The sequence below is a fragment of the Desulfovermiculus halophilus DSM 18834 genome, from assembly GCF_000620765.1.
In the GTDB taxonomy this organism is placed as follows: domain Bacteria; phylum Desulfobacterota; class Desulfovibrionia; order Desulfovibrionales; family Desulfothermaceae; genus Desulfovermiculus; species Desulfovermiculus halophilus.
Map to the genome: position 1 here is coordinate 1 of NZ_JIAK01000021.1, position 52,838 is coordinate 52,838.

Annotated in this window: 44 protein-coding genes, 1 rRNA gene, 1 pseudogene and 1 riboswitch; of the genes and pseudogenes, 22 read left to right on the top strand and 24 right to left on the bottom strand. The window is 57.4% G+C overall.

Going from position 1 to position 52,838, the window contains the following annotated elements; translation table 11 throughout:
* The 3 genes from N902_RS0110470 to N902_RS0110485 form a co-directional block, all read left to right on the top strand.
* Positions 1-444 (top strand): hypothetical protein (locus N902_RS0110470; RefSeq protein ID WP_208596309.1); only part of this gene is annotated, 444 nt, incomplete at its 5' end.
* A gap of 101 nt (positions 445-545) precedes the next feature.
* A complete protein-coding gene (locus N902_RS0110475) occupies positions 546-1,757 on the top strand; it encodes a hypothetical protein (RefSeq protein ID WP_027370898.1) in 1,212 nt (403 codons plus the stop codon).
* A 226-nt stretch (positions 1,758-1,983) separates the two neighbouring features.
* Positions 1,984-2,949: an AEC family transporter gene (locus N902_RS0110485; RefSeq protein ID WP_027370899.1), complete on the top strand. Its 966-nt coding sequence runs from the start codon at positions 1,984-1,986 to the stop codon at positions 2,947-2,949.
* A 324-nt stretch (positions 2,950-3,273) separates the two neighbouring features.
* Here the strand turns inward: N902_RS0110485 and N902_RS17430 are convergent, their stop codons facing one another.
* The 5 genes from N902_RS17430 to N902_RS17435 form a co-directional block, all read right to left on the bottom strand.
* Positions 3,274-4,602 carry a glycerate kinase type-2 family protein gene (locus N902_RS17430; RefSeq protein WP_034622529.1) on the bottom strand — a complete coding sequence of 443 codons (1,329 nt, stop codon included), beginning with the start codon at positions 4,600-4,602 and terminating at the stop codon, positions 3,274-3,276.
* A gap of 32 nt (positions 4,603-4,634) precedes the next feature.
* Positions 4,635-5,969, bottom strand: coding sequence for a protein kinase domain-containing protein (locus N902_RS0110495; RefSeq protein ID WP_027370900.1), 1,335 nt, complete (start codon positions 5,967-5,969; stop codon positions 4,635-4,637).
* Between the two features lie 3 nt (positions 5,970-5,972).
* On the bottom strand, positions 5,973-6,695 hold the full coding sequence (locus tag N902_RS0110500) for a metallophosphoesterase family protein (protein ID WP_027370901.1): 723 nt from the start codon (positions 6,693-6,695) through the stop codon (positions 5,973-5,975).
* A 464-nt stretch (positions 6,696-7,159) separates the two neighbouring features.
* The gene (locus N902_RS0110505; protein ID WP_027370902.1) at positions 7,160-8,044 is read right to left on the bottom strand and encodes a methylenetetrahydrofolate reductase; all 885 of its coding nucleotides are present in this window, start codon (positions 8,042-8,044) and stop codon (positions 7,160-7,162) included.
* 225 nt (positions 8,045-8,269) lie between these two features.
* A complete protein-coding gene (locus N902_RS17435; RefSeq protein ID WP_208596310.1) occupies positions 8,270-9,118 on the bottom strand; it encodes a 5'-nucleotidase, lipoprotein e(P4) family in 849 nt (282 codons plus the stop codon).
* A gap of 448 nt (positions 9,119-9,566) precedes the next feature.
* Between N902_RS17435 and N902_RS0110515 the strand changes: the two genes are divergently transcribed.
* Both N902_RS0110515 and N902_RS17440 read left to right on the top strand, forming a co-directional pair.
* Positions 9,567-10,352: an MBL fold metallo-hydrolase gene (locus tag N902_RS0110515; RefSeq protein WP_051564509.1), complete on the top strand. Its 786-nt coding sequence runs from the start codon at positions 9,567-9,569 to the stop codon at positions 10,350-10,352.
* Positions 10,353-10,386: 34 nt separating this feature from the next.
* Positions 10,387-11,151 carry an amidohydrolase family protein gene (locus N902_RS17440; protein ID WP_051564510.1) on the top strand — a complete coding sequence of 255 codons (765 nt, stop codon included), beginning with the start codon at positions 10,387-10,389 and terminating at the stop codon, positions 11,149-11,151.
* A 460-nt stretch (positions 11,152-11,611) separates the two neighbouring features.
* On the opposite strand, the gene N902_RS0110525 is transcribed toward N902_RS17440, so the two are convergent.
* Both N902_RS0110525 and N902_RS20010 read right to left on the bottom strand, forming a co-directional pair.
* Positions 11,612-12,550, bottom strand: coding sequence for a SphA family protein (locus tag N902_RS0110525; RefSeq protein WP_027370904.1), 939 nt, complete (start codon positions 12,548-12,550; stop codon positions 11,612-11,614).
* Positions 12,551-12,836: 286 nt separating this feature from the next.
* Positions 12,837-13,036: riboswitch (cobalamin riboswitch) on the bottom strand.
* A 110-nt stretch (positions 13,037-13,146) separates the two neighbouring features.
* Positions 13,147-13,347 (bottom strand): hypothetical protein, encoded by a 201-nt coding sequence (locus N902_RS20010; RefSeq protein WP_167330635.1) that lies wholly within the window; start codon positions 13,345-13,347, stop codon positions 13,147-13,149.
* Between N902_RS20010 and N902_RS0110535 the strand changes: the two genes are divergently transcribed.
* The 4 genes from N902_RS0110535 (at position 13,340) to N902_RS0110550 (ending at position 16,550) form a co-directional block, all read left to right on the top strand.
* Entirely contained in the window at positions 13,340-13,984 is a 645-nt protein-coding gene (locus tag N902_RS0110535; protein ID WP_208596311.1) for a nitroreductase, read from the top strand. The genes N902_RS20010 and N902_RS0110535 overlap by 8 nt on opposite strands.
* A 28-nt stretch (positions 13,985-14,012) precedes the next feature.
* Entirely contained in the window at positions 14,013-14,936 is a 924-nt protein-coding gene (locus N902_RS17445; RefSeq protein WP_051564511.1) for a glucosaminidase domain-containing protein, read from the top strand.
* Between the two features lie 113 nt (positions 14,937-15,049).
* Positions 15,050-15,910 (top strand): glycine betaine ABC transporter substrate-binding protein, encoded by an 861-nt coding sequence (locus N902_RS0110545; RefSeq protein ID WP_027370906.1) that lies wholly within the window; start codon positions 15,050-15,052, stop codon positions 15,908-15,910.
* A gap of 76 nt (positions 15,911-15,986) precedes the next feature.
* Positions 15,987-16,550: an LA_2272 family surface repeat-containing protein gene (locus tag N902_RS0110550; protein ID WP_208596312.1), complete on the top strand. Its 564-nt coding sequence runs from the start codon at positions 15,987-15,989 to the stop codon at positions 16,548-16,550.
* A gap of 391 nt (positions 16,551-16,941) precedes the next feature.
* Here the strand turns inward: N902_RS0110550 and arfB are convergent, their stop codons facing one another.
* Both arfB and N902_RS0110560 read right to left on the bottom strand, forming a co-directional pair.
* A complete protein-coding gene (gene arfB, locus N902_RS0110555; protein ID WP_027370908.1) occupies positions 16,942-17,376 on the bottom strand; it encodes an alternative ribosome rescue aminoacyl-tRNA hydrolase ArfB in 435 nt (144 codons plus the stop codon).
* Positions 17,377-17,378: 2 nt separating this feature from the next.
* Positions 17,379-18,068: a Crp/Fnr family transcriptional regulator gene (locus N902_RS0110560; protein ID WP_027370909.1), complete on the bottom strand. Its 690-nt coding sequence runs from the start codon at positions 18,066-18,068 to the stop codon at positions 17,379-17,381.
* A gap of 465 nt (positions 18,069-18,533) precedes the next feature.
* Between N902_RS0110560 and N902_RS0110565 the strand changes: the two genes are divergently transcribed.
* The 7 genes and pseudogenes from N902_RS0110565 to lpdA all read left to right on the top strand — a co-directional run bounded on the left by N902_RS0110565 (position 18,534) and on the right by lpdA (position 25,806).
* A complete protein-coding gene (locus N902_RS0110565) occupies positions 18,534-19,445 on the top strand; it encodes a transporter (protein WP_027370910.1) in 912 nt (303 codons plus the stop codon).
* A gap of 53 nt (positions 19,446-19,498) precedes the next feature.
* Positions 19,499-20,740 carry an SLC13 family permease gene (locus tag N902_RS0110570; protein WP_027370911.1) on the top strand — a complete coding sequence of 414 codons (1,242 nt, stop codon included), beginning with the start codon at positions 19,499-19,501 and terminating at the stop codon, positions 20,738-20,740.
* A gap of 12 nt (positions 20,741-20,752) precedes the next feature.
* A pseudogene (locus tag N902_RS17450) lies at positions 20,753-21,475 on the top strand (aryl-sulfate sulfotransferase); the annotation flags it as partial.
* Between the two features lie 20 nt (positions 21,476-21,495).
* Positions 21,496-21,906, top strand: coding sequence for a glycine cleavage system protein GcvH (gcvH, locus tag N902_RS0110580; RefSeq protein WP_051564512.1), 411 nt, complete (start codon positions 21,496-21,498; stop codon positions 21,904-21,906).
* A 279-nt stretch (positions 21,907-22,185) separates the two neighbouring features.
* The gene (locus tag N902_RS0110585; protein WP_027370913.1) at positions 22,186-23,025 is read left to right on the top strand and encodes a thioredoxin domain-containing protein; all 840 of its coding nucleotides are present in this window, start codon (positions 22,186-22,188) and stop codon (positions 23,023-23,025) included.
* A gap of 207 nt (positions 23,026-23,232) precedes the next feature.
* Positions 23,233-24,084 carry a lipoyl synthase gene (lipA, locus tag N902_RS0110595; RefSeq protein ID WP_027370914.1) on the top strand — a complete coding sequence of 284 codons (852 nt, stop codon included), beginning with the start codon at positions 23,233-23,235 and terminating at the stop codon, positions 24,082-24,084.
* Positions 24,085-24,393: 309 nt separating this feature from the next.
* Positions 24,394-25,806, top strand: coding sequence for a dihydrolipoyl dehydrogenase (lpdA, locus tag N902_RS0110600; protein ID WP_027370915.1), 1,413 nt, complete (start codon positions 24,394-24,396; stop codon positions 25,804-25,806).
* Between the two features lie 461 nt (positions 25,807-26,267).
* Here lpdA and N902_RS0110605 read toward each other — a convergent pair whose 3' ends face one another.
* The 3 genes from N902_RS0110605 to N902_RS0110615 form a co-directional block, all read right to left on the bottom strand.
* Positions 26,268-26,726 (bottom strand): hypothetical protein, encoded by a 459-nt coding sequence (locus tag N902_RS0110605; protein WP_027370916.1) that lies wholly within the window; start codon positions 26,724-26,726, stop codon positions 26,268-26,270.
* Positions 26,727-26,885: 159 nt separating this feature from the next.
* Positions 26,886-30,293: a UvrD-helicase domain-containing protein gene (locus N902_RS0110610; protein ID WP_034622531.1), complete on the bottom strand. Its 3,408-nt coding sequence runs from the start codon at positions 30,291-30,293 to the stop codon at positions 26,886-26,888.
* Positions 30,294-30,301: 8 nt separating this feature from the next.
* Positions 30,302-33,037: a PD-(D/E)XK nuclease family protein gene (locus N902_RS0110615; protein ID WP_161635174.1), complete on the bottom strand. Its 2,736-nt coding sequence runs from the start codon at positions 33,035-33,037 to the stop codon at positions 30,302-30,304.
* Positions 33,038-33,450: 413 nt separating this feature from the next.
* Here N902_RS0110615 and N902_RS0110625 point away from each other — a divergent pair, with 413 nt between their 5' ends.
* Together N902_RS0110625 and N902_RS0110630 are read left to right on the top strand one after the other, a co-directional pair.
* Positions 33,451-34,020 carry a manganese efflux pump MntP gene (locus tag N902_RS0110625; RefSeq protein WP_027370919.1) on the top strand — a complete coding sequence of 190 codons (570 nt, stop codon included), beginning with the start codon at positions 33,451-33,453 and terminating at the stop codon, positions 34,018-34,020.
* A gap of 306 nt (positions 34,021-34,326) precedes the next feature.
* Positions 34,327-34,836: a MarR family winged helix-turn-helix transcriptional regulator gene (locus N902_RS0110630; RefSeq protein ID WP_027370920.1), complete on the top strand. Its 510-nt coding sequence runs from the start codon at positions 34,327-34,329 to the stop codon at positions 34,834-34,836.
* 221 nt (positions 34,837-35,057) lie between these two features.
* Here N902_RS0110630 and N902_RS0110635 read toward each other — a convergent pair whose 3' ends face one another.
* The 8 genes from N902_RS0110635 to N902_RS0110670 all read right to left on the bottom strand — a co-directional run bounded on the left by N902_RS0110635 (position 35,058) and on the right by N902_RS0110670 (position 44,049).
* Positions 35,058-35,825 (bottom strand): methyltransferase domain-containing protein, encoded by a 768-nt coding sequence (locus N902_RS0110635; RefSeq protein ID WP_027370921.1) that lies wholly within the window; start codon positions 35,823-35,825, stop codon positions 35,058-35,060.
* A 93-nt stretch (positions 35,826-35,918) separates the two neighbouring features.
* The gene (locus tag N902_RS17455; protein ID WP_161635175.1) at positions 35,919-38,117 is read right to left on the bottom strand and encodes a CehA/McbA family metallohydrolase; all 2,199 of its coding nucleotides are present in this window, start codon (positions 38,115-38,117) and stop codon (positions 35,919-35,921) included.
* 125 nt (positions 38,118-38,242) lie between these two features.
* Entirely contained in the window at positions 38,243-39,625 is a 1,383-nt protein-coding gene (locus N902_RS0110645; protein ID WP_027370922.1) for a monomethylamine:corrinoid methyltransferase, read from the bottom strand.
* 289 nt (positions 39,626-39,914) lie between these two features.
* Entirely contained in the window at positions 39,915-40,562 is a 648-nt protein-coding gene (locus N902_RS0110650; RefSeq protein WP_027370923.1) for a cobalamin B12-binding domain-containing protein, read from the bottom strand.
* Between the two features lie 139 nt (positions 40,563-40,701).
* Positions 40,702-41,181, bottom strand: coding sequence for a MarR family transcriptional regulator (locus N902_RS17460; RefSeq protein WP_051564514.1), 480 nt, complete (start codon positions 41,179-41,181; stop codon positions 40,702-40,704).
* A gap of 672 nt (positions 41,182-41,853) precedes the next feature.
* Positions 41,854-42,468 carry a flavodoxin family protein gene (locus N902_RS0110660; protein WP_027370924.1) on the bottom strand — a complete coding sequence of 205 codons (615 nt, stop codon included), beginning with the start codon at positions 42,466-42,468 and terminating at the stop codon, positions 41,854-41,856.
* A gap of 241 nt (positions 42,469-42,709) precedes the next feature.
* On the bottom strand, positions 42,710-43,600 hold the full coding sequence (locus N902_RS0110665) for a DMT family transporter (RefSeq protein ID WP_034622533.1): 891 nt from the start codon (positions 43,598-43,600) through the stop codon (positions 42,710-42,712).
* Between the two features lie 86 nt (positions 43,601-43,686).
* The gene (locus tag N902_RS0110670; RefSeq protein ID WP_027370926.1) at positions 43,687-44,049 is read right to left on the bottom strand and encodes a MarR family transcriptional regulator; all 363 of its coding nucleotides are present in this window, start codon (positions 44,047-44,049) and stop codon (positions 43,687-43,689) included.
* A 131-nt stretch (positions 44,050-44,180) separates the two neighbouring features.
* On the opposite strand from N902_RS0110670, the gene N902_RS0110675 reads away from it, so the two are divergent.
* Positions 44,181-44,414: a ferredoxin gene (locus tag N902_RS0110675; RefSeq protein WP_051564515.1), complete on the top strand. Its 234-nt coding sequence runs from the start codon at positions 44,181-44,183 to the stop codon at positions 44,412-44,414.
* Between the two features lie 49 nt (positions 44,415-44,463).
* Here N902_RS0110675 and N902_RS0110680 read toward each other — a convergent pair whose 3' ends face one another.
* Complete coding sequence (locus N902_RS0110680; RefSeq protein ID WP_034622535.1) at positions 44,464-45,711, bottom strand: serine hydroxymethyltransferase; 1,248 nt, start codon at positions 45,709-45,711, stop codon at positions 44,464-44,466.
* 930 nt (positions 45,712-46,641) lie between these two features.
* Complete coding sequence (locus tag N902_RS17465) at positions 46,642-47,775, bottom strand: DHH family phosphoesterase (protein WP_051564516.1); 1,134 nt, start codon at positions 47,773-47,775, stop codon at positions 46,642-46,644.
* 124 nt (positions 47,776-47,899) lie between these two features.
* Here N902_RS17465 and corA point away from each other — a divergent pair, with 124 nt between their 5' ends.
* A complete protein-coding gene (gene corA / locus N902_RS0110690; RefSeq protein WP_027370929.1) occupies positions 47,900-48,964 on the top strand; it encodes a magnesium/cobalt transporter CorA in 1,065 nt (354 codons plus the stop codon).
* A gap of 13 nt (positions 48,965-48,977) precedes the next feature.
* The gene (locus N902_RS0110695; protein ID WP_027370930.1) at positions 48,978-49,664 is read left to right on the top strand and encodes a Crp/Fnr family transcriptional regulator; all 687 of its coding nucleotides are present in this window, start codon (positions 48,978-48,980) and stop codon (positions 49,662-49,664) included.
* Positions 49,665-49,900: 236 nt separating this feature from the next.
* On the opposite strand, the gene N902_RS0110705 is transcribed toward N902_RS0110695, so the two are convergent.
* Positions 49,901-50,800: a phosphoribosylaminoimidazolesuccinocarboxamide synthase gene (locus N902_RS0110705; protein WP_027370931.1), complete on the bottom strand. Its 900-nt coding sequence runs from the start codon at positions 50,798-50,800 to the stop codon at positions 49,901-49,903.
* A 15-nt stretch (positions 50,801-50,815) separates the two neighbouring features.
* Positions 50,816-52,123: a histidinol dehydrogenase gene (hisD, locus tag N902_RS0110710; protein ID WP_027370932.1), complete on the bottom strand. Its 1,308-nt coding sequence runs from the start codon at positions 52,121-52,123 to the stop codon at positions 50,816-50,818.
* Between the two features lie 514 nt (positions 52,124-52,637).
* Between hisD and N902_RS20190 the strand changes: the two genes are divergently transcribed.
* Positions 52,638-52,838: ribosomal RNA gene (locus N902_RS20190) — 16S ribosomal RNA — on the top strand; the annotation flags it as partial.

Genomic DNA, 52,838 nt, shown 5'->3' on the forward strand with positions numbered 1-52,838 from the left:
GAAAATAATGCTCTAAGGTCTTGTTTTTACAGGATGTGTTATTTTCATGCTTCGTTGTGCCTGCGCTTTGGCAGGCATGTGGGTTTGTATGAAAAAAGAGGAAGCGGTAAATTTGCAATGCCCGCACCCATGCGGTTCCCGGAGAAGGCTCATCCCTGGCCTCTACGTGTGCTAATCAAATACGGCCGGCTGGTTCGGATCATGGAAATGAGCCCAGATATCATCCAGGTGGCGCTGGCTGGTCCGGGGTTCGGACAATTGCGGCACGTGATCAAAGTCAAAGAAATCCACGGCAGCGGTTTCCAGGCTGGGCCGGGCTTCACCGCCGACAATCCGGCATATGAACACGATTTTATAGGCATGGAAAAAAGACAAAGGAAGCAGTCGCGCAGGATGAAGGACTTGGGTGGATGGGTGGGCATTCAGGCCGGGAAAAGGAAATAGTTGGTGCTTGCCTGCCCAAGTCTGTGGAGTCTACAGTCCCAGCTGATGTCCGAGCTCTGGGCACAGCGTTGAATCATAAAGCACACTATCTGAGGGAGTCTATGGGCACAAAGCAGGAATGGACCTTTCGCTCCAGGTTCCGGAAGCATGCCTTTGGATGGCGGTCTCAGACGCCAATCAAGCGGATCAAGGAGGCGGTCTCGGAAATCAAAAAGGTGTCCCGTCAGGATACGATTGTGGCCGCAGAAGGGGCAGTCATCCTTTTGGAGAAGCTCCCCCCGGCTCTGGAACTTGTTGATGGCTCCTCCGGAGCGCTGGTGAACAATGTCAACAAGGCGATTGATGAGCTGGTTCCAATAATTGCCCAGGCACCGGCTGAGGACAAGCAGCGGGAGAAATGGCTGCAGCGGCTGTGGAAAGCAATCCAGGAAGACAGCCGGCCGGATATCGAGTATCTGGAGGAGCATTGGGGGCGGCTCTGCGGTTCACCGGAGAGGGCTTCAGCAGCAGCTGACTCCCTTATCGGTCAAGTACGCAGCAACTGGATCGACGAGTCCGGATCAGGCCGTCATTTCAAGGGGATCATCCCCTGTCTGAGCAGCCTGTATGAGGCTGGGCGGCATGAGGAGCTCTTAAAGCTCCTGGATCAGGCTCCGTTTCCTTTCTGGCCCTACAGAGTTTGGGGCACCCGGGCCCTTGAGGCTCTGGGCCGGCCGAGGGAGGCGGTTGCCTATGCCGAGGAAACAGGCCGCAATGAGCCGTTTTGCCTGGATCAGGAGTGTGAAGCAATCCTCCTCAGAAACGGCATGGATGAGGAGGCCTATGCGAACTACGCCTTTAAAGCCAACCAGAGGACGACCTACCAGGCCATGTTCAAGGCCATTATAAAGAAGTATCCGAGCAAGGACCCGCGGGAGATTCTTGCCGATCTGGTCCAGCAGACGCCTGGGCGGGAAGGCAAATGGTTTGCTGCGGCCAAATCGTGCGGACTCTACGACGAGGCTGTCCGGTTGGCCCAGACCTCGCCATGCGATCCTAAGACCCTGATTCGAGCGGCTCGAGACATGGAGGAGTCCAGGCCGGAGTTCGCAATGCAGGCCGGTTTTGCCGCCCTGTATTGGCTGGTGGAAGGGTATGGCTATGAGATTACCAATTTTGACGTCCTGGCAGCATATGAACATACCCTTAACGCCGCGGAGCATGCGGGCACCAAAGAGGATGCTCTGGAAAAGATCCGAGACATAGTCCGCTCTGAGGCTACCAAGGATCAGTTCGTGTCCAAAACTCTGGGTCGTAAGCTTGGGTTGAGATAGAGCCCGGTCCAGGCTTTATGCAGAATCTTCCATCAGCTGAAAGCCTTCGGCCTCTGCCGGCTGGCCGGACAGTACCCTCATGTCCTGCCGGCTCTCGGGCTCTGCCCGGAACATGCGGATCACAAAGCGGCCCGGGATATGCGTGATTTCACCCGCCGGGAGCAGCGGCAGCTGTGGGCCGAGATGCAATTGAGGCTCGGGGACAAGTACATCACACGGAGGACCGATGATGACGGCCAGTGGCAACGTTTTGGTGACCACTTTTGAGTCTGTGGCCCTGCTACTGGGGGTCGGGGCTCTGGGGCTGTGGATCATGGGCAAGCGGGTTCTGCCCAAAGAGGCCTTGAGTATTTTGTCCGTCCTGGCCCTGGATATTGCCCTTCCCAGTCTGGTCTTTGTGAATATCATCCTGAACTTCAAGCCGTCCGAGTTTCCTGGATGGTGGCATCTACCCCTGTGGTGGGCAGGCTTGACCCTCTTTTTGGGATGCTTGACCGCCTTTTTTTCTCTTCTCTGCACATCAAGGAACCGCAGAGAGTTTGCGGTCAGTCTTTTTTTCCAAAATGCCCTGTTTTTCCCTCTGGCCATCCTGATCGGAATGTTCGGGAAAGACTCACCGCACATTGTGCACCTGTTTTTCTTTATCCTTTTCTTTCCCTCCTTGCTGTTCAGTACATCCCAGCTTTTTTTCCGCACATCACAAAAGGGCTTTGACCTGGGCAAGATCCTGAACAGGGTTCTGCTGGCGACTATTGCCGCAACGGCTCTTCGCCTCTCCGGGGCAGATGCCTTTATTCCAGCTTTTGTCACCTCCGCTCTGAGCATGATCGGGGACATGGCCCTCCCCCTCCTGCTGCTGATCCTTGGGGGGAATATGTATGTGGACTTCCAGGAGCAGGGGAGATTCTGTCCGGATGAGGCCGGCAAGTTCGTCCTGGTCAAAAACTTCCTTTTCCCCCTGTGTGTTCTCGCCGTGCTCATGGCTGTGCGCCCTCCCTATCACGTCGCTCTTCTGATGATCCTCCAGGCTTCGGTTCCTCCGGTTACGGCGGTGCCCATTCTTACTGAACGTGCAGGTGGACATCGGGAAATCGTCAACCAGTTCATGTTTGCAAGCTTTGCTGTCTCCTTGGTTTCCATCCCATTGATCATGGCTTTGTTCGGACTCGTTTTTCACCCTTCGTGGTCCTGAATGGCCTGGATCAAGGTCGGATATTGCTGGGTGATGGATAGCGAACAGGAATGCACGTATGTACCAGGAAATGGCCGCCGTCATTGGGGCCAGTTCTGTATCAGTTCAGCGCCGATCTTAAAAAAGAGTCATGAATGGTCGGGAATGGAGGGCAAGCCTGATGAGAATTCGCTAACGATTTATCTCACCGCGAATAGTGGCTTTGGCGGGTCGGTGAGTGTGGCTCTGTTCGATGATCGCTTGAAAATTGCCAGCCCGGCAAACTCTTATGCATGCAATTCCACTTTCTGTGTCGAAGAGCCTGGGGACATGGTTCGTATTGTGCTATACCACCAGCAAGATCTGCATATCCATAACATTGGTTCCCGTGGGGCCGGTGATGAGCAGGTCGTCCATGTGCTGAAAAAAATGATAGGAATCATTGGCGGCCAGATATGCTGCAGGAGAAAGCCCTTTCTGCTCCGCTCGCATCCGGCTTGTCCCGGAAGCAAAAGCCCCTGCCGCGTCTGTGGGCCCGTCGGTGCCGTCTGTCCCGGCGGAGAGCAGGACCGTGCTTTCCAGGCCGGAGAGCTCCATGACCGCGGACAGGGCCAGCTCCATATTCCGGCCTCCCAGGCCGGTGCCCCGGATGGTCACTGTTGTCTCTCCTCCGGCAAGGATGCACGCCGGAGGGCAGAGAGGGCGATGCCGGGTGCGCACCTCCCTGCCCACGCTGGACAAGAACGTGCCCGCCTCCCTGGCCTCACCGTGCAGAGTTGAAGTGAGCAGTAAAGGTTGAAAGCCCAGAGACCGGGCCTTTTTCCCGGCTGCATCCAAGGCCTGGGCCAGGCTGCCAACAATATGGTTTGCAGTGTTCGCAAAGACAGGGTCTCCCGGCTTTGGCGTCTCCTGAATCCGGCCTGAGCATCCTTGCTGCAGGTGGTCACGGACTGAAGGGGGCAGCTGGGCCAGCAGGTCATAGCCTTGCACGATCCGCATGCAGACGGTGAACGTTCCTGTGTCCGGGACGGTTGCCCCGGAGGCGATGATGTCCAGGTCGTCGCCGATGACATCGGACAGGATCAAGGAGATGACCCTGGCTTGGGGGGCGAGCCGGCAGAGGCCTCCGCCCTTGAGCCGGGAGAGATGCTTGCGGACCGTGTTGATCTCCTGAATGGTTGCCCCGCAAGCAAGGAGAAGCCGGGTCACTTCCTGTTTGTCCTCCAGGCTCAAGCCCTGGACCGGAGCCGGAGACAGGGCCGAGCCTCCGCCGGAGATGAGGCACAGGATCAGATCATCCGGTCCGGCTGTAGACACCAGGTCGATGAGGGCGTCGGCAGCAGCAACGCCCTGGGCATCCGGAACCGGGTGAGCGGCCTCTACAACCCGGCAGTGGCGTAAGGGCACTTTGTGACCGTACTTGGTAATGATCAGCCCGTGGTCAATCTTTTCTCCCAGCAGGGACTCCACAGCTGCGGCCATGGCTGCCGAGGCCTTGCCCATGCCTACAATAATGAGCCTGTTGATTCGGTCCAGAGGAATGGTCGAATCTTTGATCCGCAGCCGGTCCCGGTCCATACGCAGGCATGTGCGCACGCAGTCTCCAGGGTCGACTGCTTTGATCCCCGCCGTGAAGATCGATTGCGCCTGTGACTTCAGCCATTGTTCATGCATGTCTGATCCACGACATATACATTTGCAGAGAGCTATCTTTCGGCGTCCCGGACCGGGATGACCTGGAACCTGCACAGCTTGTCCTGGGCCATGGCCGCGCCTTGCTCGAGATCCAGAATCCAGGCCTTGGATTTGGTCTGCTGGTCTGAGCTCCACACTCTGCTGATGCCTTCAAGCTGCTCCAGGGGCGGGGCACATACTTCCTCCAGGTTTCGCCTGGGCTGGAGCAGACTGAGCAACTCCTCCAGGGTGGGCAGCCGCCAGGGAAGACCGGCGGTCTCCTGGCCGGCAGCGAAATGCAAAGCCTCGTTCTGGGTTAAGGGCGTCCTGGACACGTGACACCCCCAGATCAGACCAGTGGCTGTGTCCAAGATGCCCTGATCAAGGGTCTGGAAATCATTCTCCAGGTAGCCTTGAGGCTGCAGGAGTCTGTCCAGAAGCGGCTCAAAAGCGGCCCCGGTACTGCCGGTGAACAACGGCTCCCTGCGCAGGGGGCTGCCGCCCGGGTCCCAGGTATACTGCCTGGGCTCAGGCATGCTGCAGATCTCCTCCCGCCTTGTGCTCCATTCCTCTTCCAAGCCCAGCAAGGCCTGCTGCATTTCCAGGGCCGTTGCAAAGCGCTGCCCGGGATTCGGGGCCAGGGCCTTGTGCACAAAGGCTGTCCACTGTCGGCCCAAGAGGCCATCCTGTCCGGCGGATGTCCAAGAGGAGCTGTCCGGCAGTCGGCCGGTGATCATTCTATTAAGGACTGCGGCCACAGAATACAGATCCGCCCTGGGGTCAGCCGAGTCGGGATTGTCCAGCTGTTCCGGGGCCGCGTAATAAGGTGAGCCCACCAGCATCCCCTGGGGATGACTCTGGACCTCTCCCCGCAGCTTGGACAGGCCCAGGTCTATTATCCGGACCTCCTCCTGGAGATTGAGCATAATGTTGGCCGGCTTGATATCCCGGTGGACAATGCCGGCCTGGTGCATGCTGTGCAGCCCATGTAAGGTTTGATCAGTGATCTGCAGAGCCTTCAAAGGGGAGACGGGCCTGCTGGGCAGCTCGATTTCCCTGTCTTCGCCAAGGAGCAGGCTCAGGTTCAGGCACAGGTACTCCTGGACCATATAGGTCAGCCCGCAGTCCTGCCCCCACTCAATGACCCGGGCAATATTGGGATGGTCCAAGGCCTGCATGGTCTTGGCCTCGGCCAGGAATCGCCGCTGGATTTCTTCCTGGCCCAGCTGGCTGCTCAAGATCGGCTGGGGCCACAGGAGCTTCAGGGACAAGAGCTGATCGTTTTCAGGGTCAAGGACCTTATAAACCCGGGCCATGCCTCCGCGGCCCAAGAGCCCCAGTATTCTGTATTTGCCTATAAAGCGCATGGATCACCACAGCCGGTCGGCGTAGAATCTGGGAAAGCCCAGGTCCAGAATCTTTTGAGCAGTTTGGGCAATGTCATAGGGCACACAGCGAACCTCTACCCACCTCTTGACCGGGTCCCAGAGCACATACTTGGCCCGGTTGTCACCGTCTCTGGGTTGTCCGACACTTCCGACATTGATCAGGGCCTTGTCTGCGGACAGGGGATATGTGCCTTCAGACATGTCTTGCTGAAGCAGGTCTTGGCCATTGCTTTGGATCATGCGGAGCTCATGGGTGTGGCCCACAAAGGCTGTTCTCGTGTTCATATCCCGCAAGACCTGAAAGAGCCCATGCTCGTCGAGCTCAAAGAGGTACGTGGTCACGGAATCAGGCGGACAGCCGTGGACCAGGAGCATGTCGTGTTCCTGCCGGGCCACCGGCCAGGTGGAGATGAATTTCCGGGAATGCTCGGAAAGCAGGGCCTCGGTTTGGGCAAAATGGTCCCTGGTGGTCCGGTTGAAATAGGCCTTGGCTTCGGGCCGGATCAGGGCCAGCTCGTGATTGCCCAGAATGCACGGGATGTTTTCCTTCTGCAAAAGCCGGACGCAGCCATCGGGTTCAGGCCCATAGCTTATGGCATCTCCCAGGAAGTAGCATCCGTCAACGTTTTGCCAGGAGATGTCCTTCAGGACCTGGCGGAAGGCCTCCAGGTTGCCGTGGATATCGGAAATGATGGCCAGTCTCATAACATAGAAAACAGGGTTCTTCGACGTAGCCTGCGGATTTTTGGAGTTTGCCGTCTCTTCTGTGTGCCCACTTTCGGCCCGGTATTTTCTAAGCCCCGCCAAAGGGGGATCCCTGCCCCCTCCCGGCTCCTCACGTGCAGGTCACTGCTCTCTGTTTGAGTGAGCGTATCATACACGTGAGTGCCGGGTGGCGGGACCAAGAAAATGTGCGGGCCTGCCGTTCACGGCACACAAAAGAGACGGCAAACTCTTATGTAGGCAATTGTACTTTCTGTGTCGAAGAGCCGAAAACAGGATGCGTACGCAATGAAGGTGGAGAAGGTTCTCATCCTTGGATGAAGGCCTTTCCAACCATTGAGCCTTGATCCGGTACGTTGGCCAATGGCACCCAGGGGAGCAAATGCAAGGGGCATTGTGCTCCCCTGGGTCAGCCTGCAGTCCATGAGCGGCTGTTTAGCTGCGGTTTACAAAAGTCCCTGACGCCGCAGATTCTTGACCACAGCGTCCACGGATTTGGCCCGGTTCATGGTATAGAAATGCAGTCCGGTCACTTTGTTTTTCAGGAGGTCTTCGCACTGTCTGGTGGCATAGTCGATGCCGTATTCAACCACCGCCTCCTTGTCCTCTTCAGGGATCTCGGACAATGCCTGCTGCATTTCCTGGGGGATGGCTGCTCCGCAGACCTGGGACAGGGCTTTGATCATCCCGTGGCTGTAGATGGGCATGATCCCGGGCAGGATGGGAACACTCACCCCCTTGTCCCGGCAGCGCTGGACAAAGTTGTAAAAGTCCTGATTGGTGTAAAAGAACTGGGCCACAATGTATTGTGCCCCGCAATCCTGCTTCAGCTTGACGTAGTCGATGTCCGTGTCCAGGCTCTCGGCCTCCAGATGACCCTCAGGGTACCCGGCGGCCCCCACTGATACGTCATACCGATCCTTGATAAAGGAAATCAAGTCCGAGGCATGGGGCAGGGCTTGGGGATCGGGCTGAAAGGCCGCGTCCCCCTTGGGTTCGTCCCCGCGGATGGCAAAGATGTTTTCCACCCCCAGGTCCATGTACCTGTCCAGAATCGAGGTCAGATCCTGCGGACCCAGGCCCACTCCGGCGATATAGGCCACGACCTCATATCCGCGTTTGTTCTTCAGCTTGTCCACCAGCTCGAAGGACCCCTCGCGGGAGGAGCCGCCGGCCCCAAAGGTTACGGTTACATAATCCGGATTGGATTCGCCCAGGGTGTCCATGGTGGCCTCAAAGTTCTGGGCCGCCTTCTCGGTTTTGGGGCGAAAGAACTCAAAGGACAGGGTAGGTTTCCCGTTTCGGTTGGCCAGGATTTGGGGAATTCGCATGATAGCTCCTTTAGTGGTTGCGTCCTGCTACATTTTGGCAAAAAGCCCTGGACCAGACGAAACACAAAGGAGCATAAATGGCAAATTGCTTCCTTTTGAAGTATGGATTAACCCTGCAAGGAAAGATATGCGCCCATGCCGTTTCCGTCAAAGGCCCGGGCATGCGATGCATGTCCGGGCCTTTGTGCTGCGCACCGCTGCACAGCGTCGGGACGTTTTCAGTTCCTACTCAGCGATCTTCATCGGGGCGTCCCATCCTTCCAGCTCGGCTTCGGTCCAGTCTCCGTAAGTGGCGTTCGGGAAGACGATCCAGTCAGTCCCGAATTTGGCCGCATTCTCTTGCACCGCCGTGCACTGTTCCTGCAGAGACCCTTCGAACATACCCGAGAAATCGGCCAGCGTGTCCCCGAGCAGCAGCACGATCTTATGGTTTTCGCGAACCTTGGCCCGCCGCTTCGTCTTCGGATTCCCCTCGCTCCAAAGCATCACGCTGTCCTTGGATACCTGCGGCAGTCCCAGGTCTTGGAGGGTCCGGATCGTATCCGGCTTGTTCGCTCCGAAGCGGTTCGAGACATAGAAGATGGCCACACCCTTGCGGTCCACGTGGTCCAGGAACGCTTTGGCTCCCGGATTGAGCGTGGGCACCCCTTCGCGCTCCCAATGCCCCCAGGTGTCCCAGGTCGTAAAGGTATGGCAGTTGCGCATATCGCGGACCAGAAGCGGGCTGTTGTCGATGAGTGTTTCGTCCACGTCGGTAACGATCGCGAGCTTCTCATCGCCGTCATGGGCGGCGATCTTGCTGTCTAGCTTCATGCGCGCGAGATTGAATGCCTGATGCTGCAGGGCGTCGATTTCAGCGGATTTCTGCTGATACCGCAGCCCCATTGCAAACTCGTACTGCTTGCACACCTTGTCCTGACTGTCGGACTGGGCCTTCGCCGCAGGGGTGAATCCGGCTGTGGCCAGCAAGAGAGCGCTGAGAATAGCGATTGCGCCGAAAGGGCTGAGATGCAATCTTTTACGCATAATATGACCTCCGGTGAAAATTGTGATGAGAGAATTGAGGTTGCCCATATGACTGCTGCTTGAAAAGGCAGAGGCAAGGGCGGCAGAACACAACGAACAGACAGGCTTAATGCTTTACACAACCCCACTTTACCAACAAGAAGGACATACAAAGGGAAGAATGTCAATGGAGATCTTACCCATTTCGGGTCAAGCGCGATGTGGGAAGACGGCAAACTCTTATGTATGCAATTTCATTTCCTGTGTCGAAGAGCCTATTTTCTTTTCAGTCATTCCCGCTTCTGGAGTGGAGCTGCCACTCTTGCCAAAGGCCAGGATATGGGCCAATATTGAACATTGGACTGATCAAGGCGGTGGATTCGGACTGCGGTCACTGGTGAACGGACGGGCTGGGGAGCGGGGATGCGGATGGGTGGGGTGAGGTGTGGAAAATGCGCTCACTTCTGGGGGATGCGCATCTCTTCAGAAATCGGCGTAATCATCCGGCAGCACGTTTATGACCCATTTGAGCTTTGAAGAGGATGTCGGCTGCCTGAGCAGCAAGGCGTCTGTGTTCGGGACCTCTCTACCGGTTTGGACCTACTGGCTGGACGGTTTGTTGATTGACGCCGGCCCATACTCCCTGGGCCGGGATCTCATCCCCCTGTATCGCAAGCTGCACATTCAGCAGGTGGCCCTGACCCACTACCACGAAGATCATTCCGGGCTCGCGGCCTGTGTGCAGAACGAAAAACACGCGCCTGTCCATATGCCCTCCCGGTTCAAACATCTGGCTGACAAGCCGGCCCGGCTGCCTGTATACAGACGACTCTTCTGGGGCAAACGACCTGCTTTTACGGCCCATCCCCTTTCCCAGTCCATCAGCACCGGACGGTATCGGTTTCAGGTCATCCCTGCGCCCGGGCATACCCAGGATCATGTCGTGTTTTGGGAGCCAAATTGTGGCTGGCTGTTCAGCGGGGATGTCTTTGTTCGCTCCAGGCCTGAACTCAGCTTATATGAAGAAGATATGTCCGGGTTGATCCAGACCCTGCAAGTCATGGCTGGTCTGGATTTTGACACCCTTTTTTGCAGTCACGCCGGGCCGCAGCGCGAGGGGAAAAGACTTTTAGTCCAAAAGCTGGAATATTTGCTGCACATCCAGGACAAGGCCAGACAGCTGCATGAACAGGGGTGGCCAAGCAGGCAAATTGCCCGCACAATCTTTCCCAAAAAACGGTTTGTCGAATACATCTCCAGAGGCGAATGGAGCAGGGAGAACCTTGTAAAAAGCCTGCTGTAGCCGTTCTACGGCAGCCCGGATTCGGGAGGAAGACATGCCGACCCCAGCCGTAATAGACGCTCATGCCCACTGCGGATGCCTGGACCAATGCCCGCCCCAGGCCATTGAGGACTACCTCCGGGAGCTTGCCGGCACCGGCATTCAGGGCGCGGCCCTTTTTTCCCCGGTTGACGAAATCTACGACCGCTCCGATCCCTTTTTTGCGGACAGCCCTGAGTGGAGGTCCAGAAGAAAGGCCAGCAATGCCTATCTGCTGACCCTGGATCCGCAGGATCTGACTGTGTATCCCTACTTCTTCATCTGGAATGATTTTGCCGTTGAACAGCTCACCCCCAGGCACCGGGGGATCAAATGGCACCGGCATCCGGATGAGCCGGAGTACGCCTACCAGGATCCAAGATGCCGCCGGGCCCTGGAGGTAATCAGAGACCGAAGCTTGCCTGTGGTCCTGGAGGAGGAGCTTGAGAATACGCTGTACTTCATTCGGGAGCTGGCGGCGGGGGTGCCGGTAATCATTCCTCATCTGGGCCTTTTAAACGGCGGATTCCATGCCCTGGCCCGGGCCGGGATATGGGACCTGGACAATGTGTGGGCGGATTCGGCCCTGGCCTCAGAGCAGACCATTGCGGAGTATATCCGGCGGTATGGTCCTGACAAGCTGCTCTTCGGCTCTGACTTTCCTTTCGGCTCTCCGGGTAGTGAGCTGAGCAAGATCCGGAACCTGGATGCTGCTCCTGAAGTGAAGGAATCTGTTCTGGGCAAGAACTTTCTTCGCCTGCAAGGGCGGGTAGAGGGATGAATAAAAAGGTTCGTCGACGTAGCCTGTGGATTTTTGGAGTTTGCCATCTCTTCTGTGTGCCCACTTTCGGCCCGGTATTTTCTAAGCCCCGCCCAAGGGGGATCCCTGCCCCCTCCCGGCTACTCACGTGCAGGTCACTGCTTTCTGTGTGACGAAAGCTCATCATGCACGTGAGTGCCGGGTTTCCCCCTTTTGGCGGGACCAAGAAAATGTGCGGGCCTGCCGCTCACGGCACCCAGAAGAGACGGCAAACTCTTATGGAGGCAATTCCACTTTCTGGGTCGAAGAGCCATAAAAAGGTTCTTCGCCGTAACCTATGGATTTTTGGAGTTTGCCGTCTGTTGTGCGGGCACAGAACGACACGCTGGCACAACAGACGGGCAAACCGGTGCGGATGGTCCTGTTCACTATGTGCCTGAGCCGGAAGCTGCGGTCTTGAGCTGTTTTGTCCGGCTGTCGGTCAAAATGAGAATCGAATCTGGAAAAAGGTCTTTATCCCCTGGGGGCGATTTTCAGCGCTGGTTTCAAAATGGGACTTGAGCCCAAGGAATACGCCCTTGTGCACCCAGCTGATACCCGGCCCTATCCCAAAGACCCTTTCCTTGGATCCGGGGATGTCCCGGCCCTCGAACTCATCGTTGGATAGCTGCTCCAGGTAGTAACCGACGAGGGCAATCCGGAATTGGGGATCAATCACAGGCAGGGCCTTACTTATGGAGTAGTTAAAATGATACAGGGGACCGGCCTGAAGATCGCCTTTAACACCTTGATGCACGAAGTCATTGTTCTCAAAATTATAGGAAAAGAACTGGCGCGTGCTGAGAGCAAAATCATTGGGCATCTGCAGGGTCAGGGACAGAAATGGGGTCAAGGTTATGTAGTTTGCGGAGGGGTTCAAGGCCTTGTCTGAGTCGTAGTCCCCAATGGGCAGATAGGTGTCCAGCTCAAAGAACCAGTGCAAAGTAAACCCTTCCCTCAGGGGGATGGCGCTGCCGATAAAGGGGCCAATCGCCAGGTCCCCAAGGATATTCCGGTTTTCCTGCAGGCCGATGCTCGAATCCATATGGATGTCCTGCAGGGGAAGCATGGCCGAGAGGCCCACCCGCAAATCCCGGGGCAAATCAAGGTCAGGACTGTAGATGAGCTGAGGGGTGTAGACCATGACATCGAGCTCATTGTCCCCGGGAAGGTTGTTGCCTTCACTGTCCTTGAGATCGTCGGCGGTGTAATAGGCCATGTAGTTGAGCAGATGCAGGCCGGGCGGGGCTATGACCGCCCCCATGATATTGGTGCTCCCGATATCGAGGTTTGGATTCTGGTTGTAGGCCCATGCCTGGGATGCGCAGGCATACAGGGCGCAGCAGGCCAAAAACATGATGCAGCCGGTTTTGATCTTCATAAGCTCTCCTGGTGGTTTGAGGTGTCCATCATTGACAGCCGGATAAATGATTCCGCGGATATCCAAACGTAGGTCAAGACAATGGTTCATCGGCCTTGAATGTGGATTTTTCGGGTTTCCTCCTTTTGGCGGGACCAAGAAAATGTGCGGGCCTGCCGCTTACGGCACACAGAAGAGACGGCAAACTCTTATGTATGCAATTCCACTTTCTGTGTCGAAGAGCCGAAAAAAAATCCCCAAGCTGATACATAATAATCAGCTTGGGGATTTGCCTTTTCCTCCAAGTTTTGCGCGTATTGCTTATGGCAGGTCTTCTGACTCGCGGATCGTCCTACTCACCGCCCCTTCCCATAGCGCTTGACCAAGGCGGCTTACGCTACAGTGGATGCATGCGGCTTTCGTCCCCACTTACAGCGGCGGGTCCGTGCCGGATTTGCACCGGCTTGTCTTTTAAGCCCCCGGGGCACCACAGCAATGCATCCGCTCTGTGGACCAGCAGATGCTGGAAAGCACATACAAGATGCGCATTGCTTTGTCAATGTGCATAGTGGAGGGCTGAAGAGGGCTCTGCATTCCCCATGCCTCATTCAGGATGCTCAATCTTCATTGATGGACAGGCAAAAAAGACGTATCGTGGCCGAAAATGAGCCCAATCGTTTAACCAAGCAGGGCTTGCCGGTGCGGTCCTGGTTTATTCCTCCCCCGGTGTCCTGATCCGGGGAGGGCATGTCCCCAGTCTCTGTTTTCCTGGAGGTGTACATGGAGCTGAGCAGAGCAATCCGGTCCCGAATGAGCATTAGAAAGTTCACATCCGATCCGGTCCCCCGGGAGCAAGTGGCCGCGATCCTGGAGCTGGCCTGCCGGGCTCCTTCGGCCATGAATACACAGCCCTGGGAGTTTGTGGTCCTCACCGGGGATGTTCTGGAACGAATCAAGAAAGAGAATGTCCGTCTGGTCCGGGAGCAGGCCCAGAGCAACCCGGACCATTCTGCCGTGGGCTGGCCCAAGGACAGTATCTTTCGGAAGCGGCAGGTGGATCTGGCCAAGGAGCTGTTTCGGCTGATGGATATCGCCAGAGAGGATACGGACAAGCGCCAGGCCTGGACTGAACGGGGGTTCCGGTTCTTCGACGCCCCGGTGGCTGTTCTTCTCTGTGTGGACAGCGTGCTCCAGGGAGATGGGCCGCTACTGGACATCGGGGCGGTGATGCAGAATATCTGCCTGGCGGCTGTGGACTTGGGCCTGGGCACCTGCATCGAGGATCAGGGGGTGATGTATCCGGACATGCTGCGGGAGCACACCGGCATCAGCCGGGATAAGCGGATCATCATCTCCATCGCCCTGGGCTATCCGGACTGGGAGTTTCCGGCCAATCAGCTGGTCACTCCCCGAGTGGAGGTGGATGAGTGCACCACCTGGCTGGGAAAGGGATAGGCCTGCATCAGCTGGTTGAGGAGACGATATGCCCAAGAAGATGAGCCGTCTTGCAGCGTTCATTTTGTGTGCGACGGTGCTGCTGTTTTCCTGTCAGCAGGATAGAGAATCTCCTGGTGCAGAACCAGACCAGCTTATCGGACAGGTTCAGCTTCCAGGTCTGGATGGTGAAAAGCCGGAGACCAACGATCAGCCGCCGCCGGGCTCAAGTTCGGAGCAAGTCCAAGACAGCTCTTGCGCCCTGCCCTCTGTCCCGGATCAGCTGGACACGGAGCTGCCGGATTTCTCGAAATACAGGGATGTAGAGAAGAAAAAACAGCATTTTTTTGATTTCCTGCGGCCCATTGTGCGGGCCGAAAACCGGAAAGTGCTCAAGGAGCGGATTGTCGTGCTGGCCGGCTGGAAACGCTTTGAGCAGGGGAAAGAGCTGTCCGCAAAGAGGCGGGCAAAGCTGAATGCCCTGGCCCGGAAGTACCGGGTGGATGCAGAGCATGCAGATGGCAAGAGGTTTTTCAGGCAGCTGCTGATGCATGTGGATAAGGTCCCGGTCCCCCTGGCGCTGGTTCAGGCAGCCAAGGAGTCCGGCTGGGGGACATCCTACTTTGCCCGCAAAGGGAACAATCTGTTCGGACAATGGTGCTTCAGCCAGGGGTGCGGTCTGGTCCCCAGAAGACGGCCCCAGGGTGCGAACTACGAGGTCCAGTCCTTCGAGGATGTCTCGGAGTCTGTGCAGAGCTATATCCACAACCTGAACTCCAATCCAGCCTATGAGGAGCTGCGGAAGCTCAGGTACCGGATGCGTCTGGCCGGCAAGGATCCGGATGCCCAGCTTATGGCCGAGGGGCTGGAAAACTATTCCCAGGTGGGCAGACAATATATTGAGGCTGTACAGAAGATGATTAGGGGCAATGAGAAGTTCCTGGGCATTCACGGCTCAATTGCCGCGTCCTAGATCTCAACATTGCGGATCCTGGCCCAGCCTGTGGGTTTTGAAATCCGCTCTCCATTCTGTGGAAAGCTCCGCTTCTGGGTTGAAGAGCATAACCCGTTTGGGAGGGAAAGCTGATGCGAAGCACTGTGCAGACCTTAGCCGGCATTCTGATCTGCGCTGCAATGCTGGTGTGCCTTACGGACAATGGGGCAGCAGAAGGACAAGCAGTGCGGATCGGGTATGTGAAATGGTCCGATGCCATTGCCGCTTCCAATGTGGTCAAGGCTGTCCTGGAGCAAGAGATGGGCCGAAGGTGCATTCTGGTCCCCCTGCAGGCGGAGGAGGTCTGGCTGGCCACAGCCAGCAGGGATATCGACGGCTTTGTCTGTGCCTGGCTGCCCAGCCTGCACCAGAACTACTACGGCAAGGTGGGTTCCCATGTCCTTGATCTGGGGCCCAATCTGCGGGGGACCAGGGTGGGGCTGGTTGTCCCGGAATATGTGAGCATCAGCTCCATAGATCAACTGCAGGAGCATGCCCTGCGATTCGGCGGGAAGATCGTGGGCATCGATCCAGGCGCAGGTATCATGCGGCTGACCAGAAAGGCGCTTGCAGAATACGGCATAGAAGGCATGGAGCTGGTCTCAGGCAGCGGGGCGGCGATGACCAGGACCCTGGAGGAGAAAATCGCAAACCATGAGTGGGTGGTGGTCACCGGCTGGACGCCCCACTGGAAGTTTGCCAGGTGGGATCTGAAGTATCTGCGGGATCCCAGAGCGGTCTATGGAGGACCGGAGGCCATTCATTCCGTGGTCAGAAGGGGGCTGCTCAAGGATATGCCCAGGGTCTACCGCTTCCTGGATAGATTCAGCTGGAGTCCGGACGATATTCACCGGGTTATGCAGATGATCCAGGAAAGCGGGGATCCGTATGCAAGTGCCGCCGGCTGGGTGGAAGAGAATCCAACGCGGGTTCGGGCCTGGATTCCAAAGTGATCTGCTGATAGATTCTTCAGTAGCTAGGCTGTGAGGGAAGAAGCTCTGATCAAACAAACCACAGGAGGAAGTGCGTATGTCAGGATTTCAGAAAGGATGCGCTTGTGCGGTGCTGGTTGTACTCATGGCGGTGCTGGGTCTTGCTTCAACAGCCTCAGCCGAGACCAGGGCCTTTCAGGCCAGCTTGACCCCGGACATCGCCGTCCATGACCGGGGTACGATGATCGAGGGGCTGAGCCTGCAGATTTGGGGCGAAAACCCCCAGAAGGCCCTTTCCCTGGGAATTGTCAGCGGGAGCACTGGGCAAAGCTCGGGCTTCAGCTGGAGTCTGCTGGCCAACTATGCGGACAGCTACAAAGGCGTGCACTGGGCCTTCGTCAACTATACAAAACAGGACTTTCTGGGCTGGCAGAGCGGAGCGATCAACTACACAGACCAGCGGCTTAAGGGCGTGCAGACCGGATTCGTCAATTATGCCCGCAACTTCAAAGGGGTTCAGCTTGGACTGATCAACTTTGCAGAGACCGCTGATTCCGGCCTGCAGCTCGGGCTGGGGAATATAATCAGCGAAAACAGATGGTTTAAGGAATTTCCCAATGCTGTGGCTCCGGGCATGGTCTTTGTCAACTGGCGGTTCTAGACCCGGGTCCGGCTCTGTACAAAAAGATGGTTCTTCGACGTAGCCTGTGGATTTTGGGAGTTTGCCATCTCTTCTGTGAGCCCACTTTCGGCCCGGTATTTTCTAAGCCCCGCCAAAGGGGGATCCCTGCCCCCTCCCGGCTACTCACGTGCAGTTCATTACTTTCTGTTTGAGTGAGCTTATCATACACGTGAGTGCCGGGTGGCGGGACCAAGAAAATGTGCGGGCCTGCCGCTTACGGCACATAGAAGAGACGGCAAACTCTTATGTATGCAATTCCACTTTCTGTGTCGAAGAGCCAAAAAGATTGCGGGGTTGAGGTTCCAGGCCGGCAGCTCGTTCTTTCAGCCTGCTGAGAGATTGAGCTGCCGGCCTGGCCGCAGGGGCGCCCTTAGTCCTCATCCCGGTCAATCCGCCCCCGCAGGGCCTTGATCCGCCGGCGGTGCTTCTTGTGCTCCAATCGGCGCTTATTGGCCGCTTTTGGAGGCCGGGTCGGACGGCGGGGCCTGGGCCTGTCCGCAGCCCGGCGGATAAGTTCCGTGAGCCGGCGCAGGGCCTCCCGCCGGTTGCCTTCCTGGGTCCTGGCGGTCTGGGCCTTGATCACCAGTACCCCTTCCTTGGTTATCTTCTTCCCTCCCACCCGCAGCAGAGCCTCCTTGATTTCCTCCGGGAGGGAAGAGTTCTGCACATTCAGCCGCAACTGCACAGCGGTAGCCACCGCATTCACATTCTGCCCTCCTGGTCCGCTGGAGCGCACCGCGCTCATTTCCAGCTCAGACAGGGGCAGGGTGAGGTTCGGGGCGATGTGCAGCGCGCCGGATTGCATACTCACCCCTCTTCACCGAGCTCCAGCCTGCCCTCGGCAATAGCTGCCAGCCGCTCCTGATCAAGGATCTGCAACTCTTTCTTGGTGAATCTGCCTATGATCCCCTGTTTGCGCAAAGTGCGCACGGAGCGGGCTATTGTGGTCTGATGCACCCCGAGCATATTGGCCACATCGGTCTGGCTCAGCCCGAAATGCTGCCTGTTCTGAGCCATGGAGAGCAGGACCTGGCAAAGCCTCCTGGGAGTACTGCAGAGTATTCCTTCAGTGGCATGGGAAAACAGGGATGTTGACTTTATGGCCATGGACTGCAGGAGGTTGCTGATCAAATGAGGATAAGCGGAAATAAACTCCTGATCGGTGAGCAAAGAGACCGGGAAGCGCCAGGCCTCCACCGGCTCAATGCACTGAAACCCCACCCCGGGGGTCACTTGTGATTTCAGGGACGGGATTTCGTTGAACAGGCTGTCCTGCCCGATAATGAGCACAACCCGCTCCTGTCCGTCCAGGGAGGTATAGGCCAGGCGCACGGTTCCCTGGGTCAAAAAATACAATCCCTCACCCGGAATGCCGGGCTGGACGTGACCCGCCGGAAATGTGCACCGGGTCCCCAGGTGAAGGACTTCCCTCCAGACCCGGTTTGCCCCCTGATGCCGGATAATCGGCGGTCCGCAGGATCTGCTGGCATTGTGCATTTGCGAACGTGGCCTCATTGCGTTCCGGGCCGGCACGTCCCGCCTTTACCCTGCCGTACACTGCTCTCCTTGCTGCTCGAGGTCTTATGATAAACATTTCACAAATTTTTTTCAATTTTATAGCTGGTGCTAATGTTTTTCGTTTCGGGCTGTCATAGGCTGTGAAAAAATGAACAAGGCATGCTGATCAGTTTGCAGGTCACGGGCGTCCGATCTTAAGAGCAATGCATAACCGGCACAGAAGGGGGATCCTGATCAAAAAAATACCGTTGTTTGAAAAAAAGATGTATCGTGTAGGACCAGGATTACAAACCCGCATGCCCTGAAGGGCACGCTTGCGCTAACGAAACATACAAACGATTTCGATACTGATTGGGAGTGGTTACCCAATCAGATTCTGATAGCTATTAACTAATAACTCATAACAGTTTTTCATACAAAAGAGCATAAGATGGAGAGTGAATAATGATATGGAAAGTATGGCCTGCAGCCCTTTTGTGTGTAGCCATTGCTGTTGCTTTGAGCAGTAATGCCCTTGCCGCTGATCAGAAAGACAGTACTTCCAGTATTCCCAGGCCTGCTGCCGGAGTCAGCGTGTACTATGCATCAGGTGGATTTACTGTTCCGGCGGGAAAGTTTATCGGCGCCTTGAACTACAGGTATGCTGATCAGGATGAATGGTATGAGCACACATCCAGTCTCAGCGGAGATGATTCAAAGAAGGTGGGGCACTTGAACTGCATCAAGTTCAGATACGGGATTGCCGAGGACTGGGATGTGCGGACGGCGACTCCGTATGTACATACCGAAGTGGATTTGGAGAACCGTGATGATTTTACCGTGGAAGGGATTGGAGACACCTTGATCCAGCTGCGGCACAGGTTCGTGTCTCAAAGGGACGGGGCTCCGGTGGATGTGTCCTGGGACCTTGGGTTTCAGGCTCCCACAGGAGAGACAGGGGACAGGGATCCCGGAACCGGGGCCTGGGGCGGGCTCATCGGTGGAGGGGTGACCTATCTGTCCGGGCGGCACCGCTTGGAAGCGGATATGAGCTACGTGATGTTCACTGAGGGAGACGATGACCTGACCAAGGGGGACAGGACCAGGGTCAACGGCCATTACGCCTATGCAGTGACCAACAGGCTGGATCTGGGTCTGGAGTGCAACTTTGAGTGGACCCAGGAGGACGACATCGACGGCACCGATCAGGGCAATGACCAGAAAGCCCTGTATATCGGACCGAAGTTCAACACCAAGTGGAAGGAGTACGGGCTCATTTTTGGCGGGGCCGTGCTGGGGGCTGCCTATCGGGAATGTGAACGCGAGTCCCTGACAGAAGAATGGAGAGTTGAAGCCAAGCTGATCAAGTCATTCTAGATCGGGATCAACCGGCGTACATTCTTCACAGAAGAAACAAGGGGAATGCCTCGATGTCAAAAAATACACAGACGACAATAAAGTGGGCGGCAAGCATCATTGCACCCCTGCTTTTGCTGCTTATCCCGGTGGATGAATCGTTTACCCCGGAAATACGCAACTTCTTCATCAGCACCCTGTTCGTCATCCTCCTGTGGGCCATGGAGCTGATGCCCTTTGTGATCCCGGCCCTGATGCTGCCCATCTTCTATATTGTCATCGGCATCGCGCCCGCGCACATAGCGTTTGCCTCCTGGGGACATTATATCCCCTGGATGCTGCTGGCCGGGATGATATTGACCAATATCTTCGAAGAAGTGGGGCTTTTAAAGCGCATCAGCTACTGGTGCATATTGCGGGCCGGAGGACACTTCAACGGCCTGCTCTACGGCCTTATGTTTTCCGGGGTGATCGTGGCCCTGATCCTTCCGGACATTGCCTCCAGGACAGTGCTGTTCGTGGCCATTGCCTACGGCATCTGCCGGGCCCTGGAGCTGGAGCCGTATTCCAAATCAGCCACAGCAGTCATGCTCGTGGGGGTGATGACTGCGCTGACTCCGGGCTACATCTTTTACACCTCTGCGGCCCAGACCCTTATTGCCTGGGACATGGCGGCCAAGAGCGGGTTTGAGATCACCTGGATCAACTACCTGCTGTACAACGGTCTGCCCACCCTTATCTGGTGCTTTCTGACCGTGGCCATCATCCAGGTCATGTTCCGCTCCAACGAGGTGGACGCGGTCCAGTGCAGGGAATGTTTCGAAGGGGAGTACCGCAAGCTGGGCAAGCTGAGCCGAAATGAGAAGAAGCTGACCGTGGTGGCCATCGCCCTCTGCCTGTTCGCCGCCTTGGAGAGCTTTCACGGCATTGCCGTGGGCTGGGGCTTTGTGGCTGCTGCATTTGTCTGCTACCTGCCGGGCATAAGCCTGGGCAAGGAGCATTCCACCCAGACGGTCAATTACGGACTGATCATCTTTGTCGCGTCCTGCATGGCCATCGGTGCGGTCTCCAATCATCTTGGGGCCGAAAAATTTGTGGCCAACATGCTGCAGCCCTACCTGAGCGGCAGTCAGATGCATCTGATGAGCGCCTCCTGGCTGATGGCAATTATCTTGAACTTTGTAATGACCGCCGCTGGCGGCGGTGGCTTCCCTTTCCGGTCCTTTGGCCGGGATCGTGGAGCAGACCCAGGCGGCTGTTGTCCCGGTCCTCTATGCCTGGAACCAGGGACTGGAGCAGATCATACTGCCGTATGAGTATGCCCTTGGGATTCCAGGGAATCGAACATCATCGCCATCATCTCCAAGGAAACCGGGGAGATCGTCTGGAAGCTCGGACCGTACTACGACCAAAACGAGAAGCTGAAGAAGCTGGGCTGGATCATCGGTCTGCATCACGCGCACATGATCCCCAGGGGGCTGCCCGGAGAGGGGAACATCCTGATGTTCGACAACGGCGGATGGGCAGGCTACGGGCTGCCCAACCCCATGTCCCCCAAAGGGATCAAGAACGCCTGGCGGGACTACTCCCGGGTCCTGGAAATCGATCCCACCACTTTGGATATCGTCTGGCAGTACACGCCCAAAGAAGCCGGTCTGGTCATGCCCCATGACGCGAACAGGTTCTACAGCCCGTTCATCAGCGGCCAGCAGCGCCTGCCCAACGGGAATACCCTGATCACAGAAGGCTCAGGCGGACGGCTGATCGAGGTCACTCCGGATCATGAGATCGTTTGGGAATACATCAGCCCGCACTGGGGGGGTGCCTTGAAGATGAACATGGTCTACCGGGCCTACAGGGTTCCCTATGACTGGGTTCCGCAGCTGGACAAGCCTGCGGAGGCTGCTGTGGAAAGGCTGGATGTGACCCAGTTCAGGGTGCCCAATGCCGCCGGCCCTGGATGCGAGGACGCGGTGGAGGTTCCGGGCACCAAGCCCTTTCAGGCCGATGGCGCCTTGTGCGTGGCTGAAGACGACGAGATCGTGGAATAAAATGAAGCGGAGGATTCGCAGTGGGAGACCAGAAGACGTTTGACGACCTTATTTTCTTGGACGACAGAGGATATCACAGCGAACACACCTGGGCCAAGATAGACGGGGATACCGTGCTGGTCGGGATCAGCGATTTCGCCCAGGACAGCCTGGGGGAGATCATCTTCATCGATCTGCCGGAGGCCGGCAGCACCTTTGATCAGGGCGAGGAGTTCGGGTTGGCCGAATCGGCCAAAGTGGCCTCCCCTCTGTATATGCCGGTGGCTGGAGAGGTGGTCGCCGCCAATGAACAGCTGGAAGACGATCCGACAATTGTAAACCAGGATCCCTATGAGCAGGGATGGATGGTCCGGGTGAAGGCACAGGATACGGCTCAGGTCCAGTCCCTGATGTCCGCCGGAGAGTATAAGCAGATGGTCAAGGATGCATAGTGCTGTGTCATGAGAACTCCCACGCTCTGCGTGGGAGTTCTAGAAGAAGAAACACCCCCCTTGGATTCCCCCCTCAAGGGGGGACTAAGTTCGGACAATATCGGGCCGCACCCGCGGTTTGATTATGGACGCGGAGGGTCCGGTCTGATTCCCACGCAGAGCGTGGGAACTATAAGAAATAGGGCTCTTCGACACAGGAAGTGGAATAGCATACAGAAGAGATGGCAAACTCCAAAAATCCACAGGCTACGTCGAAGAACCAGAAAAAGGAGGAGCACAATGAGCAATCAGGTCTATTCAGCAACCGGCTGTGCCCGGTGCAAGATCTTGAAGAACTTTCTGTCCAGTCAGGGCATCTTGTTTGAGGAATACGACATGAAGGCTGAGGGCAAGCAGCAGTTCCAGGCCTTTTACAGGAACAACCGAAAACATATCTACCGGGATGATCATGGAGTGGCCTTTCCCATCTATACTGACGGGGAGGCCATCAAACAGGGGATCACCGCTACTCTGGGGTATGCCCTGGGCGGCAGCAAGCTGGACGGCTTTTTTACCGTGGGCAGTCTGACCAAGCAGTGGGTGGACGGCATCCATGTATCCGGCGGCGACGGTCAGCACGCCGAGGCCTTTCTGGAGGTCCTGCGCTACCTGAAAAAGAACAATCTCAAGCTGCAGGTGGATACCGACGGGCGAAACAGCGAACTCTTGCAGCAGGTTTTGGACCAGAAATTGGCCGATGCCCTGGTGGTCAACGTCCTGGGGCCGGCGGATATGTACGGCCAGATCCTGGGGCAGGATGTCACACCCGAGGACATCAAGCACAGCATCGCCCTGGCGGCCAAAGTTCCTGAATCCAAGTTCCAGACCCCGGTCATGCCCTTCATCCGGGATGGGCAGGCGGACTATGTGTCCCCGGAGGAAGTGGCCGGGGCAGCCAAGCTGGTGGCGGAGCAGACCGGGAGCAAAAAGAACGCCTATGTCATAAAGCCCGTTGATCCCAAGACCATGACCAATGAAGAGCTGAAAAAGCTCGAGCCTTTGGCCAAGCCCCAGATGTTCAAGTACAGAACAGCCGCCAGGCCGCATCAGGTCATGGCCGAGATTGCGATGGATGGCTAAGGGAAGCAAGATATCCATGCAGAGTCTGATGAAGATCCTCGGCCTGCGGATTGCGGTCAGCGCCGGATATCTCATGCTTGTCGCCTATCCGTACTGGAATGCGGTGGGCCTGTATTCATAGGATGTTCGGACCTTGACTGGACCGACAGTTTTTTCAAATATGTAACCACAACCCACATACACTGATGCAAAAAAATGGTGGCGGCTATGACTCTCCGTAAGCCTGATTGGCTGAAGATCAAATTTTCCGACCCCGGCCGGCTGACCGAGATCAAGGGCATGCTCCGGCGGCTGTCTCTGAATACCGTATGCGAGGAGGCGGCCTGTCCGAACATGATGGAGTGCTTCGGCCGCAAGACGGCCACCTTCATGATTCTGGGCCGAAACTGCACCCGGAACTGCAGGTTCTGCAATATACACGGCGGGACCCCGGATCCTGTGGACGAGCAGGAGCCGGAGCATGTGGCCGAGGCCGCGGCTGAGCTGGGGCTGAAGCATGTGGTGGTCACCTCGGTGACCAGGGACGACCTGGCCGACGGCGGGGCGGGGCACTTTGCCCGGGTCATCGAAGCGCTTGCCCCCATGCAGGTGACAGTCGAGGTCTTGATCCCCGATTTCCAGGGGGACAGAGAGGCCCTGGCCCGGGTGGTTCAGGCCGGTCCGCATATCGTCAATCACAATGTGGAGACCGTACCCCGCCTGTATCCACAGGTCCGGCCCCAGGCGAAGTACGAGCGATCCTTGCAGCTTCTTGCCGAGGTCAAGTCGTTAAGCTCCGGGGTATACACCAAGTCCGGGTTCATGCTTGGGCTGGGAGAAACAGAGGATGAAGTAATTGCAGTCCTTGATGACCTGCGTTCCGTGGACTGCGATGTGCTGACCATCGGGCAGTATCTGGCCCCGTCGAAAGAGCACTATCCGGTGGCCGAGTACGTCCATCCGGATGTGTTCAGTAAGTATCAGGATTTGGCCCATGATATGGGGTTTGTGCATGCCGTGGCCGGCCCGCTGGTCCGCAGTTCCTATCATGCGGATGAGTTCGCGATATCAGAGGACTGAAGACTGAAGACAGAGGTCAGAGGTCAGAGATCAGAGGTCGGAGGCCAGAGACCAGAGATCAGAGGTCAGAGATCAGAGATCAGAGATCAGAGATCAGAAGTCAGTCCCGCTGCTGGCGACGGCCGTCAGTTTGATCCAGAATGAAATGCACCAAACTGGCAACTACTATTGTTCCCACGCTCTGCGTGTGAGCTCGTCATGACCGCTTCAGCGGTTTCTGTTCTGGAGGACGCCGAGCGTTAGATCAAGTTCCTACGCCGGGCGGGGGAACGATAAGAACAGAGCTCAACGGGGATAAAGGAGAAAGAAATGACCCAGAAAATAACCATTATCGGCGGTGGGCCGGGCGGATATACAGCTGCCTTTGAGGCAGCCAAGGGCGGGGCGGAGGTCACCTTGATCGAGGCGGCTCAAATGGGCGGGACCTGCCTGAACTGGGGATGCATTCCCACCAAGACCTTCAAGTCTTCGGCCGAGGCCCTGGAAACCGTGCATCGGCTCAAGGAGTTCGGCCTGTCCGGAGAATGCAGCGCGGCAGCGGACATGCCGGCCGTTGTGGCCAGGAAGGACAAGGTCGCCGGTACCCTACGCGGGGGGCTGGAAAAGACCTGCTCCAAGCTGAAGGTCAACCTGATGTATGGAAAGGCGAAGGTGGTCAGTGCCAACCTGGTCCGGGTGCACACCAGTGAGGGCGAGGAGCAGGAGATAACCGGAGACAAGGTGATCATCGCCACCGGCTCCAGGAACCTGAATCTTCCCTCCCTGCCCGTGGACCATAAGAAAATCATTTCCAGCGATGATGCCCTGGAGCTGGATCATGTTCCTGAACGCCTGCTGGTGGTCGGAGGCGGAGTCATCGGCAGCGAGCTGGCCTGCATCTTTCAGTCCTTTGGCTCCAAGGTGACCATTGTCGAAGGCCTGGACCGCATTCTGCCCCTGCCGTCCATTGACCGAGAGATAAGCAAGCTCATGCAGCGGGAGCTGAAGAAGCGGAAGATCTCCTGCGAGGTGTGCCGGACCGCGGTCAAGGCCGAGTACACGGACAGCGGAGTAGCCGTGACCCTGGGCCCGTCTCCGTTCCTGGATCAGGTCCCTGCGGCGGCGGAGAAGGAAAAGGTGGTTGAGGCCGACGCGGTTCTGGTTTCAGTGGGCCGGGTGCCGAATACCGAAGGGCTGGGCCTGGCCGAGGCAGGAGTGGAGACCGATGCCAAAGGCTGGATCATTGCCGACGAATACTGCCGGACTTCGCAGCCCGGAATCTACGCTATCGGTGATGTTTTGGGGCCGAGCAAGGTCATGCTGGCCCATGCGGCGGTCATGGAAGGGCTGGTTGCGGCCAGAAACTGTTTGGGACGAAACGAGGTTATGACCTACGACGTCATGCCTTCAGCCGTGTTCACCTCCCCGGAGGTGGCCAGCGTGGGGATGACAGAAGAACAGGCCGCGGAGCAGGGCTGGAACGTCCGTTGTGTCCAGAGTCAGTTCCGGGAGCTGGGCAAGGCCCAGGCCATGGGCGAGATCTCCGGGGTGTTCAAGCTGGTGGTGGATGCGGACAGCGGCAAGCTCCTGGGCGCCCATCTGGCCGGAGCCCATGTTTCGGACATTATCGCCGAGCCCACCCTGGCTCTGAGGCTTGGTGCGGCCGGCAAAGACATCGCCAGGACCATACACGCCCATCCCACCCTGGCCGAGGGGCTTTTTGAGGCCGCCCATATGCTGTAGGGGGCCGGAAATGACAAGACTCCCCAGGGATGGCCATGGGGAGTCTTGTCATTCATCATCTGTCGCAATGCAAGAAACACCCCCCAGCCCCCCCTCAAGGGGGGACGAAGAAGAGGGAGCGACAGATTAAGGTTGATTATTCACCAGTGTTTTTTTGGATCCTCAGAGTTTGCCGTCTTTTTTGTGTGCCGTAAGCGGCAGGCCCGCACATTTTCTTGGTCCCGCCACCCGGCACTCACGTGTATGATACGCTCACTCAAAAAGAAAGCAGTGACCTGCACGTGAGTAGCCGGGAGGGGGCAGGGATCCCCCCTTTGGCGGGGCTTAGAAAATACCGGGCCGAAAGTGGGCACACAGAAGAGATGGCGAACGCCAAAAATCCACAGGCTACATCGAAGAACCAAATGGAATTATGGACATAAGAGTTTGCCGACTATTCTGTGCGCCCGGTTTTGACTCGATTACTGGGCCGAGGTCCCGAGCTTGTCCTTGAGTGCGGCTATCTGCTCCTGGAGGGACTGGAGCATGGACTTCAGCTCCTGCTGGCCCTGCTCGCTCATTTCCTGTCCTCCTGTCTTGAGCTCTTCCATCTTTGACTTCAGCTTGTCCTGCTGCTCCTGCAGGCTCTGCAACCCGGCCTGAACCTGGGTCTGCGTGGCGTTTTGAGCCCTATCGGACAGGTCCTGGATCTGGGACTCCAGATCATCGTACTGTTGTTGTGCATTTTGCAAAAATTGGCTTCCAGCCTCCTGGGCGGCGTCGGAAACAGCCTTGGCCGCCTCCTTGCTCTCTTCAACGGCTTCAGCGCTTTTCTCTTGAACACTCGTGTCTTGCGCGGTTTCTTCGCTGTCCTGGCCACAGGCAAAGATGCAAAGACTTGCAAACAAAATGACTGCCATAAGTACATACCTTCGGATCATATCCGCCTCCTGGTTTAAAGGTGACAATCCAGCAAGTCTGGATTGTGGACACACTATACGTCTTGAGCGTGGTTTTGTATACGGGCCGGAGTGCACCGGATTACGCACAACAGCCCCATGGCCCGGCTGCAATCCGCACCTTGGATACTTTATGCAGGATCAAGGCCAAAATGTCCACTCCCGCCATCCCGAGAGCAGGGGAAAGTAGAGACCGAGCTTGATCTGTCTGTGCTCTGCAGCCTGCAGCAACCGGGCATAGGTCTCCAAGCTGGACTGGTAGCGGGCTCTCTCCCGGTCAAGAAAACCGTCGACATCCGTCCCCTCGTGCCGGCTGGTCTTGTAGTCGATGATCCAGCGCACGTCCTGTTCATCCACAAAGGTCCGGTCCATGACCACGGAGATAACCCGGTCCTGGTCCATGCCGCTTACGGCGTACTCGTTTCTGGCCTCCTGGTGTGCGGAAACAATCCAGCGCCCGACTGCATCGCGTATGGTATTTTCCAGGGCGCTCTGGACCAGATCTGTTCCGCTATGAATGTCCGGCTCCCTGACCCCCAGTTCGGCCAACTGACGGGCAAAGACCGGACGCAGAGCGCGTATTCGGTCCTGATTCCATCTCTGCAGGCCTTGGGCGGCCAGCATCACCAGCCATCCATGCACGCAGGTGCCCACGCAACGAACCGTCTCCCCGGCCCAGTCAAAGACAATGTCCTCGGTTGCCGGTTCTTTCTCCGGGATGGATTTCGGGCTCAGGCCTGGAGGAAACCCGGGCGGTTCCCATTCCCGGGTCAGTCTGTGCAGGATCTGGGGCGAACCGGCTGCCTCCGGCTCTGACCGTCCGGCATGATCAGAACCGTTTTCCGAGATCCTCTGCGCGACCTCTGCAAACTCTTCCCGGACCGCCGGCCACAGAGCCGCCAGCAGAGAGCCGGAGGACGGGGGGCGGAGTCCTTTTTCGCCTATTGTTGTATGCCCGAGCAGGTGAAGCCGCTTTTTGGCCCTGGTGGCAGCCACGTACAACAGGCGTCCGTCTTCGTGTCTGCCCTTGTTCTGGATCAGATGCTGGATATAGGCATAAATGGGATCTTTCTCCTCTCCGGTCCCGGTTCTGGGAGCCAGGAGAAGATCACTTTCAGCGCCCGGCCCGGCGCGCTCCAGCCAGGCCAGGAGCTGCTGCTCGTCCGGCCGGGGGGCACGCCCCAAGCCGGGCACAATGACGGTATCGAACTCCAGGCCCTTGGCCTTGTGCACGGTCATGACCTGCAGGCCGGGGTCGGCTTTGGGGTCAGCCGGGGAGAAGAGCTTGTCCACGGCCGCATCCAGTTCATCGATCACTGTGTGCGGAGCAGGATCAAAACGCTCCTGCAGAAGGGTGAAGAAGGTCTCCGCGTCCTGGCTGTCCCGGGCAAAACGCATGCAGTCCGGGCCGCCAAGGGCCTGCCAGCAGGCTTCCACCTGCCGCCGGATGCCGGTCCGGTCCCGGTGAAGGACCGCCTGACGCAGGATAGGCAGGACCCGGTGCAGGCGGATTTGGGCTCCTTGACTGAGCCTGGAGACTGTCTCCTGGTCCTGCAGGCCGGCGTAGACGGCTTTCCTGCCCTGGGCAGGGCTGAGCAGAGCCAGGTCGGCAAGCTCCAGTCCGCACCACGGGGCCCGGAGTACGGCCAGCCAGGCCAGGTTGTGTCCGGGGTGGCGCAGGGCCTTGGTCAGGGCGCAGAGATCCGCAATCACCGGTCGCTGGCTCAAGGGATCGATGTCCTGGGCCTGATAGGAGAGTCCGGCCCGGTTCAAGGCCGGAATGATGGCCTGCAGATGGGGCCGGCTGCGAACCAGGATGGCCGTGGTTTCCTCCGGCGCTTTTTGTCTGGACTCCTGGACCAGGGACAGGACGGTTTCCGCCTCAGGCCCATACCCGGCATCGAAAAATGGATGGATGTGCACGGCCGGGGTGTCTTCCGGGGGCAGAAATGCCTGGGAGGGGGAGTAGGGCACGCTTCCGGTCAGGGGATCTTCGGTTTGGGGCAGGACATGGGGAAAGGCCTGGTTCACCCAGTCCACAATCCCGGACCGGGAGCGAAAATTCACGGACAGGGTCAGGGGAGTAAGGGGGATGTCGCCCAGGCCCTGCTGCCTGGCCTGGAGAAAGAGGCCGACCTCGGCCTCCCGGAAGCCGTAGATGGACTGCATGGGGTCGCCCACGGCAAAAAAGGTTCTCCCGTCCCCCGGAGTCCACCCAGCGGTCAGGGAGTGGAGCAGGCGAACCTGGGAGATGCTGGTGTCCTGAAATTCGTCTATGAGCAGATGCTGGATGCGGTTGTCCAGGCTCAGGGCCAGGTCGGTGGGCTCCTGGGGTGAGCCGAGGGCCTGTCTGGCCCGGGAGGTTATTTCGGCAAAGTCCACCTCCCCGTGGTCCTGAAAAACAAGATGCAGATGGGCCACGGCCAGACGCAGGACATCGAACAGGGCTTCCAGCACCGCCCACTGCTCCGGGGTATACTCCGGAGGGGGCAAGGTGAGGACCTCGGCCAGCCTGGCTTCCATGCCCGGCTTGGCAGCCAGGGCCTGCATGCAGGCGGAAAACTCGTCCTTCATCTCCTGGAGCAGGGCCTTGGCTTGCGGATCTTTGCTCCCGCTGGGAGGGGGAAAGCCCAGGTTCTTGTTCGCCTGCCTGCGGATGGATCCGCTTCCGGTCAGGCAGAACCGGGCCAGCCCTTGCCACAGGGGAAGGTTGCTGCTGTCTGCTTCCGGAAGAGACTCCAGGCCGGCGCACAGGGCAAGTCCGGGCAGCCTGTCCGGGTCAGGAAGGCGGGGGAGGGCAAAGCGAACCAGGCGGGGAAGGCTTTTTTCGGCCTGGGGGGGAAGGGCTGAAAGGACCGCGGCCAGGGACTGCTGAACTGCCCGGTCCAGGGCGGATTCCAGATGGGGCCGCTGCACCCGTCTGTCTTCAGGGTCGGCCAGGTGACGCAGCCACTGTTCCCGCTGGGGGAGCATCTCGGAGATCAGGCGGGCGGTCTTGTGCACATCGTTGTCCAGGTGAGCCAAAAGGGTGCGCACAGCAGGAGCCCAGGGCGATTGGCCGTTGAGCTCAGCCACTGTGGCCCGGGCCGCCTGCAGGTAGAGCTGGTCCGGGATGTCGCTGATTCTGCTTTGGCCGCCCAGTCTGGACAGGACAGGCATGCGGGAAACCAGCCCGGCGCACAGGGAGTCGATGGTCTGAATCCGCAGCCGGGCCGGAAAAGAGGGCAGCTCCCAGCCAAGGACGTCGCTTTGGGCCAAAACCTGGGCGGCCAGATCCAGGGTGGTCCGCTCGTGGTCAGCCTGGGGCTGCTCCCCGGCAGCCGCCCGGTGCAGGGCGGTGGTGATGCGGGCCCGCATCTCTGCGGCCGCTTTGCGGGTGAAAGTGATGGCAATGACCTCTTCCGGGGTCTTCACCGTGGCCAGAAGGGCCAGGGTGCGCTGGGTCAAGAGCTCGGTCTTGCCCGATCCGGCCGGGGCCTGGACGATGAAGGACCGCCGGGGGTCCAGGGCCGCGGTTCGCTGTGCGGCGTCCGCTGTCTCTGAGGGCATGATGCAGCTTACCTGTTGGGGGTTTCGTGCAGGTCAAAGATTCGGCACAAGGGGTGCAGATCGCACCGGGTGCAGGTCTGCCGGGTGCTTGGTTCTGCCCGGGCGTGTCCGCGCAGTACTTCTGCGGCCAGATCCTCCAGCCGGGTCTTCCAGTGGTCGAGGAGCCCGGTCCAGGAAGTGAACTCCCGAAGGGAGGCATGCTGGTCAAAGGCTTTGCATCCGGGGACAATATCCGCTTCTTCCCCCAGCCCTACAAAGCAGGATTCGCCCTTGCGCACAACCCCGAAATAGACTCCGGCAACGGGATCAGGACAAAACAGGCTGTACAGGGGCACCTGGGGCTCCACCGGCCGGTCCTGAAACCATTCGCTCATGGTGTGCCGGCCGGTCTTGTAGTCGATGACCACCAGCTTGCCGTTATCCAAACGGTCGATGCGGTCGGCCGCCACATTCAGCTGCAGGCCGCCGATGGAAACATCCAGGCGCTTCTCCAGGGAGTGGACCTGAAACGGACTGCGCCTGCGTTCCAGGTCCAGCCATTCGGCAAGCAGATCCATAAGCCGCCTGCGTTCCAGAACGGCATATTCCTTGCTTAGGCTCAGGGGCCGTTTGCCGCGCATTTCGCGTACCGCCCGGTCAACGGCTGAACCAATCAGCTCTGTGCAGGCATTCTGGTCCAGGGTCAGCAGAAAGGCTTGATCCGGGCATTGGGCCCAGAGCTTTTCCAGGGCGAGATGGACAATGCTGCCCCGTTCCACCGGTCCAAGCCCCGGGGTTGGCTGGTCCAGAGCCTCGGCCTGCAGGCGGTGGCGGGCAAATCCCTGGAAGGGGCAGGCGGCCTGGGAGCGCAGGAGGCCGGATCCGCCGGGTGCCCGGTATGGAGGGGGCAGGGGCGGTCCGGATTCGTCGCTGAATGTCTCCACAAGAAGGGTCTGGTCCCGGTCCTCCCAGGGACTGCACAGCGTCTCCGGCTCGCAATGCTCGAGCCGCACGGGCAGGTCCCGCAGCAGGGGGCTGGGCAGAAGCTCCCGGTCTTCTTCGCGCTCGGGGCAGCTCAGAACCACGTCCGGTGAGCTGTGGGTCAGGCGGTCCAGGACGTTGCGGGCGTAGTCCAGCTCGCGCTCCGGGCTGGATCGGGGCATACCGAGATCCCGCTGCACAGAGGCGGGCAGAAAAGGATTCGGTTCCGGAGCCGGAGGCCAGATCTGGTCGGTCAGCCCCATGATCCACAGGTGGTCGAAGTGTTCGCCGACCGCCTCCAAAATGCCCATAATTCGAACCCTGGCTTCCGGACCTTCGGGCTGGAAGACTGTCTGGCTTGCAATGTGCTCCAGGCGGGCAATGGCCTGATTCAGGGAGATGCGGGGCAGGACCGGATCCAGCCCGGCCAGGCGCCGGAGGCAGGAATGAAAGGCCTGAACCGTCTGGTACTCCCGGCTGTCCAGGCTCTGCTCCCCGGGCCAGCCCATGCTGTGCACAAGGCGGTCAATGTCCTGGGCCCAGGCACTCGGGGGCTGGGATGCGGGCAGCTCGCGCCATGTTTCCTGAAAGCTCTCCAGGGCCCGGGCCAGGAGGGGACAGGGGGTGAGCCCGCGCATTTGCGGTTCTCTGGCCTGCCTCAGAAAGGGGGACCAGCGGACCTCTGTCTCACCCATGCTGCGCAGTGCGGCTTCATATTCCGCCCGCAGTCCGGTCTCTGCAGCTCCCCCTGAGATGAAGGAGGAGGTGAGGACGGCGCTTGCTGTGCTCAAGGGCAGAGGATCCCGGGTCAGGTTCAGGATATTCAGGGCGGCCTGGACCAAGGGATAGGCGCTGAGCGGCCGGCCGAGAGAGAGATCGTAGCTCCGCTGCCGGGGCGGGGCTGGATCGACTGCGGCGTCCGGATGGAGGACGGCATCGAAGCTGAGCTCTACCCGGTCTCTGATCTGGGAAAGGTCGGGAACAATGATGCCTATCCTCTGCGCCGGATCGGTCAGGAGGTGTGAGCGGGCCCAGTTCGCGGCGGATTGAATCTCCTGTCTGCGGTCGGGCAGGGAGAAGGCGGAAATTTCGGATTCCCGGGAACTGAATTGGAGTTGATACAGGGCACAGGCCTGGTCCTGGAGGACCGCAGCCAGATGTTTCTGGATGGGGCTGACCTGCTCAAATCCAGCCAGGATTATGCTCTGCGGAGCGGGGAGGATGCCGGAGTCCAGGAGCTGGGCTACGTGCGCCGGCTGTCTGGCAGCTTCCAGCCATCCCCGGGTGTCCACCTGGGTGCGGAATGCCCGGCTCCACTCCAGGAAGGCCTCGTGATCCGGGGAGGTCCAGAGCAGAGGGTCGTCATGCTTCTCCATGTCCCAGTGCTGATATAAAACCCAGGCCTGGGCAACTTGACCGGCGGTATGGCTCAGATGCAAAAGCCCTTTGGCCTGTTGTGAACCCCGGATGACGGTTTCCCACAGGGCCAGTTCCTGGTCCTGGCTCAGGGGCAGGGGATGCTCCCCGTCCGGATGCAGGTAGGTGGCCCGGTGGAGGCAACGGGTGAGCCAGGCGTTCCAGGGCAGGACATCCGGGGTTTCCCACACCGTCTCCCCCTGGTTCTGGGTCCGGGAGTGATAGCGGTGCAGGATGCTTCGGCTCAGCCTGCGATTGACGGTGATCAGGGTGGCTCCCCGGGCTAGGGCGGGCAAGAGCTCGGTTTCCGGGATGGGGACGAAGTCGTGCATGACCGGAGTGTACACCCTGGGACCCGCTGATTTCAAGGAACCCTTGCGGCCCGGCTTTCTCCTGGAAATGGGTGTGCCGGGGCGGCCATGACCTCTCTTGCCCGCCATGGCCGTGTTGCGTACAGTGATACGCTCTTTGCCCCTTGGGCCAGGGCATGAATCTTGAGGTTCTTCGACGTAGCCTGGGGATTTTTTGAGTTTGCGAACTCTTATGTGGTAAATTCCACTTCCCGTGTCGAAGAGTCAAGGTTGATAGGCGGATTTGAAACCCCACAGGCAAGATCACCCCTTAGTTTTCTTTGGTCGCTGACATGACTCAACTGCAAAAAGTCGAAGACTGGGGTTAAACGCACAAGTTAAAATTTACAACTATTTGATTTCACTTAAAACTTTCAACTTGAAACTTAACACTGCCTGCAAAAACATATGTTTTTGCAGGCGCATCTGACATGGGAACTCTGGAAATACTCACCCTGGCCCTGGCCCTGGCAATGGACGCCTTTGCCGTGTCTCTGGGGGTCGGGGCCAAGGCCGGAAACATCGGGTTTCGGCAGGGATTCCGTCTGGCATGGCATTTCGGGCTGTTTCAGGCCGGGATGCCGGTTGTGGGCTGGATGGCCGGAAGCACGGTCCGGGAGCACATATCGGCCTTTGATCACTGGATAGCGTTTGGGCTCCTGGTCTGCATTGGGCTGAAGATGATAAAGGAGGCCTTTGAACCGGAGGAGCCGAGGTCCCAAAAGGACCCGACCAAGGGGCTTTCGCTGATAGCCCTGTCTGTGGCCACCAGCATTGATGCCATGGCAGCGGGGTTTTCTTTCTCAGTGCTGGGCATTTCCATTTGGCTTCCTATTGTGATTATAGGAATAGTTGCAGCCGGAATGACATTTCTTGGTTTGTATTTAGGATCTAAAACGTTGCAAATTATGAGGCTAGAGATATTCGCAGAGCTTATAGGCGGGGTTGTTCTTATTATTATTGGGGTAAATGTTCTCATTGTGCATGGAGTATTCACTTAAATAATTTGCATATAAGAGTAAATAATAAGGGATGAAATCCTTAATTTGCTTGCATAAAATCAATATAGACATATAAACTAAAACAATATGATTGCTTATTTAGTGCTTCATAAAGCAGATCGTTTGCTGGCTCTAAATGCAAAAAGAGATGGGACAGCCCTTTTTGCGCGCAAAGGCCTGGTGATGGCCGGGAAAGACTTGACTCCAGCGTGTCATGCATGACATTTTGAGTGCGGGGTACAGGACAATGTTGAATCGGGAACGTCAGGAGCAGTACGGCCCCGGCTGAATCCAGAGACCAAATCGATGAACAAAGAAAAAAAACAAGCTATTCAGCACATTGTGACCTCGATACGGCAGCTGGTGAGTTCAATACATCACAACTCATCCATGCTTAAGAAGTATTACGGTTTAACCGGCCCTCAAAGCGAAGCCCTGCGCATCCTGGAAGACGACGGCCCGTTGTCTTCGGCGTCATTGAGCCGGAAGCTGTATGTAACTCCTTCCAATGTTACCGGAATTATTGATCGTCTGGAAAAAAAGGGACTGGTGGAGCGCATCCGGAAACCCAAAGACAGACGAGTCAGCCTGATATCCCTTACCGACAAGGGGCGGACCCTGTATCAATCCCTGCCCGCTTCTATTGAGGGCAAGCTTATTTCCGGTCTGCACGATATGGATGTGGAGCAGGTGACCAAGCTGCATCAGGAAATATCCAAGGTCCTTGATATCCTGGATGCAGACAAGTACGAGCCGAAAGTTCTGGGCGACAGTGTGGATATGCGGGTGAATGCTGAGGAACAGACCAGGGTGTGAGATTCTTGCCCTCGATTTGATCCGCCGCCTTTTGGCTCTTGGACACAGAAAGTGGAATTGCATACAGAAGAGATGGGAAACCTTAAAAAAACCATAGGCTACGTCGAAGAACCCGCCTTTTTTCCTGCGTCCCCCCGAAGGGACAGCGCTGTCTCTTCGGGGGGACGCAGACTGATTGCAGACCTGCCGTGGGCTGGTAATCCGCCAACGTACTGCTGGGGTTATTTTTCCGGCCGGCGACCTGAGAACCAGCCCCACTTCATGTCCCCGTCCTGACAGCATTCCAGCTTGAGCTTCCAGCGGGAGCGGAGATAGGCGTAGTCGTCTTCAGAAAACTCCGCGATGAACTCCTCCTTGCGCGAATCGAGCCTGTGCAGCTGATCCTGGAGAATGGAGATCAACAGGTCGGTCTTGTCCTGAATCTGGACCTGTTCAAAGCCCGCCTGCCGGATATGATCCCCATAGCGTTCCAGCTGGAGGAGGGGATACCCGGACTCTTGAATATAGCTTTCGAACTGGTCGCAGCCCTGACCCGGCTTGCGGGCATAGTCGGTGATCATGACCTTCCCCCCGGGTGCCAGCCAGCGATAGAACTTCTGGAACAGAGCGTCCTTGTCCGGAACATGGAGCAGGGTCTCCCGGCTCCAGATGACGTCGAACGCGCCTTCACCCCAGTCCATCTGATGGATGTCGCCCTGAAGAAAGGAGACGTCCGGGATGTCTTTGGCCTGCAGCCGCTGGTTGGCTATGTCCACAATCTGCTGGGTCAGATCCACGCCGGTGACCCTGGCTTTGTATTCCGTGGCCATCAGAAAGGCAGGACCGCCCAGTCCGCTGCCCACGTCCAGAACCCGGATGCCGGGCTGCCAGTTCATTTCCTCTATGATCTGCCGGGTGACCTGCGGTTCGCCGTAGCCAAGGAACCCGGGCCCGAAAATCCATTCGTAGCGGTAGATGCCGGTTGTGGAATACTGCTTGTCGTTGGCCATGACAACACTCCTTGTTTGGATGTACAATGTATGAATGCAGCCTGAGCTGCCGTATAGTGTTCTTTCAGGGGACCTGCGGGTTTTTTGATCAGCTCATGCAGCGACCTTTACCCACAACGGATTGGTGAAGGCCCGGTTTCCGCATTTGTCGGAGACAACCAGGGCGCACCAGGTGTCGTGCTCAGGCTGTATAGAGAAGCAGATCTGCCGAAACTGTTCGGTTCCGTTCAGGCTTATGTGCTGCGCAGTTCTGCCTTCACTTATGAGCTGGACTTCGGTCAGCCTGTGCACCGCTGCCAGGGCATAGTTCAGCCTGAGTTCCTCGCCCGGCCTGATGCTTACCTCCTGGCCAAAAGGGATCTCCGGAAAGACCAGGGGCCCGTAGGTGGCGAAGGCATGTCCGGATTTAAGTGCCGATATATAGGCGTCTGTGGTCAGGGGCGGGTTCAGGTGCACGTACATGCGGACAGCGCCGCTGGTGTCCTGCCACACGCTGTGGGTGTCGGTCCCGGCGGTGAGGTAGACCGGCCTGTTCTGATTCCACAGCTCCCAGGCCTGGTGCACGGTTTGATCCACCGGATACTGGTAATTGATCTCTATGAGGTCGAAGGTATCCACATATCCCCCGGGAGCCACGCCGTGCTCCAGGCTTCGGAAGTATCCGTACGTGCTGTATGGATGATTGACGACCACCACCTCGGCACCCAGCTCGCGGGCATGACTGAAGATATCTGCGGCCGTGCTCGTTCCCGGGCTCAGCCCCAATGTTACCTCCGGGCCCACAGGATAGATGTTGAAATGGCCCCAGGCCGGGGAGATCTCCATGGCCGGGATGAACGGGACCCGGCGCTCGGCCGCGAGCTCGGCCATGATCCCGTTTTTCTCCGTGGAGTCGTGGTCGCTGAGCAGGGCGACATCCAGGCCGCAGGCCAGCTGGGAACGGAGAACGAACTCCGGGGAGGTTACCCCGTCCAGGACATCTCCGTGATGGTGCATGTCTGCACCAAACCACCCCTGTTCAGCCGGCCGGACCTGGAGGTCAAGGCAGACATCCAGCCGGCGGCCGTCGTCCGCCTCCAGGCGCAGCTGCACTTCCCGGGGCAGACAGAGAAAATCGCCCCCGTGGGAGACGGCAAACAGGTAGTCACCGGGAGGAACGGTCAGGTCGGCCTGCCCCTTGGCCTTTAGGTCAGTAAAGCAGCGGTTTTGACCCAGAAAACCTATGGCCGGGGTTGGTCCGCGCAGGATATCGATCCTGGCGTCCAAAGGGCGCTGATCCCTGCCGTCCGTAACCCGGAAGGCGATCCTGGCCGGAGCCTGCAGTCCGGAGAAGTCCTGCTCCGTTGTTTGCCTGGCGTGGATGCGGACGGTTTCCGCAGGGCTTTGACTGTAATGCCGGGCCGTGGCCTGGACCGCATACTCTCCCGGAGGCAGGAAGAGCTCGTAGCTTCCGTGTTTTCCCTGGGCCCAAGTCAGGGTATGCCCGTCTTTTTCCACAATTACATAGGGTTCGGCCACCGCCTGTCCGGACTGGTCATAGACCCGGCCCTGGAGGGTGCCCCAATCGGATCCCCGCTTGTCCAGCTCGAAGCGCAGGATCTCGGAGATATTGCTGTGGGCGCAGACCTGAATCCAGGCCTGCACGGTTCTGGTCTGGCCGGGGGCCAGGCTGAGCCGTCCGAACATGTCCTGACCGAAATGGTCGATATACTCCAGATACGGTGCGTGCAGGGCAATGGACCAGTGCTGATCGTAGCCGATAAAGCTCCAGGTCAAAGCGCCTTGGGTCCAGCCCTCCTTGATCCCGTTCAGCCCGGGCGGAGTCAGCATATGCCCGCATTTCATGTACAGGGTATACCCGGGGAGGATGTCCAGTGACTGGTCCGAGGCATTGGTCATGCTGGTACACACCTCGATCACGTTGTCTCCCCGGGCCAGGGTGTAGTCAGTGACCAGCTGGACCTGCCCCCAGTCACGCTCCACGCGGACGAGTCCCTTCTCCGGCCCTTCCTCCACAGCCTGGACCCGATGGTAGGTATTGGGCCAGCTGCACCAGTTGTCGGGCAGGAAGTCAAAGATGTTTATCAGGTCCTGAACGGGCTGGCCGTCGATGGTGGGCGAAATATCCAGAATTCCGCCGGGCGGCATGCCCCACGGCGGGGTGGTCCGGGTGGCGAAGGTGCAGATCACCCGGTCGTTCATCAGGGTCAGATCCCCTGAACTTGCGGAATCTCCTTCAGGGACGTCGATGTCCCTGGTGGTGACGCGTACCTGGTCTGCTGCTGTATTCATGGGCATAGTGGTCATTTGTATCACGGCAGGAATGCACAAGGTGCCAGGTATCTGTTCCAGACCCACAGTATCCTTGATCCGGGTCTGAGAACAGATGCCTGGCACCTCATCGCATATGCGTTTTCTTAGCTTCTGGGGACCTCGAATCCCTGCTTGGCCATCTCTTCCCGGACCTTGTCCTGGGTCTTCAAGTACTCGGCATTGGTGATCTTCTTGGTCTTTAGATCGTAGACCTGGGAGAAGTTGTAGCCGGGTACGGGCTCCTTGATCGTGTTCTCGTACTTGGCAAAGAAGGCCTGGGCCAGGGGCTCGGCATCCTTGCGGGTCAGCTTGTACGCGGCCAGGCCCATCTCGGCGTGGAAGCGGTGGTCGTAGGGGAGCAGAGAGTCCGGATCCACGGCCTTGGCCGGATGCCCGGAAAAGATCTGCCCGCCGGCCGGGACCACGGAGAGCATATAGGCGGCCATTTCATAATGATACATCTCAGTTCCGGCCCCGCCGCCCAGATAGGGCAGGTTGACCATGGGGCGCTGCATGAACTTGGCGTTGACCTGATTGGACATGCCGATGGCCCAGAGCAGGGGCTTGGTGGAGGACATGCGCAGTGTCTGGTGCAGGGGGGCGTTGTAGTGGTAGTTGCCCCGGTAGATGAGCACGCCCATAATGATGTAGGCAGTGGCCAGGACCGCGTTTCCTTCCGCTCCTCCGGCGTATCCGCCGAAAAGTGGCGTGGATGTGGAGCCCACATTGGCGCTTATGGAGTTGAAGTAGGCCACCTTCTGCAGGGCCTCGTAGTTGACGATCATTTCGGCCAGGAAATCAACCAGGAAGCCGTCGCTGGGCTTGAGGCTGAAATGGGGGGAAGCGGCGGCGATCATGGAGACCGAGTTGGAGGCGGCGGAGATGCCGTTGATGATGGGCAGTCCGGCTCGACCGCTGCGGCGGATGGCTTCCTTGGCCAGGATCACTGTCTTGATGGCCGAGAGCAGCTCCTGGGGGGAGCGGACCCGGGCATCCTTGCCCCGCATGTGCAGAATGGAGGGTACGCTGACTGAATCGACGATATCTATCCCGGCCATGCCTTCTACAATATCGATGTAGATCTGTTCGTCAGTGGTGTAGATTCCGCCGCCGACGTGGATCCAGGGCCTGGTTTCCGTGTCGTCCAGTCTGCGTCCGGTCATGGCCTTGCGTTCCCGGCCTTCGCCGAACCAGGCGCTCGTGGGGGCCTGCTCCACCGCCTGCAGAACCTCTTCCTTGGAGAACTGCATGATCCTGTTCGTGTCCGGGCAGTAGGCCCCGGCCTCGGCGATGAGGTCCACGGCGGCCTCGAAAACACGGTCGATGAGATCGTCATCGGTGTTCACAATGGTCTGCTTGTCCCATTTCACTCCGTGACGCTTGATCACTTCCTGGATCTTGGGCACGAAGTGTTTCATGAAATAATCCATATCCTTCATCAGCGGACCTTGGTCCGCCCGGTCGAAAACCTCTATAAGATCGAGCATGATGGGTTCCTCCCTGTTTTTGTCGATATAAATGAGAGCAAAAAGTTGTCTACTTTTTGCGCGTTGCATTCAGCTGCGCAGGAAATGCATTCCCGCTTGCTTCATGCGCGAGTCCCGCTATAAGCGGGATAAAGGACCTTTCGCATCCGTTAGTAAGGCCGACTCCCTGAACTTCAGGGGGCATGTTCCGCAATTGCTCATTCTCTCCGCTCCATTCAACCAATCCGAGCTGGGGGAACAACGCCGGCGTCTTGCATTCTGGGTGCAGGCCCTCTTGTCTCTTGGTTCACTACTGAACCAGCTTCTTGGCTTCCTTTACGGCACCGAAAGCGGTTTCCGAATACGCGTCGGCCTTGATTTCCTGCACCCAATCCGGAGTCACCGCTCCGCCGCCGACCATGATCTTGTACTTGTCCCGCTTGCCCTGCTCATTGAGGGCCTCGATCATGTCCCTCTGGCCGACCAGGGTGGTGGTCAGAAGGGCTGACATGGCAATGATGTCTGCGTCGGTTTGCTCCGCCTTGTCGATAAAGCTGAAGGGATCCACGTCCACGCCCAGATCATGCACTGTAAACCCGGACGTTTCCAGGAGGACCTTGAAGATGTTCTTGCCGATATAGTGCATATCACCCTTGACCGTGCCGATGACAACGGTGCCGATCTTTTTGGAGCTGCCGCCCATTTCCTCAATCTTGGGCTGAATTATCTCCATGGCAGCCTGAAATATGTTCGCTGCCTGCATCATTTCCGGCAGAAACTTTTCCTCGCTTTCAAACTCGTCGCCGACTTGTTGCATCCCGGGGAGCAGGCCCTGCTCAATGAGCTGCTGGGGATCCGCATTCTCTTCGATCCCCTGCTTGCTCAGAGCCAGAACTTCATCCTCGTTCAGGTCCACCAGGGCCTGGGTCAATTTGCCAAACAGTTCTTGGGTGTCCATGGGTCGCCTCCTTCTCTTGGGTACATAATAAAACACAACGTACAAGCCGTGCCGTCCAGTCGGCCGCAACGCAATGGGCCGGGCTGGCTCAAGATCTGCATCTCACAATCGAGATGCTGATGCAGGCACGGAGCTGGCCTCAAATACTTTGGGACGTAATATGGTCTAAAACCGATCGCAGACCGGCATACAGAGTGGGCAGGGGAATCTGGCTTTCGCTCTGCTCAATGGCCCAGCGGAGCTTGACCTCCACCGGATCGGGGAGGTTTTGAATCAACTGCTGTCCCTTGTCCGTCAGATGGATATCCATGATTCGCCGGTCTCTCTGCCGGGTCCGGTTGATCAACCCCTTGGTCTCCAGACGGTCAATGATTCCGGTCATATTGGACGGAGTAACATACAGCCGCTTGCTGAGCGCTATTGCCGACTGCGGACCGTCAACAAGCAGCAAGCGAAGGATGGCGCCCTGATTTTCCGTGATCCCATACTGCTGATAGGATTTCCGCGATTGCCTGGCCTGCATGTCAATCGCCCGGGCAAGCTCGTGTACTGTTTGCGCAGTCAGCTTGATCCAATCCGTTGAAGGCATGCCGTTCGATGGAGAGATGGGCAAAGCCACGATGCATCCTCCTTGGAAGCCTGCCGGGAACCTGGGATCCGGAGCAAGGTACGTCCGTGCGCAGGCTTGTTTCCCTGCAAGTAAATATTTGAATTGAGATATTACAGGTTTCAATTATCGAAGTCAAGATCATATAAAGCACAACATTTAAAATTTCAATTATAAGCCCAAAACAAGCACAGTCAGGATCTTTTGGAGTATGCTTACAGGTGTGTACGCGCGGTCAGTGCAGGGGGGGCAAAATCACAATCTTTGTGCGGTTCTTGGAGGTGGCCTGAGGATGGGAGAGGTTTGCCCTATGCCTGTGTGCCACACAGGCATAGGGCAAACTCATAGGTATGAAGCTTTACTTTCTGGGGCTAAGAGTCTTTTTTTGTTCTTCGCCGCAGCCTGTGGATTTTTGGAGTTTGCCATCTCTTCTGTGTGCCCACTTTCGGCCCGGTATTTTCTAAGTCCCGCCAAAGGGGGATCCCTGCCCCCACCCGGCACTCACATGCTGGACATTATTTTCAGATGGACTGAGCATATCATGCATGTGAGTGCCGGGTGGCGGGACCAAGAAAATGTGCGGGCCTGCCGCTCAAGGCACACAGAAGAGACGGCAAACTCTTATGCTTGCAATTGCACTTCCTGTGTCGAAGAGCCTTTTTTTGTGGGAGGCAGGCGGAGAAATCAGATGATGGTCCCCTCCGGTTCAGGATATTGGGCAAGGTGGTCATGGACTGCAGCGCCCAGCCAGTTGATGACCGACCCGAGGTGGCGCATGTTGACGATCCCAGCCTGGTCCTTGGACACCTCGCCTTTGTCAAAGCCGTATCCCATGTTCCAATACGTCGATCCGGGTACGATCATCTGGGACATCAAAAACATATGATTGATAGTGTCGAATACGTGGGTGGCCCCGGCCCGGCGAACCGCAGTCACGGCTGCCCCGATCTTCCCCCGGAAGGGGACCCCGTTGGCTTGGCTGACCAGTCCGGAACGGTCCAGCAGTGCCTTGAGCTCGGCAGTGACATCCGTGAAGTAGGTAGGGGAGCCGAGGATGATGGCCTGGGCCTGAAGCATCTTGGCCATGACCTCGTTGAAGATGTCGGTCTGTATTGAGCATTGGTTGTCCTTGTTCTCAAAACACTGGTAGCAGGCAATGCATCCCCTGATGTCTTTGCCGCCGACCTGGACAAGCTCTGTCTCCCATCCGGCACGGGTGAGCGGGGTGAGGACCTCCTGCAGGAGCAGTGCTGTATTCCCGTCTTTTCGCGGGCTTCCATTGATAGCCAGTGCATACATAGTGTTTCGCCTCCTGTGATGATACGTTATCCGCGAAAGCGCATCCTATGCAAAATATCCTGCTCATAGCAACAGCGATTTGCCTTGAGCGCCCCGGGGCGCCCCTCTTATTGCATAGGGGCGGACAGGCTCCTTGTTTTAGGACCATATCATTGATTTGGTTCTTCACCGTAGCCTGTGGATTTTTGGAGTTTGCCATCTCTTCTGTGTGCCCACTTTCTGTGCCGAAGAGCCTTCTTTTTTATCCAGCCTTCTGTCTGGTGACTCCAAGGTAGATGGCGGTCAGGGCCAGGCAGGCTCCGAGCATTTCAACCAGGCCGGTGGGGCGGGCAAAGAAGAGGATGTCCCAGATAAAGGCCAGGGACGGCTGCAGGAGAATAATCAGCCCGGCCAAACAGACCTGGACCCGGGGCAGGGCGGTGGAGATCAGAATCCAGCCCACCATCTGGGAGAAGAAGCCGTATCCGAGCAGGGCGGCCAGGCTGGTTCGGTCCGGGATGAAAAAGGACTCTCCCGCCAGCTGGAGCTGAATACCCATGATAAGGGCGGTGGCCATGGAGACAAGTCCCATGTTGACCACGACTCCGCCAAAAGACTGCCGGGTTTGCAGAAGGCGGACCAGGAGAAGGTAGGAGGCATAGGCCACTGCAGTGAGCAGGCCGAAAACGACCCCCCAGCGCCAGGCCGGCCCGAAGGTGGTCCAGCCGGGACTGACCAGCAGAAGCAGTCCGCCGACGGCCAGGCAGACAGCAAGCACGAACCGGAAGGTCAGTCGCTCCGAGAACAGGATCAGACCGGCTGCGGCCATAATAAAGACTTGAAAGTTGGAGAGCACAGTGGCCAGGCCGGGGCCGACGCCGTGGATGCTTTTGTGCCACCAGGTAAGGTTCAGGGCAAAGACAACTCCACAAATAAGAGCGATAGAAACGTTTCTGCGGATCAGCTTCCGGAAAAAGCCTTGGGTCAAGGCAAAAAGGAGCAGGAAGCCGCCGCCGAAGAGCACCCGGTAGAATCCGGCTGTAATCGGGCCCACGGCAGCCAGCTTGACGAATACGGCTGAAAAGCTGATCAGGACCGCCCCAATGGTCAGGGTGAGGACAGCCTTCCAATCCACAAGCGAGGGGGTATGCATAGGGTTACAAGCTCCTGGTGTTCCGGGGACAAAGTATGCCCTATGCCTCAAATCCCGTCCCAAGTAAAGAACACAGGGGCCCGAGCCTACCCATTATCCTCAAAGCGGGTGAAGCGCTTTTCTCCGTTGACTTGACAGGCGCGGCCCAGCCCCATGTGCCTTAACACGGCGAAGTTGGCTGCGAACTCCTGGCTGTCGATTCCCAGCCGGGAGCATATCTCCTCCTGGGTCAAAGGCCCATGGGCAGTGATTGCGTCCAGGATCCTGCGCTGGGTATCCGTGAGGTCGCTTTCCTGGGTCGAGGTGTTCTGTGCCGAGTACACGGCCCAGGGGTCGCAGGCCTGGGGCTTGGCCACCAGGTCAAGGTAGCAATCCTCGCACAGTGTCTGGTCCGCGTAGACATATGCTTCATTCTCCGGAATAGCTGCATTGCATTTTGCGCAGTTCATAGAGATCTCCATGGTTGCTTGCTGGATGACATGCGTGTGTTGACAACACCAACAGTAACTAAACACAATCAGATTTCTGTCAACCTGGCCGCTGGAGCGCTGAGCTTGAACAAGCCGCTCAAGCCGGGAGCATGAATGAATATGTGGGAGAGGATACAATGGGACTGGAAGTCTCTGTTGACCATGTCCGTTGTTCGGGGTGCGGCAGCTGTATTGAGCTGTGCCCCGAGATCTTTGCCTGGGATGAGGCCGGGGAAAAGGCTGTGATTCGCCAGGATGGGGCAGGGGAGTGTGCCGAGCTTGACGCAGCGGTGATCATCTGCCCTCAGGACTGTATCACGGTGCACCGGGGAGCAGCCGGGTGACGGTCACCTCCTGATCAGACATGGGCGATGTCGCCCGGCAGGTCAAAATCTACCCCGCTGCTGTGACCGGAAACGAGGAGGCAAAGCGTTGGACCTGCTCCTGGATCTGGCTCAACACGGTCTGGTTGGCATGAGAACTCAGGGCGGCCTGGATCCAGTAGGCGATTGTGTCCATGTCGCTTTCGGTCATCCCCCTGGTGCTGACCAGAGGGGTGCCGATACGGATGCCGGATGTGACCGTCGGCGGAGCCGGGTCGAAAGGGATGGCATTCTTATTCACCGTGATCCCGACCTGATCCAGGATGCGTTCCGCTTCCTGGCCGGTCAGCTCGTGGTCTCGAAGATCAATGAGCAGGAGGTGGTTGTCCGTTCCACCGGTGAGCATGGAGAATCCGGCCTGCTCCAGGCTGCGGCCCAGGGCTTTGGCGTTGGCTATGATCCGGCCCTGATAGTTATGAAACTCCTGGCCCTTGGCCTCTTCGAAGGCCACAGCCTTGGCTGCGATGACATGCATCAACGGACCGCCCTGCATGCCGGGGAAGATCTTGGAATTGAGGGTCCGGCCATACTCGCTGGAGCTGAGGATGAACCCTCCCCGTGGGCCGCGCATAGTCTTGTGGCTGGTGGAGGTCACGAAATGGGCCTGTCCAATCGGGGACGGGTGCAGGCCGGCAGCGACCAGTCCGGCAATATGGGCCATATCAGCCATAAGCAGAGCCCCTGACTCATCGGCAATGGCCCGAAAGGCTTGAAAATCTATCTTTCGCGGGTATGTGCTTGCCCCAGCGATGATCAGCTTCGGCTGGTGCGTCAGAGCAAGGCGGCGGATCTGCTCATAATCCAGGGTGTGGGTCTCTGGATCCACTCCATAGGTGACAGTATTATACATCATTCCGGAAAAGTTGACTTTGCTCCCATGGGTCAGGTGGCCGCCATGGGCCAGGTCCATCCCCAAGACCGTATCGCCGGGCTTGATGGCCGCGAAATAGACCGCCATATTGGCCTGGGAGCCGGAATGGGGCTGGACGTTTGCGTATTCAGCCCCAAAAAGGGCACAGGCCCGCTCTTTGGCCAGGGTCTCCACCACGTCCACATTGACGCATCCGCCGTAGTAGCGTCGACCGGGGTAGCCCTCGGCATACTTGTGAGTCAGGCAGCTTCCAGTCGCCTCGCGTACGGCAGCAGAGGTCAGGTTTTCCGAGGCAATGAGGTCAATGGTCTGCAGCTGCCTCTTTTCCTCTGTGGCGATGGCCTGCCAGATTTCAGGGTCACTATGCTTTAAGCTGTGTGTACTCATAATAGACAGTATATTCTGCGGTTCAGGTTCGATGTTCAGCGAGAGCTGAAACCATGATGGCTGGATGGCACCGGTGTCGACGAGCCATAAAACCCGTGGACAAAAAAATGGAGGTTCTTCGACGCAGCCAGTGGATCTTTGGAGTTTGCCATCTCTTCTGTGTGCCCACTTTCGGCCCGGTATTTTCTAAGCCCCGCCAAAGGGGGATCACTGCCCCCTCCAGGCACTCACATGATGGACATTGCCTTCAGATGGACTAAGCATATCATGCATGTGAGTGCCTGGTTTCCCCCTTTTGGCGGGACCAAGAAAATGTGCGGGCCTGCCGCTTACGGCACACAGAAGAGACGGCAAACTCTTATGCATGCAATTCCACTTCCTGTGTCGACGAGCCAAAATGGAGGATTGCCGTTGTCTGGGAAGGGATTTTTCTCCTGAGAAACGGCGCATTGATACGGTGTTTCCACTGAGGACTGGGTCTAGATCAGAACCCGACTTCTGTCAAACTGTTTGTGGAAAGAGTATCTTGTAAGTGTATGGAATAGTGGGCTTAATTTTATAATTTGCCAAAATTGTCCACCGTAGTTTATTATATCCAAAAAATAATTGGGGTGTTTTTGCAAAATGCATATTTTTGATTCTTCGACGTAGCCTGTGGATTTTTGGAGTTTGCCATCTCTTCTGTGTGCCCACTTTCGGCCCGGTATTTTCTAACTCCCGCCAAAGGGGGATCCTGCCCCCTCCAGGCACTCACATGATGGACATTGCCTTCAGATGGACTGAGCATATCATGCATGTGAGTGCCTGGTGGCGGGACCAAGAAAATGTGCGGGCCTGCCGCTTACGGCACACAGAAGAGACGGCAAACTCTTATGTATGCAATTTCACTTTCTGTGTCGAAGAGCCATATTTTTCTGGCAGGGACAGTGGCTACTCTTGGGTCTTAGCCGAGGAGTCGAACCCGATTTTGTCGAAGATTTTTTGCTTGATCTGGGCGTCAAAAGCCTTCCACTTAACCTGTCTGTATTCCTCGCCTTTTCCCTGGGCCAAGAAGTCGACCGGAATCTGAAATCCTCCGGCCGAATGCTTTCCTCCGCCGTATGGAGATCCGGATGCATCATGTCCCAGGGCCCCTTTCAGGAAGTTGTCCGGATCCAGGGTCAGCTTGGAGGTCCGCAGGGATCCGATTATGGACTCCTGCTGGTCCGCGCCTTGAACCAGGCCGTAGACAATAGCAGTATGCACATTTTCTTCGGTAACCAGAAAGTCGGCCGCCTGGGGAATGGCGTCCCGGTCGTCGCTGCGCAGGTAGCCGATTCCGGCAATGGAAACGCTTTCGGCGATGACCCGTTCTTCCAGTGCTTTTTGGATGATCTCCATTGTTTTTTTCGATCTGGCCTGGTTCATGATCTGCTCCAGAATGTCGGCGTCTCGATAGCGGCTCAAGAAGGCGGCTGCATAAAAATCCTCCGGTCCGGCCCGCATAAAGTTGTTGGTGTCCGTGATGACCCCGTGCATCAGAGCAGTGGCCATTTTCATATGTTCCTCAGCTCCGGAATCCAGTTCCAGGATGCCCTGTTCCAGGTATTGGGCGTACATGGTGGCGGTGGCCCCGATGCTTCGTATATCGCAGAACTCTGCGTTGGGGGTGGATTGGGGTTCATGGTGGTCTAAGACTATCAGGATCGGGACCCCGGCCTTTTCCAAGGCCTTGGTCAGCTGTCTGGCTGTTGTGCCCTGATGATCGACGAACACAGCGCCGGAGTAGACGCTCATGTCCATGGACCGGTCGAAGTGAAGGAGAGAGATGCCCAGAAGATTGACCAGGGCCAGGTTCTGCTGGTGGCTGATGCTGCCGCTGTACACAATATCAGCTTCTATATCGTAGGCCGTGCTGATCAGCTGATGCGCATAGGCGGCGGAAATTGCATCCGGATCAGGAAAGTCCTGGATAACAATCACATGGCGCTCGCCTTTGTGGTTGTCCAGGATCTGGCTCAGCTTCTGGATGAGCTTCTTGGCGGACGTTGATCTTGCGCTGTCGGATTTGGACGGCTGGGTCATGCAGGATCCTTGCTTTCAGGAGAGGCTGTGTGGAAAAGAGGTGTTCATTTTCAAAGACATATTCTACTCTGGAGGAAGATTCAAGGTCAAGAAGAGCTGGCCCCGATTTCCGAGGAGGTGAGATATGGCTGAGATTCTGGACAAAGCTTCGGAAAAGACCGGATTGCCGCCAGGCAGCTTGATCCACATCGGTGAGCATGCCATTTCAGCAAGCAGTATTTCGGCATTTGTTTACGATTTTGAGCAGTGCACGCATCATCAGGATATTACGGTTGAGGAAAGCGCAGACCTGATCCTGCCGGGACAGGTATCCTGGATCAATATAATCGGGGTGCACGATACGGAGCTTATTGCCGAGGTGGGCGCCTTGTTCGGCTTGCACCACCTCTTGCTTGAAGATCTTATGCATACTGGGCAAAGGCCCAAAATCGAGGAGTATGAACAGACACTGTTCGTTGTGCTCAAAATGCTGACCTACAATGAGAGCAGGAATGCGGTTCAAGAGGAGCAGATCAGCCTGATCCTCGGAAATGACTGGGTCCTGTCCTTTCAGGAGCGGGAAGGCGATGTCTTCGATCCGGTTCGGCACCGGATAGCCAACACTAAGGGGAAAATCAGGAAGATGGGCAATGACTATCTGGCCTATGCCCTGGTGGATACGGTGGTCGATCATTACTTCGGGGTTCTGGAGCATATCGGGGATAAGATCGAAGATCTTCAGGACTCGATCTTGGAGCGGCCGAATCCGGAAGTTCTGCAGACCCTTCACGAGGCAAAGCAGGAGCTCATTTTTGTCCGGCATTCCATTTGGCCCCTGCGGGACTCTTTGCGCGAAGTTGTCCGGGGCGAGTTCGCACAGGTTTCGGAACAGGTGGAAGTCTATTTTCGGGATGTCCTCGATCATATCCACCAGGTCCTGGATGCACTCGAGAGCTACAGGGATGTACTCTCCGGAACCCTGGATATATACATTTCCCTGCTTAGCCGGCAGATGAACCAGGTAATGAAGGTGTTGACCGTTATTGCCACCTTGTTCATTCCCTTGACTTTTGTCGTCGGCATTTATGGGATGAACTTCGAGTATATGCCTGAGCTTTCCTGGCGGTACGGATATCCGGCAGTCTGGGGAGGGATGATCGGACTTGCAGGGGGAATGCTCTATCAGTTCAAAAAGCGGGGTTGGTTCTGACAAGGATTGGGATATGACAACAGGTTTTGATTTGGGCAGTGTCCCACTTTTTCAGGGGTTGCCACAGAAGCAGCTTCACGAGCTGGAAGAGGTGAGCCAGGAGGTGGGGTTTGACAAAAATCAGGTCATTTTCAGCCAGGAAGATCCAGGCAATGGATTTTACGTGCTTATCAGCGGAAGGGTGAAGGTCTACAAGCTGTCCCTGGACGGACGGGAGCAGATACTGCATGTTTTCGGCCCCGGAGAGCCCATAGGGGAAGTGCCGGTTTTTGCCGGAGATACCTTCCCGGCTCATGCTCTGGCCCTGGAGCCGACCAGGCTTCTGTTTTTTCCCCGGGAGCGTCTGCGGACCTTGTTTGAACAGGATCCCTCCCTGGCCCTGAACATGCTGGCTGTCCTGGCCCGACGTTTGCGCGAGTTCACCCGTCTGGTCGAGGACCTGTCCCTCAAAGAGCTGCCCAGTCGCCTGGCTTCCTACCTGGCCCAGCTTCAGGACGCCCAGGGGGGGAGAGAGCAGGTCACCCTGGAGGTGAGCAAGGGCACGCTGGCCAAGGTCCTGGGTACCTCCCAGGAGACCCTGTCCCGGGTTTTGAAGAGAATGGGGGAGGCAGGGATCATCGAGGTGGACAAACGGCGGATAACAATTCTTCAGGACGGAGCCTTGGAGGATCTGGCGGAAGGATATATGTCTCTGGGTTGATGCGTGTCAGCCCCGCAGGAGGTCTTGCCGATAATCCTTAAAAGCCGGAAGGGGCCCGGCGGCCCCTTCCACATCCAGAGCTTACTGTTCTTTGTCTTTTGGCTGCCAACTGCAGCTTTCCTGGCGTGGGCCTCAGCCCTTGATCCCAAACTTGGGAAATACGAACTTCACGAGTCCGATCCACACGGCAATGGCGATGCCGATACCGAGCAAGGTGTTCATAGAAATCCTCCAGGTTAGAGGTCGATGTTCAGTTCCTGGCCGGTCAACAGTCTGTAGGCCTGCAGGTATTTGTCCCTGGTCTGGGCAATGACCTCCCGGGGCAGGGCCGGAGCCGGGGATGTCTTGTCCCAGTTTTCGGTCAGCCAGTCCCGAAGATACTGTTTGTCAAAGCTGGGCTGGCTGATGCCAGGCTGATACTGGTCTTGGGGCCAAAACCGGGACGAGTCAGGAGTCAGGACCTCGTCGATGAGCACCAGTGAACCGTCAATCAGCCCGAACTCGAACTTGGTATCGGCAATGATCAGTCCCCGCTCTTCAGCGTGTTGAACACCGTGTTCGTAAATCCGTATAGAAAGGTCCTGCACTCTGTCCACAAGCTCGGGATCCATTCTGGCCCTGGCCTGTTCCAGACTGATGTTTTCGTCGTGTTCACCGATATCAGCCTTGGTGGACGGGGTAAACAGGGAGCGGGGCAAGCGGGATGATTCCTGCAGACCTGCGGGAAGGTCGATGCCGCACACCTGCCCGGTCCTTTGATAGTCCTTCCAGCCGGAACCGCTCAAGAACCCGCGGACAATACACTCTATGGGCAGAGGATCGGCCCTTTTGGCCAGGACGGAACGGCCCTCCAGCTGCTCCCGGTATCGCTGCAGGTCCTTGGGGTAGTCGGAAACTGCTGCGGCTTTAATGTGGTTGGGAACCAGGGAGGCAAACTTCTGCATCCAGAAGCAGGTCAGCTGGTTCAGGACCACACCCTTGTAGGGGATGGGGTCGGGCATAATGACGTCAAAGGCCGACATGCGGTCCGTGGTGACGATGAGCAGGGTCTCCTGATCAACGGCATAGATGTCCCGGACCTTCCCTTTGGAAACCAGAGGATACTCCTGGATGGATGTTTCAGCGACTACTGGCATTTCGAAGCTGCTCCTTTACTGATTGTGGCGTATTTCTGCACTGCGGGCGTGGGCTTCCAGGCCCTCCAGCCGGGCCAAGCGGGCAACCTTATCCGCATTGCGCCGGGAATACTCCCCGGTGGCGGCAATAAGGCTGCTTTTTTTCATGAAGTTTTGAACCGATAACGCAGAGGCGAACCTGGCGGAGCCCATAGTGGGCAGGACATGGTTCGGGCCGGCGAAATAGTCTCCAAGTGGCTCCGGGGTGTAGTGACCCAGAAAAATAGCCCCGGCATTCCTGATATGGCTCAGGCAGGACCAGGGATCATCCAGACAGAGCTCAAGGTGTTCTGGGGCCAGGGCATTGATCAGCTGAATCCCTGTACGCAGGTCCGGAACCTGGATCAAACCTCCCCATTGAGAGAGTGCGGACGCGGCGACGTCCTGCCGGGGCAGCTGGTGCAGCTGTTTCTTCAAGGCCTCCCGGGTCTTTTCCAATACTGCGGAGTCAGGGCTGATGAGCATTGCGGAGGCCTGGGCATCGTGTTCAGCCTGGGACAGGAGATCAGCTGCCAGCCATTCCGAGCGGGCCGTGCCGTCGGCCAGAACGGCGATCTCGCTGGGGCCGGCGATGAGATCGATCCCCACCCGGCCGGCCAGCATCCGCTTGGCTGTGGTCACAAAAATGTTTCCTGGTCCGGTGACAATCTCAACCCGGGGGATGGATTCCGTGCCGTAGCCCAGGGCGGCTACGGCCCAGGCGCTGCCCACTGCATAGACTTCAGTCAGCCCCAAGACAGCGGCAGCAGCCAGGGTATAAGGATTTATAGTCCCGTCCTTGCGGGGAGGGGTGACTATGGCGATGCCTTCAACCTCGGCCTCCTGGGCCGGGATAGCGTTCATGAGCAGGCTGGAGATCAAAGGAGTATCTCCGGATCTGCCTCCGGGTATGTACAGGCCTGCCCGGGAAACAGGGCGGACGAGCTGTCCGGTAATCAGTCCTGGAGTGGAGTCGTCCAGCCAGGAATGCTCTTTCTGTTGCCGGTGGAAGCGCCGGATATTTGCTGCTGATTCTTCTATAAGGGCCAGATCCTGGGCCGGGACTGCATCCAGGGCTTCCTCCAGGGCGCGCAGGGGAACCTTGATCTGCGAAGGCTTGAAATCCGGACTGTCAAACTGCTGAGTATAAGATGCAAGCGCCTGATCACCAGAGGAGGAAACCTCATCCAGTATACAGCGGACCGATTGCTGAACTGACTCTTGGGGAGTGTTCCGCTCTTCCAGGTGGGCGGCGAAGCTGACCCAGTCCTGATCCGAAACGAATGTGTATCTGGGGCAGGGCATACGAAGCTTCTCTCTTCTCTGCAGGTTCATGGAACAACCGATTACCGGACTGCAAAATGTAAGATTGAACCGCCCAAATGTCCATACTGATCTTTGCTGCCAACCGGCATGCAGTGCAGACATGCTGCCGTATCAGGCATGCCGTATCTGAGCTTTTAAAATAGTCAATATTATCGGAATGATAAGAATTTAAAAAAGAAAATTTGAAATTCTTATTGACACCAGAGACCTGTTTGGATACAAATCTCTTCTTGTCGCGACGGGGAACGCCTCAGTCGGGACAGCCGATCTTTTCCAGGTTTTTTGACGGAGCTGAGCGCGAGAGCGGTCAGTTTAAGTCGAGCGGTCAGTATTTTTTCAAGCCAAGGGTTGAAAGGATATTGACAGGAAAAGAATGTTCAGATAGGCTTTATGTCTTCTGGACGCAAGGTCTTTGACAATTAAATAGTGAGTTGGGTGATAGAGAATAGCCAGCAATCCTGAAGGCTAACTAGCCGGAAGGAATTCGCGTTTTTAACATGAGAGTTTGATCCTGGCTCAGAATGAACGCTGGCGGCGTGCCTAACACATGCAAGTCGAGCGAGAAATCATGCTTCGGCGTGAGAGTACAGCGGCGGACGGGTGAGTAACGCGTGGATAACCTACCCGGAGATCTGGGATAACCCTGCGAAAGCGGGGCTAATACCGGATGTGTCCGGCACTCACTTTACGATGC

Excerpts from the sequence above, each read along its gene's own strand:
- N902_RS0110475 (WP_027370898.1), top strand. The coding sequence starts at position 546 with ATGGGCACAAAGCAGGAATGGACCTTTCGCTCCAGGTTCCGGAAGCAT.
- N902_RS0110485 (WP_027370899.1), top strand. The coding sequence starts at position 1,984 with ATGATGACGGCCAGTGGCAACGTTTTGGTGACCACTTTTGAGTCTGTG.
- N902_RS17430 (WP_034622529.1), bottom strand. The coding sequence starts at position 4,602 with ATGCATGAACAATGGCTGAAGTCACAGGCGCAATCGATCTTCACGGCG.
- N902_RS0110495 (WP_027370900.1), bottom strand. The coding sequence starts at position 5,969 with ATGCGCTTTATAGGCAAATACAGAATACTGGGGCTCTTGGGCCGCGGA.
- N902_RS0110500 (WP_027370901.1), bottom strand. The coding sequence starts at position 6,695 with ATGAGACTGGCCATCATTTCCGATATCCACGGCAACCTGGAGGCCTTC.
- N902_RS0110505 (WP_027370902.1), bottom strand. The coding sequence starts at position 8,044 with ATGCGAATTCCCCAAATCCTGGCCAACCGAAACGGGAAACCTACCCTG.
- N902_RS17435 (WP_208596310.1), bottom strand. The coding sequence starts at position 9,118 with ATGGGCAACCTCAATTCTCTCATCACAATTTTCACCGGAGGTCATATT.
- N902_RS0110515 (WP_051564509.1), top strand. The coding sequence starts at position 9,567 with ATGACCCATTTGAGCTTTGAAGAGGATGTCGGCTGCCTGAGCAGCAAG.
- N902_RS17440 (WP_051564510.1), top strand. The coding sequence starts at position 10,387 with ATGCCGACCCCAGCCGTAATAGACGCTCATGCCCACTGCGGATGCCTG.
- N902_RS0110525 (WP_027370904.1), bottom strand. The coding sequence starts at position 12,550 with ATGAAGATCAAAACCGGCTGCATCATGTTTTTGGCCTGCTGCGCCCTG.
- N902_RS0110535 (WP_208596311.1), top strand. The coding sequence starts at position 13,340 with ATGAGCATTAGAAAGTTCACATCCGATCCGGTCCCCCGGGAGCAAGTG.
- N902_RS20010 (WP_167330635.1), bottom strand. The coding sequence starts at position 13,347 with ATGCTCATTCGGGACCGGATTGCTCTGCTCAGCTCCATGTACACCTCC.
- N902_RS17445 (WP_051564511.1), top strand. The coding sequence starts at position 14,013 with ATGCCCAAGAAGATGAGCCGTCTTGCAGCGTTCATTTTGTGTGCGACG.
- N902_RS0110545 (WP_027370906.1), top strand. The coding sequence starts at position 15,050 with ATGCGAAGCACTGTGCAGACCTTAGCCGGCATTCTGATCTGCGCTGCA.
- N902_RS0110550 (WP_208596312.1), top strand. The coding sequence starts at position 15,987 with ATGTCAGGATTTCAGAAAGGATGCGCTTGTGCGGTGCTGGTTGTACTC.
- arfB (WP_027370908.1), bottom strand. The coding sequence starts at position 17,376 with ATGCAATCCGGCGCGCTGCACATCGCCCCGAACCTCACCCTGCCCCTG.
- N902_RS0110560 (WP_027370909.1), bottom strand. The coding sequence starts at position 18,068 with ATGCACAATGCCAGCAGATCCTGCGGACCGCCGATTATCCGGCATCAG.
- N902_RS0110565 (WP_027370910.1), top strand. The coding sequence starts at position 18,534 with ATGATATGGAAAGTATGGCCTGCAGCCCTTTTGTGTGTAGCCATTGCT.
- N902_RS0110570 (WP_027370911.1), top strand. The coding sequence starts at position 19,499 with ATGTCAAAAAATACACAGACGACAATAAAGTGGGCGGCAAGCATCATT.
- N902_RS0110585 (WP_027370913.1), top strand. The coding sequence starts at position 22,186 with ATGAGCAATCAGGTCTATTCAGCAACCGGCTGTGCCCGGTGCAAGATC.
- lipA (WP_027370914.1), top strand. The coding sequence starts at position 23,233 with ATGACTCTCCGTAAGCCTGATTGGCTGAAGATCAAATTTTCCGACCCC.
- lpdA (WP_027370915.1), top strand. The coding sequence starts at position 24,394 with ATGACCCAGAAAATAACCATTATCGGCGGTGGGCCGGGCGGATATACA.
- N902_RS0110605 (WP_027370916.1), bottom strand. The coding sequence starts at position 26,726 with ATGATCCGAAGGTATGTACTTATGGCAGTCATTTTGTTTGCAAGTCTT.
- N902_RS0110610 (WP_034622531.1), bottom strand. The coding sequence starts at position 30,293 with ATGCCCTCAGAGACAGCGGACGCCGCACAGCGAACCGCGGCCCTGGAC.
- N902_RS0110625 (WP_027370919.1), top strand. The coding sequence starts at position 33,451 with ATGGGAACTCTGGAAATACTCACCCTGGCCCTGGCCCTGGCAATGGAC.
- N902_RS0110630 (WP_027370920.1), top strand. The coding sequence starts at position 34,327 with ATGAACAAAGAAAAAAAACAAGCTATTCAGCACATTGTGACCTCGATA.
- N902_RS0110635 (WP_027370921.1), bottom strand. The coding sequence starts at position 35,825 with ATGGCCAACGACAAGCAGTATTCCACAACCGGCATCTACCGCTACGAA.
- N902_RS17455 (WP_161635175.1), bottom strand. The coding sequence starts at position 38,117 with ATGAATACAGCAGCAGACCAGGTACGCGTCACCACCAGGGACATCGAC.
- N902_RS0110645 (WP_027370922.1), bottom strand. The coding sequence starts at position 39,625 with ATGCTCGATCTTATAGAGGTTTTCGACCGGGCGGACCAAGGTCCGCTG.
- N902_RS0110650 (WP_027370923.1), bottom strand. The coding sequence starts at position 40,562 with ATGGACACCCAAGAACTGTTTGGCAAATTGACCCAGGCCCTGGTGGAC.
- N902_RS0110660 (WP_027370924.1), bottom strand. The coding sequence starts at position 42,468 with ATGTATGCACTGGCTATCAATGGAAGCCCGCGAAAAGACGGGAATACA.
- N902_RS0110665 (WP_034622533.1), bottom strand. The coding sequence starts at position 43,600 with ATGCATACCCCCTCGCTTGTGGATTGGAAGGCTGTCCTCACCCTGACC.
- N902_RS0110670 (WP_027370926.1), bottom strand. The coding sequence starts at position 44,049 with ATGAACTGCGCAAAATGCAATGCAGCTATTCCGGAGAATGAAGCATAT.
- N902_RS0110675 (WP_051564515.1), top strand. The coding sequence starts at position 44,181 with ATGAATGAATATGTGGGAGAGGATACAATGGGACTGGAAGTCTCTGTT.
- N902_RS0110680 (WP_034622535.1), bottom strand. The coding sequence starts at position 45,711 with ATGAGTACACACAGCTTAAAGCATAGTGACCCTGAAATCTGGCAGGCC.
- N902_RS17465 (WP_051564516.1), bottom strand. The coding sequence starts at position 47,775 with ATGACCCAGCCGTCCAAATCCGACAGCGCAAGATCAACGTCCGCCAAG.
- corA (WP_027370929.1), top strand. The coding sequence starts at position 47,900 with ATGGCTGAGATTCTGGACAAAGCTTCGGAAAAGACCGGATTGCCGCCA.
- N902_RS0110695 (WP_027370930.1), top strand. The coding sequence starts at position 48,978 with ATGACAACAGGTTTTGATTTGGGCAGTGTCCCACTTTTTCAGGGGTTG.
- N902_RS0110705 (WP_027370931.1), bottom strand. The coding sequence starts at position 50,800 with ATGCCAGTAGTCGCTGAAACATCCATCCAGGAGTATCCTCTGGTTTCC.
- hisD (WP_027370932.1), bottom strand. The coding sequence starts at position 52,123 with ATGCCCTGCCCCAGATACACATTCGTTTCGGATCAGGACTGGGTCAGC.